Here is a 51,681-nt window from a genome sequence, read left to right as displayed (position 1 = left end):
ATTTAAGTGGGGACTCTCCCGAAAAGGCAGGAACATAGTCAAAAGACGAACTTCTCGGAAGAAGCTGAGGAAGTCTGTAGCAAACCTCAAAGCATGGTGCAAAGGGATTCTAAATGGTTAAATCGTAGGAGTCAACGGAAAAGCCTCGACTGGGAAGCGTTCAACAAGCTGTGGGAACGCTTTCGAGTGCCAAAACCACGCATTACTGAGAGTCGGCAGCTAGCGCTGAATATCTAACGCCTGAATACGGAAGCGAGTATTCCTGAGGAGCCCGGTGAGGGAAAACTTCACGCCGGGATCTGTGCAGGGGAAACAGAGTAATCTGCCACCTACTGCGACCTTGGTTAGATGATTCTTACACTGATTAAAATACTGTTTTGGGCTATGAAGGGCGATCTACGACTCCTCCTACCGTGCTTTGTAGTGTACCTTCCCATCAAAACTAAGATAGCATTTTGGTGAAAGTCGCACACCACTTTTTCATAACTATTTGTGCCGCCAGCGACAGCGGCGGAATGGAGATTAAGATGAAGAAAATTATATTATTTACAGTATTGTTTCTTTTTACATTTGGGCTTGTCTATGCTAATGATAATACTGCTAACTCTAATGAGAACAGTCAGAAAACACCACCTGTAGTTATTTACAGTGTATTTCCTGAATATCCATATGAGGCTAGGAAAAAACATCTAGAAGGAAAAGTATTGCTGAAGATGACAATATCAAATGAAGGGATAGTATCTGACGCAGAAGTTATTGAAAGTTCAGGTTATGATATTCTTGATGAAGCAGCGATAAATGGGGTAAAAGAATGGCGCTTTATTCCAGCTAAAGAAAACGGTGAGGCAATTGCCGTTAAGGTGGTTATGCCAATAACGTTTAAATTAACGCCAGCAAGCAAAAAAGATAATTAGAACTATCAAGTAGTAAATCTTTTTATGTTTTTATGTACCGGTATGATCAGTTAATCCAAAACCGGTTTTTTGGTAGAAATAGGCGCAGTATTGTTCGAACATATTCTTTTGTGAGCGGTCAAGTAAAATGTACCCAAAATGGCCACAAATTGTACCACTTCATGTAGTGCGGATACGAAGGAAAATAGCAAATTTGCCTCGACCTTGCTTACCGGTAAAAAGCCAACTTCATCAATAATGACGAGATTTGACTTGTATATGGTATTTAAACGGTTTTTCGAAGTTACTTGTCCATAAAGCCGCGGGCTTGAAAAGTGAAATAAGTGAGATTGAATAGCTCCAGTTGTTTAAAAACATGCCTTGACCAGACTTCTAGCCAAGACACGGGATCTAAATCAGCTAAAAATAAGCCCTGCTGTCCTAAATAAGCTGTTATTAAGGGCCGATTATCATAAAACCGTTGGCGATAAAAGCGTATCTGTTGATGAGACAACTCCTGACGGTGTGCACAGTTGTTAATCATTTCGGCAATCTTGTGCAGTTGCAACCGGCGGACACTAAACTGGAAAAGGGCAAAAAAAATGCAGGCAAGACTGTATTGGAAGCCTGGCGCCAGGAATGAAGGGTCTAGCCAACATTTTAGGAAAACAAAACAGTAAAGGATGGAGATAAATAATCAATAATCTAACGATGATTTATATAACCAAATTAACCGATGAAAGCAAGGGATATAAGCTTTAATTATGAAAGGATGAACAGGGCCTTAGTGGTTCTGCTCTTTTCTTACTACTTTTGGCCTCTTTTATTTAAGCAAATATAGAACAGAGTAGCGTAGCTTATATTATGTTAATAATACATTTGCTATTGAAGGGCACATCTTTCAGGGCAGTTAAAATATTGGGAAGTCCTTCATGAATAGTTTCCTTCTATTATATATGCAACATAATATAGGAAAATGTTTTTAATTTTTTTTATGAAATTTTTGCCTTGGGAAGACCCTGTAAAAACGTAGAATGCTTGCATTATATATGCTTTTTGTGTTACACTATACGCATTAGGAAGACCCTGTAAAAGTAAAAACATATATCCAAGAGAGTACTTGCTATATTTTAACTTATAATTACGGCAATGCGGGAAATAAGTAACCTTATAGGCAGCGAACCGGGGAGAGTGTAAGCCTGGTAGAAAAAGGTGAAAGGCCTTCCCAAGCCGCGGGAGGAAATCTCATAATCCGGATGAACGGTTTACGGGGAAAGTAAAACCCGCAATAGAATGTAAGGTGGGGCGTCATGCCCAATCAGGGTGGAACCGCGGGAATAACATCTCGTCCCTGTAACTTGAAGTTACGGGGACAGGATGTTTTATTTTTTGCCCAGTCAGAAAGTATAACTTTCGACTGGATAAGTGCAACCAGCGGCTAGCGCTTTCGCCAAAGGCTCGGCGTTAGCCGGGTTTTCTAATAGGAGGTAATAGTATGACATTCCAGGAGATAATCCTGACACTGCAAAATTTCTGGGCAGAACAAAACTGTATTATTCAGCAACCTTATGATGTGGAAAAAGGTGCAGGGACCATGAATCCGGCAACTTTCCTCAGGGCACTGGGGCCTGAACCATGGAATGTTGCCTATGTTGAGCCATCACGCCGTCCTGCTGACGGGCGTTATGGAGATAATCCCAATCGATTATATCAGCATCATCAATACCAAGTTATTATGAAACCGTCGCCTGCTAATATTCAAGAATTGTATTTAGCCAGTCTGGCCAAGTTGGGCATTGATCCTGCCAAACATGATATCCGTTTTGTAGAAGATAACTGGGAATCACCTACTCTTGGTGCCTGGGGACTTGGCTGGGAAGTATGGCTTGACGGTATGGAAATTACCCAATTTACCTATTTTCAGCAGGTAGGCAGTATTGACGTAAAACCGGTAGCCGTTGAAATTACCTATGGACTGGAACGGCTGGCTATGTATATTCAAGGTAAAGAAAATGTATATGATATTGAATGGGTGGCTGGCATTACATATGGTGATGTTTTCCATCGTAATGAAGTCGAGCATTCCTTTTATAACTTTGAAATTGCCGATATTGAAATGTTGTTTACGTTGTTTACTATGTATGAAAAAGAAGCAATACGGGTTATTGAACTTGGGTATGTGCTTCCCGCCTATGACTATGTCTTAAAATGTTCCCACAGCTTTAATCTTTTAGATGCACGTGGCGCGATCAGCGTTAGTGAACGTACCGCATTTATTGGCAGAGTGCGTAATTTGGCCCGATTGTGTGCACAAGGCTATTTAGAACAACGTGAAAAGCTGGGTTATCCGCTCCTAAAGGGAGGTAAATAGTTTATGACCAAAGATTTATTACTGGAAATTGGGACAGAAGAAATTCCTGCCAAATTTATGCCTGATGCATTAGCGCAGCTTGAGAGTACGACAAAAGCTAAGTTGACAGAACTCAGGATTAGCTACGGATCGGTCCGGGCTGTCGGCACTCCGCGCCGCCTAGCCGTTATTGCAAAAGAGGTAGGTATCAGTCAAGCTGATAAGCATAGTGAAAATAAGGGGCCTGCGGTGAAAATTGCTTTTGATCAACAGGGAGCTCCAACAAAAGCCGCTTTAGGTTTTGCCAGAGGACAAGGAATTGACCCTGCGGCGCTTGTTGTTAAAGATGGATATGTTTATGCCGTTGTTCAGGAAGTTGGCCGACCGGTCGCGGAACTTCTGCCGGGACTATTGCCTGATATAGTAAATAGTTTATCATTTCCTAAAAACATGCGCTGGGGCGATTTGGATATGCGTTTTGTCCGGCCAATCCGCTGGCTTGTAGCACTGTTTGGCAATGAGGTGGTTCCGTTTACACTGCCAGGGGTGACTTCCGGCAGGATTACGCGCGGCCATCGCTTTTTGGGACAGGCTGAAATAGAAGTAAATTCTGTGGAAGATTACTTTGAACGGCTTAGTGAAAATTTTGTTATGGTTGATCAGGATGTACGCCGCCGGGTCATTAAGGAACAGATAGAGAACCTTGCTGTCAGCCGGGGCGGAACGGCAACGATTGACCAAGAACTCTTGGAGGAAGTCGTCTATTTAGTGGAATATCCAACAGCTCTGTGCGGTAATTTTGAAGAGAAGTACCTTGCTTTGCCACCGGAAGCAATCATTACTCCTATGCGTGAGCACCAGCGATATTTTCCAGTTAAAAATAAAGATGGAAAATTATTGCCCATGTTTATTACTGTAAGAAATGGTGGGCCAGAATATATTGATATTGTCCGTCACGGTAATGAACGGGTTCTCAAAGCCAGATTGGCAGATGCCCGTTTCTTTTTTGAGGAAGACCGGAAGCTGCCACTAGAAAATCGGGTGGAAAAACTTAAAACAGTTATTTTCCAGGAAGGACTGGGTACAATTTATGATAAAGCGCTGCGTCTGGAACGGTTAGTTGCAGGAATCGGCCAGATGGTAGGCGCAAGTCAAAATGACCTTACTACTGCCCAGCGTGGCGCCCATTTGGCTAAGGCTGACCTGGTAACAGGAATGGTTTGCGAATTTACTGAACTGCAGGGAGTTATGGGGCGTGAGTATGCCAAGTTAAGTGGTGAACGTCCGGAGGTTGCCGAAGCAATATTTGAACATTACCTGCCGCGCTTTGCCGGTGATGGGTTACCGTATACGATGGCCGGGCGATTAATCAGTATAGCCGATAAAATGGATAATATTGTTGCCACATTTAGCCGTGGCCTTATCCCTACCGGTTCACAAGATCCCTATGCGCTAAGACGCCAGGCTCTGGGAATTGTGCATACCATGATTAATGCCCAATATCATGTTTCTTTAACTGCTATGGCCGGCCAGACTATGGATCTACTGGGAATTACGGATCAGGAATGTAGAACTAAACTGACAGGCGAACTACAGGAATTTTTCCGTTTGCGCATAAAAAATATTTTAACAGAGGAACAATTGCGCTATGATATGATTGATGCAGTACTAGCAGCCGGCAGTGATGATTTGTATGACACTTGGCTTAGGGCAAAGGCGATAGCTGTCGAGGGTGGTACAATTGCAATGCAAAAGGCTGTGCAGGCACTTGTGCGGGTAGGAAATCTGGCGAAAAACGCCGTTTCTGAAACCATAGACACCAATTTATTTACTGCTGAGGCTGAACATGATTTATATAAAGCCTATTTGGAGGCCAAGACAATCATAAGCAGCTATCAGGCGGAAAAAAACTATCAGGGCGTGTTAACTGCGGTTGCGGCTATGGCAGCGCCAATTGATGCTTTTTTCGGTGCCGTTATGGTCATGGTCGAAGAACCTGCTGTCAAAAATAACCGCTTAGCTTTGTTAAAGGCTATAGCGGGTCTAGCAGCTCAAACTGCAGATTTGACTAAAATTATGGTCATGTAAATGGCAACGCCCGGGTTAAAAAAGGGGGGGCAGTGATTGGGGTTAACGCCACGGCAAGAAAAAATTGCTGGGATGGTCAAAACCTTAGGACCAATTACAGGGGAACAGATTGCTGAACGCCTTAATGTAACCAGAGCGGCGCTCAGACCCGATCTAGCAATCCTGGTAATGTCCGGCCTGGTGGAGGCTCGTCCTAAAGTTGGTTATTACTATACGGGGAAAAATATAATTAGCATGCTTACCGAGCAAGTAAGCAGAATTAAAGTCAAGGATGTACAGTCGGTGCCTGTTGTTGTTACTGCCAGTACAAGTGCTTATGATGCTGTTGTTACCATGTTTCTGGAAGATGTGGGCACGGTTTTTATTGTTGAACCGGGTGGCATTCTTGCAGGCGTAATTTCCCGCAAAGATGTGCTGAAGGTGGCTATGGGCGGCAGTGATTTGCATAAAATGCCGGTTAAGGTCCTTATGACACCCATGCCCAAAATAGTGGTAACATCTCCTGATGAATCTGTGTTAACAGCGGCCAAAAAAATTATTGAAAACGAGGTAGATAGTTTGCCGGTTGTATCGATTGCGGATCATCAAGATACGAAAACCTATGAAGTAATCGGACGACTAACCAAAACCAATATCGCCAGATTATTTGTCGAACTTGGCGAAGGACGAGGAGGGGAGCACCATGGCTAATCTGCCGATTATTTACGCATTATCCGATTCGATTGGTGAAACAGCGGAGATGGTGGCGCGGGCCACGGCCAGCCAGTTTAACTCAGGCGGATTCGATATAATTAGGATTCCGTATATCAACTCGGTGGATCAAATAACCGAAACTGTGAAGGAAGCGGCAAAACATACTTGTGTCATTTGTCATACGTTGGTGTCGCCTGATCTGCGGGAGGCTTTGCTGGAACAAGCCCGGCAACATAGTATTCTTACTGTGGATATTATGGGGCCAATGATTGATACGGTTCAACGAATTACGGAAATGGCACCGCGGCTCAAGCCAGGACTTGTTCATAAACTTGACCAGGAATATTTTAAACGTGTGGAAGCGGTAGAGTTTGCTGTCAAATATGATGACGGCAAAAACCCGTTAGGATTATTAAAAGCTGATATTGTTATTATTGGTGTGTCGCGTACTTCTAAGACACCTCTCAGCATGTACTTAGCTCATAAAAAAGTAAAAGTGGCCAATGTGCCGCTTGTACCGGAAGCGCCCTTGCCACAAGAATTATTCCAAGTGCCTTCGCAGCGGATTGTCGGTTTAATTATTGATAAGTTTAAGCTTAATGAAATCCGCTGTGAGCGGTTAAAAACTATGGGATTGGCGCCCGATGCCAGCTATGCCAACCTTAGCCGGATAGATGAGGAACTCGATTATGCCCGGTCCATTATGCGCCGTTTGGAATGCCCGGTCATTGATGTATCAAACAAGGCTATTGAAGAAACTGCGAATCGCATATTAGAAGTAGTATCAAGAAATAAACAAGCAAACGACTAAAATAAAAGTCCCTGGCATGATATTTTGTGCCAGGGACTTTTTTAACTTATAGAAAACTATTGGAGTCAACATTATAGCTTACGGAGTCAGCCGACCAGTCGGTGGTTCCCTGAGAAACATGCACATTGCCATTAAAGACGGCAATTTTAGTGCTCCAATTAAAATCGGCATTATCGGCTTCAATTGACAGGCCATTACGGGATAGTTTTACGCCGCCGTCAATTTTGGCATGATCTTTTGTGCCATATACGTATACGCTGTCCCCGGTGAAACAGATATCATCCTGTTTCACGGTTATGCCGCCTGTGCCCCATACTTCTAATGTAGCCGGATTTACTTTGGCCTGGCCGGCTGTAATAATCCGGTTGCGGACTTCAATGTAAACATTTCCCTTTAACATATACAGGCCTGTGTTAATGTCAAAGTATGTATGATCAGCGTTTATAATTGGCTTAGCGGCTGACACCATGCCTGTTAGAAGAACAATAATTAAAAGAGTTGCAAAAAGTATCTTGGAATAATTCACGCCACTGCCTCCTTTCTCAAATTTTATTATAGCAAATAATTCATTAATTTGCTTCTAGAAAAAAGTGTAATGGCAAGAATTATGGTTGATTATAGGTAAATAATGTTATAATAGACATAGGGAGGAGGGGGTTATAGCATGAAAGTTCGTGAACGAATTGAAGAACAAGAGTTTAAAATCTTATCACCCTATGCTGCGAAAAGCCGGGATGCTGTCCGCGATAAGGAAGAAGCTTTGTGTGATTTCCGTACCTCTTTTCAACGTGATCGGGATCGTATTATTCACAGTAAATCTTTTCGGCGTCTGAAACATAAAACGCAAGTATATATTGCACCGGGCGACCATTACCGGATGCGGATGACCCATAGCCTCGAGGTAGCGCAAATATCGCGAACAATAGCCCGTGGTCTCATGCTTAATGAAGACCTGACCGAAGCAATTGCTGTAGGTCATGATGTCGGACATACCCCATTTGGTCACGCCGGGGAATATGCCTTACGTGAACTTATTGGCCATTATAATCATAATGAACAAAGCCTCAGGGTAGTGGAACATCTTGAGCGGGGAGGGCAGGGGCTTAATCTGACGGCCGAAGTCAGAGATGGAATCCTTAATCATACCGGCGATAATGTCCCGTTTACTTTGGAGGGCAAAATCGTCCGCAGGGGCGACCGGATTGCTTATTTGTGTCATGACTATGATGACGGTATTCGTGCCGGTATGATTAAACCTTCTGATCTGCCGGCCAACGTAAATAAGGTATTAGGGATAAATCCATCTAGTATGATAACCGTTATGGTATCTGATATTATTACTGAATCTGAGGGAAAAAACGAAATTATCATGTCTGACAAAGTTAAAGTGGCAATGGATGACTTTCGAGAGTTTATGTTTGAAAAAATATATCATTCGGCTGAACTTGAACCTGACAGAAAAAAATCGAAATACGTTGTTAGTAAGCTTTTTCAATATTATATGGATAACCCCGGAGACTTGCCAACAGAGTTTATAGAGCGTGAGGAAAAATGGGGTCTGCAAACGATCGTAATTGACTATATAGCGGGTTTAACTGATTTGTATGCAATAAAACAGTTTGAAAAATTATTTGTCCCGGCTACCTGGGGGGGACCAAACTAGTAAGCAGAGCGTAAACAAGGGCTCTGCTTTTGTTTTTGAACAAATATTATTTATCTTGTCAAGATGTAAAAGAGGAATTTTGTTATTTATATTGAATAATAATTACTAAATTAAAAGATGATAAAGACTGTGTACACAACTTTGCGGGGAGTTGCTCCGTGTAGGCAGGAATATTAACCTGAATGTAGAATAAAGTCAAAGCTTGGAACGATTTGCATAATCTGCAATCTAAACAAAGCAGTAATTTGTCATTGCCTGGATAAGGTGAGTTATATGAAAGATGCGGTTTTCGATGATTTTATCGATAGATTGCGGTCAGAAAGCGATATTGTCAGCATTATTTCTGATTATGTATCCTTAAAAAAGAAAGGAAAAAATTATTGGGGTTGTTGTCCATTTCACAGTGAAAAAACACCATCATTTTCAGTGACTCCGGACAAAGGTTTTTTTTATTGTTTCGGATGTCAAACCGGTGGTAATGTATTTAATTTTTTGATGAAAGTGGAAAATATTACCTTCTTTGAAGCGGCAAAACTTTTAGCTAAAAAGTTAAATGTTCCTTTGCCGGAAAAAGAAAAAACACCGCGTGAGCTAGCCAAGGAGCAGGAAATTGCTAAAATTTATCACGTAAATGAATTAGCCAGGGATTTTTTTCATGCCTGTCTGACTAAAACAAATTATGGCAAACCTGCCCGTGAGTATTTGGCTAATCGTGGCATAGCTGATGAGATCATTGATTTTTTGAAATTAGGGTTTGCGCCGCCATCGTGGGATAAACTATCGGCAACATTTATGGAACAGCGTGGTATTGCTCCGGATATATTACTCAAAGCCGGCTTAGCGGCCCCGCGTAATTCAGGGGATGGCGTTTACGATCGATTTCGTAATCGAATTATGTTTCCAATTAACGATGTGAGGGGGCGGACCATTGGCTTTGGTGGCAGGGTTTTAGACAATAGTCAGCCTAAATATCTCAATTCGCCAGAAACTGAAATTTTCAATAAACGGCACGTTTTGTACGGGTTTGATATTGCCTATCAACATATCCGGAATTTGCGCCAAGTAGTTATTGTGGAAGGGTATATGGATGCCATCACTCTCTATACTCAAGGAATTAGAAATGTAGTAGCTTCATTAGGCACGGCCTTTACGCCGGACCAGGCTCGAAACCTGATTAAACTGAATGCTGAACTACTATTCTCGTATGATAGCGATGCTGCCGGACAAAATGCTACAGTACGGGCATTAGATACTGTTCGTACATTAGGCGCTACCATAAAGGTCATAACGATTCCCGATGGCAAGGATCCGGACGAATTTGTCAGGAAACATGGCAGCCAATCCTTCCAGGGGTTGTTAGAATCGGCCAAACCGTTATTAGATTATCAGCTTGATCAGGCCTTAAAGTCAGATGATTATTCAACAGTTCAAGGTAAAATTGCTGTTGTCGGCAAACTGGCACCAATTTTAGCCGAGGCGGATAACGCGGTAGCAGTTAATGCGCATATTACTCGTTTATCCCAAGTGCTTGCTGTTGATGAAAGCGCTTTACGTACTGAGATTACAAAATATATTGTTCAAACCAAAAAGGATAAAAATGTAAAAATGGGGAAAACTATAAATATTGCACTCTTGTATAAGCAACCAGCCCCGGCGGTCATTCAGGCAGAACGTCAGCTGATTCGCTTAATGTGTGATGATTTATCACTGGTCCCCTATGTCTTAACAAACCTCTCACCACAAGAAATACAAGGAACTTTGCAGCAAGAGATAATTAATTTTATATTTAACGCGTATAATATGGAAAAAAATATATCGCAGGCTGCCTTTAACGCCGGGGTAAATAGCCTGAGTGAAAAGGCAAGCAGTGAGTTTTCGCATATTATGTTGATGGAAAACGAATTTGATGATGAGGTCAAATTGATTGATGACTGTATAAAAACAATTCGCTTGGCCCATTTAACAGCATTGTATGAACAACACCGGCTAATGGCCGATGAATTAGAACGCATGGGGGATAGTAACTTTCTGCAGGAATTGGCGGAAAGTCAACGAATTAAACATGAAATTAGCAAATTACATCATTAATGAGCAAGTATTGATAAATTTATTACCGTTAATTGCCAAAGGAAGGGGGGAAAACGATGGCCGATAAGAAAACCACACCGGGAGAACAAGTGAATGATCTTTTGCATAAAGGTAAAAAGCGCGGTGTGTTAACGTATTCTGAAATAATGGATACCATGCAAACAGAAGACATGAGTCCTGAAGAAATCGATGATATGTATGAGATTTTCAGTAATAAAGGTATTGAAATTGTAGATGAAGCTCCGGACAATGAATTGATTGAAGGCCCGGACATGTCCGAGATAGAAGCAACGGCCGAAGAAGTAGATATTGATCTCACCATTCCTGAAGGCATTAGTATTGATGATCCTGTTAGAATGTATCTTAAAGAAATAGGTCGTGTGCCTCTTTTAACTGCCGATGAGGAAATTAAATTGGCTAAACGGATGGAGCAGGGAGATGAAGAGGCTAAGCGGCGGCTGGCAGAAGCCAACCTAAGACTGGTTGTTAGTATCGCTAAACGCTATGTAGGACGCGGCATGTTATTCCTTGATCTTATTCAGGAAGGTAATCTGGGTTTAATCAAGGCTGTAGAAAAATTTGACTATAATAAAGGATATAAATTCAGTACGTATGCCACCTGGTGGATACGTCAGGCAATAACCAGAGCTATCGCCGACCAGGCGCGTACAATCCGTATTCCGGTGCATATGGTTGAGACTATTAATAAGCTTATTCGGGTATCGCGGCAGCTCCTACAGGAATTGGGGAGGGAGCCATCGCCTGAAGAAGTGGCCAAAGCCATGGAAGTAAGTGTCGAGCGGGTACGGGAGATAATGAAAATTGCCCAGGAACCGGTATCGCTGGAAACACCAATTGGCGAAGAAGAAGATTCCCATTTGGGTGATTTTATTGAAGACCAGGACGCTCCGGCTCCGGCGGAAGCAGCTTCTTTTATGTTGCTTAAGGAACAACTGGAAGAAGTACTGGAGACACTTACTCCCAGGGAAGAAAAAGTACTTCGTCTGCGTTTTGGCTTAGATGATGGGCGGGCTCGAACGCTGGAGGAAGTAGGACAATATTTCGGAGTTACCAGAGAACGTATTCGTCAAATAGAAGCGAAAGCGCTCAGGAAGCTGCGCCATCCTAGCCGCAGCAAAAAACTGAAAGATTTTCTTGAGTAAAATAGAATAATCACTTGACGTAACACGGACATTGTTTTATAATAATCATCGTTGGCGATATTCCTCGATAGCTCAGTTGGTAGAGCAATCGGCTGTTAACCGATCGGTCGTAGGTTCGAGTCCTACTCGGGGAGCCAGATTTTAGCTGATAAACAGGCTTTCTTCGGAAAACCTGTTTTAATATCTCTAGGGCCTATAGCTCAGCGGTAGAGCAGCCGGCTCATAACCGGCTGGTCCCTGGTTCGATCCCAGGTGGGCCCACCATAAGCAGTGAACCGGATTTTTAGGAGCGGAGCGACGCGGAAAGCCGTGTGAATCGCTTAGTTCCGAGTGGAACGAGGAACATCCTATTAATCCTTTTTTACGGCCCGTTGGTCAAGCGGTTAAGACACCGCCCTTTCACGGCGATAACGGGGGTTCGATTCCCCCACGGGTCACCATCTTTGAGATTCGAGGTTCGATAAGTCGTGAGTTCGAACAAACGAGTACGCGAACGAAGCGAATCTGCGAATACGGGCGATTAGCTCAGCTGGGAGAGCGCCTGCCTTACAAGCAGGATGTCGGCAGTTCGATCCTGTCATCGCCCACCATAACAAAAAACCTGCGAAATACTTTCGCAGGTTTTTTGTTATGTATAAGCTTACAGGATTATTCACCATTAAAGTCAAATACTATATTGATAATATTTATTGTCCTGCAATAAATATCCCGACAGGAGGAGTTTTCAGTGAAAATAAGTGAACGGTTAAAAGCCATTGCCGATATGGTTCCTGCCGGTGTGACGCTGGCGGATATTGGCACCGATCATGCTTATTTACCTATATATCTAACCAGACACAAAGTAATTACCTGCGCCATTGCTGGTGATATTCATCAGGGACCTTACTTATCGGCAAAAAATGCAGTGGAATCAGCAGGATTAACATCATTTATTTCCGTCCGGTTAGGCAATGGTCTGGATGTTGTTAAACCGGGTGAAGCAGAGGTTGTTGTTATTGCCGGCATGGGAGGGTCAAATATTATTGACATCCTGAGCTCACGGCCGGAAGTGACCGCTGGATTGAGACGCCTTATTTTACAACCTATGCTAGCAGCAGCGTCTGTGCGAAAGTGGCTGCATGACAACGGTTGGCGGATTGCTGCTGAACAGTTAGTTAGGGAGGATGGCAGGCTGTACCAGGTTATTGCGGCTGAACAGGGGGAAAGTGCTGCTTTTGATCCTATATTTTATGATATTGGCCCGTTGCTTTGGCAGACGAGAAATGTTTTGTTGCTGCCGCACTTAAACGAACTAATTGATCAGATACGCGGCGTTCTCGGTGCCATGAGAGAAAGTCCTGGCGCGATGCATTCCGGCAAATATCAAGAGCTAACCAATAAACTTAACAAGTTGGAGGAAAAACGAATATGCCTGTAACCTGTCGTGAAGTTATTGCTGAACTCGAGAAATTAGCCCCGGCATATTTAGCCGAAAAGTGGGATAATGTTGGGCTTTTAGTTGGTCATCCCGAGCAGACTATACAGAAAATATTTGTTACCTTAGATGTTGATCAAGAAGCTGTGGATCAGGCGGTTGCCAGCGGAGCCGATATGATGGTTGCCCATCATCCGGTAATATTTAAAGGGATCAACAGTATTCGCTCTGACTTGCCCCAAGGCAATATATTATTTGAGCTGATTCAAAATGGGGTAGCCGTGTATGCCGCTCATACTAATTTAGATATTGCTCCTGGCGGTGTAAATGACGTTCTTGCCCAAACGTTTGCGCTTAAGAATATAAGGCCGCTAACGAAGGTATACCAGGAACAGGCACATAAGCTTGTTGTATTTGTCCCCGTTTCACATGCCGACCAGGTAAGAAGGGCGATGACTGAGGCCGGTGCGGGGCATATAGGCAACTATAGTCATTGTGCATTTCAGACTCAAGGGGTGGGGACTTTTTTGCCGCTGCCTGAAACAACGCCTTATATTGGTCAACAAGGAAAATTAGAATTTGTTGATGAATGCCGAATAGAAACTATTGTGCCGGATCGCTTGCGTTCCCAAGTCATTTATGCGATGTTGGCCGCGCACCCCTATGAAGAGGTAGCCTATGATGATTATGCCTTGGACAATAAGGCAGCTAATTATGGGTTAGGGAGAATTGGCGAACTTACTGAATCCGTACTACTTGGAGAATTTATCAGCCAAGTAAAAAGTAAATTAAACATAAATTCATTAAAAGTAGCAGGCTCAAGTAAAACAAGAATAAACAAGGTAGCTGTATGCGGCGGCAGTGGGGCTGATTTGATTAAATACGCCATTGCCGCCGGTGCAGATGTTTTTTTGACGGGTGACGTAAAATACCATGAAGCCCAGCAAGCCGTAAATAAGGGTCTGGCCATTATCGATGCAGGCCATTTTGCGACCGAGCAGCCGGTAGTGGAATTTTTAGCCCACTATATTAATGAATGTGCGGGAAAAAATGCCTGGAATATAGCAGTTATGGAGAATAGTACAAGTAAAGATGTCTTTACTGTGTATTAAAGAATAAATGGGATGGGGGAGAATATATGGTTATGGTACATAGGCCGGGAATGACCAACTTTTTAACGACAGATATTTATGCTCTTACCGCTGAGGAATATTCTATGGGCAGAAGTAATGTCGAAGTCGTAAAGCTTTTGATTAAGGCCGGAATCAAGGTAATTCAATACCGGGAAAAAAATAAACAGGCGGGAGCGATGTATGAGGAATGTCTTACGATCAGGAATCTGACAAAACAGGCGAGAGTAACCTTTATTATTAATGATCATGTAGATTTGGCACTTCTAGTCGGGGCGGACGGGATACACCTTGGACAGGAGGATTTACCGCCGCTTAAAGTAAGGGAACTTATTGGCAATGAAATGATTCTGGGCTTATCCACTCATACTCCGGAACAAGCTAAAGCCGCTGCGACTTTGGGGTGTGTTGACTATATTGGTGTTGGTCCGGTATTTTCCACCAACACTAAAAAAGGTGTATGTCAAGCGGTCGGCTTTTCATATCTTGATTACATTGTGAAGAATCTGGATATTCCTTTTGTTGCTATTGGCGGAATAAAGGAACACAATATTATGGAAGTCAAACGTCATGGTGCAAATATTATGGCGTTGATTACCGAGCTTGTAGGGGCCGCTGATATTCCCGCCAAAGTCCGTGCTATTCGGCAGGCTTTAAATAAACAGTAATGGCTTATTGACTTGTTCTGTAATACATGTTAGATTTATAAGTACGAAATGTTCTGAGTACGAAAGATGATCGCAGGTGTTTGAACCATCTGAGGAAAGTCCGAGCTCCATAGGGCAGGGTGCTGGATAACGTCCAGCGAGGGCGACCTTAGGGATAGTGCCACAGAAATGTAAACCGCCTGACATTGTCGGGTAAGGATGGAACGGTGCGGTAAGAGCGCACCAGCAGTCAGGTGACTGACTGGCTAGGTAAACCCCACCTGGAGCAAGACCAAATAGGGAAGAGATGAAGCTGCCCGCTGAATCTTCCGGGTTGTGTCGCTTGAACCGGCAGGTAACTGCCGGTCTAGATAAATGATCATTACCGCTTAATGCGGAACAGAACTCGGCTTACTGACTACTCAGACGAGCAAAGCAGCAAACCCGCAGACCTTATAAAGGCTGCGGGTTTAATTATATAAGGATTCGTATCCTTTCTAGTTTATAGAAACATAGATAGCTTACTTGCTCAGAAATGTAAAGTTTTGGCTGATATTAAAAAAAATTTACTTAAAGTGTTATTATATACCTAGACAAAAGATATTTTTGTGCTATAATTAAACTATATTTATATTCTGAGTCAATGAAGACTCCTTCACATAAGAATGTTATGTGGAGGAGTCTATCTTTTTTTTTACTAATTTAATGCAAGAAGAAAAATTGAAAGGGGTTTTTTTGATGAGCAACCTAGGTCAAATTTTTGGTTCAAACGTATTCAATGATGCTGTAATGAAAGAACGTCTTCCTAAAGCCACATATAAAGCTTTAAAGAAGACAATTGAAGAGGGGCTTCCTTTAGATCCAGCGGTTGCTGATGTAGTAGCAAGTGCGATGAAAGATTGGGCGCTTGAAAAAGGTGCAACTCACTTTACTCATTGGTTCCAACCTATGACAGGGATTACTGCGGAAAAGCACGACGCATTTATTTCGCCAACGTTGGATGGCAAGGCAATTATGGAGTTTTCCGGTAAGGAATTAATTAAAGGTGAGCCAGATGCATCCTCTTTTCCATCCGGCGGCATTCGAGCTACTTTTGAAGCCAGAGGCTATACAGCCTGGGATTGCACATCACCAGCCTTTATAAAAGACGGTTCTTTATGTATACCGACTGCCTTCTGTTCCTATACAGGGGAAGCATTAGATAAGAAAACCCCGTTATTGCGCTCAATGGAAGCCTTGTCAAAACAGGCTTTGCGTGTGTTAAGAGCTCTGGGTAATACCACATCAAAGAAAGTTATTACCACTGTTGGTCCAGAACAAGAATACTTTATTGTAGATAAAAAAATGTATGATCAAAGAAAAGATTTGATATTTACCGGCAGAACCCTTTTTGGCGCTAAACCGCCTAAAGGACAAGAGCTAGAAGACCATTACTTCGGTTCGATTAAAGAAAGAATTTCTGCTTACATGAAAGAATTGGATGAAGAACTTTGGAAGCTTGGAATTTCCGCAAAGACTAAGCATAACGAAGTTGCTCCCGCGCAGCATGAATTGGCTCCAATATTTGCTACTACCAATATTGCTACAGATCACAACCAGTTAACTATGGATGCAATGAAAAAAGTTGCATTGCGGCATGACCTTGTGTGTTTACTGCATGAGAAACCCTTTGCCGGGATAAACGGTTCTGGCAAACATAACAACTGGTCAATGGCAACCGACGACGGAATGAACTTGCTGGAGCCAGGCCGTACTCCCCACGACAATGAACAGTTCCTGGTATTCTTGTGCTCGGTTATTAAAGCTGTCGATGATTATGCCGATTTAATCAGAGTGTCAGCCGCAAATCCGGGAAATGATCATCGACTTGGCGCTAACGAAGCTCCTCCGGCTATTATCTCAATATTCTTAGGTGAGCAGCTGCAAGACATCCTGGAGCAGATCGAAAAAGGTAGAGCAACCAGTTCGAAAACAGGCGGTCAGATGGAGATCGGCGTAACTACTCTGCCGGCCTTACCCAAAGATGCAACAGATAGAAATAGAACGTCACCGTTTGCCTTTACCGGTAATAAGTTTGAATTTAGAATGGTTCCTTCCTCTGCTTCCATTGCCGGACCAAACTTTTTCATTAATACTGCAGTAGCTGAAGTATTAAGTGAGGTTGCCGACCGCTTAGAAAAAGCTACCGATGTAGAAGCCGAAGTCAAATCCATTCTTACTGAATATGTAAAGAAACATAAGAAAGTTGTATTTAATGGAAACGGATACTCGGATGAATGGGTAGTTGAAGCGGAAAAAAGAGGACTGCCAAACATCAAGACTACTATAGAAGCTGCTAAAGCATTAATCTCCGCAAAGAATATAGCGATAGTGGAAAAGCATGGTGTATTAAGCAAAGTAGAAATGGAATCCCGTTACGAAATAGCTTTGGAAAATTATATCAAAACAATTAATATCGAAGCTCTTACGATGCTGGAAATGGCAAAACGGCAAATTCTTCCTGCTGTCATTAAATTCTCGACATGCCTCGCAGCCTCAATTAATACAATTAAAGCTACAGGTGTAGCCGCTGATATCACAGCTCAGACTGAATTGCTGACAGAAGTATCATCTTTAACAGCAGCGTTAAAGAAGAAAATTGCAATTCTTGAAGAAGCCGTAGACAAAGCCGCCAATGCCCATGGCGACACCTATGAACAGGCTTCATTGTTTCGGTTTGATGTTTTTGAAAAAATGGGCGCTTTAAGAGACGTTGCCGATACGCTTGAAACACTTGTAGATAAAGATGTATGGCCGATGCCGACTTATGGGGATTTGTTATTTAACATATAGTTGATTTGACGAAATCATCTACATGAATAGTAATTTCACACTACAAAAAAAGCACTGGATATCAGTGCTTTTTTTGGTCACAGAATTAGCGGCAAAACAACTGGTAGCTATTCGTCTTTTGGGTTATCCGGTCCTTGGAGTTGATACTGATAAAAGACTAAATCAAGCCATGTACCGAATTTGTAACCGGCTTTATAAATGGTACCGGACTCGCTAAACCCTAGTTTTTTATGCAGTATTTTACTGCTTTCATTACTTGCGTCTATGCCGGCCACCATTATGGCGTAGCCTTTTGCATTGGCAATTTCAATTAACGCCTTCAGCAGAGCCGTTCCGATATGCTTTCCCCGAAAATCTTTGTGGACATAAACGGAATGCTCGATCGTATATTTATATGCGGGCCATGCTCTAAAAGGCCCGTAGGTTGCGAATCCCGCCACAGCATTATCTTCCTTGTATACCAGAATCGGAAACCCTTCTGCCATTTTTTTATCATACCAGATTGTTCTGTCTTCTATAGAATGTGGTTTGTAATCATAAACTGCCGTTGTATTTAGTATGGCTTCGTTATATATTTCCAGAATAGCGGTTAAATCATGGCGTTCTGCGGAATAAATCATGGAATGTAACCTCCACAACATGTTAATTTACGGGGATATAGTGTGACTACTAGATTCGCTGTCAATATTCATGCATCCTGCCGGAGATTGATAAGAAAAATTAGAAATTATCGGGTTCGTATATGGACAATGTTTGCTAGATTCTAGACAAAATGTATTTATATGCTATAATTAAAACATAATTTTTACCTAAGTCAATGACTTCTTGCACTCTAAATAAGAGGAAGGAGTCTGTTTTTTTAACTGTATTGACCGAGGTAAAAAGTGAAATCCTATACTGAGGGATATTTCATAAATGAGGTGAAAAGATGGAAAAAGATTTAATGTATTTAATTCCTGCCGGCAAGTATGCCAAAGAAGAGCTCTTAAATTTGCTTACCAATCATTCCGAGATCAAGTTTGCTTCGCTGGTTGGTATTGACTTAGCCGGTAACGATACCGATGAAAAAATTCCGATCAAATTGTTTATTAAAGACATAGAAGATTTCTATAATGGTGGTGCGGTCCAAACAGACGGCTCATCTGTCGTTCTTACAGGCATTGCCACACTAAACAATGCCAAGGTTGATATGCTTGCAGATGCCAGTGTCAATTGGTTTGTAGACTATAATTTCGAACATATTGATGAAGAAACCGGTAAGCCTGTTGGTACACTTCGCATTCCTGCTTTCTTAGTACATAATGGCCTCAGGGTCGATTCGCGTTCTATTCTGGCGCAAAGTTTGGAACATGTTAAGACTGAGATAAAAGGTCTCTTCCAAAAAAACGCAAAAATTGCCGGACTGGAGCATATAAATGGGGCCGATGTTGAAGATATTATTTTTACCGCTGCTACGGAACTTGAGTTTTGGGTAAAAACTCCGGCTAACAAGGCAGAAGTTGAAGAGCTTTCTGCTTCACAGGTTATGCAGGAACAGTATTGGCAGCGCACCCGGGGCAATGTTCGTACAGCTATGGAACAAGCTCTACTGACGATGGCCCAATACGGCCTCGAACCTGAGATGGGGCATAAAGAGGTTGGTGGTGTTAAAGCCCAAATTGACGAAACAGGGCAATTGAGCCATGTTATGGAACAACTTGAAATTGACTGGAAATTTTCCAACGCCCTGCAGTGTGCTGATAATGAACTTCAGGCCAGGATTTTGGTGAAAGAAGCTTTCCGGGCCAATGGTCTTGAGGTTACCTTTAAAGCTAAACCGATTATCGGTGTTGCCGGTAATGGGGAGCACACCCATGTTGGAATTGCTGCCAAGCTTAAATCCGGCAAAATAGTAAACCTGTTCTCACCATCTGATATGAAGCAGTATTTCTTGAGTGCAATTGGCTATGGCGCTATTATGGGGCTGCTAAAGCATTATGAAATAATCAATCCTTTTATTTCTTCAACAAATGACTCACTCAACCGTTTAAAACCAGGCTTTGAGGCTCCGATCTGCATTGTGACATCATTAGGTCATTCACCGGCTGTGCCTTCCCGTAACAGAACAATTCTGGCCGGCCTGGTCCGTGATGTCAGCAACCCTATGGCTACCAGATTTGAAGTTCGCTCACCTAATCCTTACACGAATACTTATATTGCTTTAGCCGCTTTTTATCTGAGTATTCTTGATGGTGTTAAAGCAGCCGTCAATTCCGGCAAAACAGTAGAGGAACTGGATGCTGAACTTTCTAAGGATGCAGGCAAACAGGGTTTCTATCTTGAAACTGATAGGGCTTACCGGAGCGAGCATGACGTATTTGATGATTATTCCGAAGAAGAACGTAACCGCCTATTCTCCGAACCACCTGCAACAGTTTGGGAAAATATGCAAAGCATTAAGAAGTATCCGGAAAAGGTTAAAACACTTACTGCCGGAAATGCTTTCCGTCCGGAACTTATTGAAGGGTTTGTTGCCGGTGCGTTAGTACGCTGGAAAACCGAGTTATTAAATCGCATTATCCCAGAGAACCTCAGTATTGTTAAAGAAGCTAAACCGTTACATGATGCTGATTCAGCCAGTGATCTAGATCTAAATCATTGGGATAAAATTAATTCGCTGCGCGTATATTTAGCGAAAGATTATTTAGCCCAGCCGAGCTTATTTACCCGTATCAAAGAAGCTATCCAAAGAGATGATTTTGATACGGCGTCAGCATTGCAGGTTGAAATGTCAGATAAAATAAGCGAATTAAAAAATCTTTATCGCGAATACAAAAAGAATATGATACATATCTGCTAAAAAAAATATAAATATACTATAATTGCCAGTGGATTTCCACTGGCAATTTGCTTATTTAATAAAAAAGTTAAAAAAGTCACAAAGATAAAAGGAGTTTTTCTGAAAATATGGAATATATCAGTATATTTCGAACTTAATTAAGGGAGGGTACACATATGGGGAAAAATGCCTGCGATATGGGCAAGTTGTTCAGCGATTTGGAAGGACTGAGAATAGCCATTGACATGGAAGCCCGCGGCCGTGATTTTTACAAAAAAGCCTCTGAACAAACGGAAAATAAGGAACATAAAACGCTTTTCCTGTTACTAATGAATGAAGAAATTAAGCATCACGATCAGTTTACTAAACTTTATCATAAAACAAAAGAAAATAAGCTCTCGGATTCGAATGATTATTTATTTGACCAAGAAGCATCCAAGTATCTGACAGTTTTGGCTGAACCTTATATATTTACGGAAGCTAAAGCAGAAAAGACGTTCTCTGAACTGAAAAGCATTGCTGATATTCTAAAAGCTGCTATCCAGGACGAAAAAGATTCAATTTTATTTTATGACGCGTTAGCTAAATGTGCTAAGTTTGATGAAACAAGAAATATTTTTAATTTGTTAAAAGCCGAAGAGCAAACGCATGTAGTCAAACTTCGGCAAATGCTAGGCGAGTGGGCATAACGGTCATACACACACTGAAAATAGCGTCAGCGGCGCTATTTTTCTTTTATCTGTTTTAATAAAAATTTTCCACTTTAGCAGGAATTTAAGATTCAACATCTAATTATAATTATATTCCGATACATATGATTATCTATAGGAGGCTAAAAATGGAAACTAAAACTGATTTACTTGAGAAAGGCGCTATTGTTCAACGTGATAGAGAAACCTATGCGATTGCTCCTCATATTCCAGGCGGCGTCATTCTTGACGCTAATGTTCTGAGAAAAATTGCGGATGTTTCTGAGAAGTATGGTGCTAAAGCCCTTAAGCTTACTTCGGCGCAGCGAATTGCCATTGTTGGTATTCCTGAAGAAAAAATTGATGCTGCCTGGGAAGACCTGGGAATGGATAAAGGAGCAGCAGTTGGTCTTTGTGTCCGGAGTGTAAAGATTTGTCCGGCTACTCATTTCTGTAAACGTGCGCAGCAAGACGGTCTAACTCTGGGATTGGAAATTGATAAAGTATATCATGGTATGGAACTCCCCGGTAAACTTAAATTTGGCGTTAGCGGCTGTACTAACTCCTGTGCGGAGTGCTGGGTAAAAGATATCGGGCTTATCGGCACGGCTAAAGGGTGGAAGGTTGTAATTGGCGGTTGTGCCGGAGCCAGAGCAAGAATCGCAAATTTGTTAGTAGAGCCGGTACCCCAAGAGGAAGTATTGCCGCTTATTAATAAGATAATTGCTTATTACAAAGAAAATGCCAGAAAACATGAGCGAATTGGCATGATGATAGATCGGTTAGGTTTAGACAACGTAAAAAAAGATATTCTAGGCTAAAGAAGAGGCGCTTGGATAAAATCCGAGCGCTTTTTCTTTGATACATATGGTTTTAGCATTGTAATAGAGTTATACTGTCAGTAAGAGTTACTTTTAGGGAGGGCGGTTGTTATTCAAATGGATACTTTGTATGATAGTGCCTGGGTTCTTGAACAAATAGAACAAATTGCTCAATTTAGTCAAGATAAACCTAATATTACCCGCCTTGCATTTACTCCCGCTGATCATCAGGCACGAAACTATATGAGCAAACTTATGGAAAATTGCGGACTGAATGTTGAAATTGATGCAATCGGCAATATTATCGGCCAATTTCAACCCGCAGATGTGGAGTCTCATGTTCCAGTCGTTGCGACTGGTTCCCATCTTGATACGATGCCTTCTGGCGGTAAGTATGACGGAGTTCTTGGTGTACTCTGCGGTTTGGCTGCGGTGAGTCGTATACGGCACCGCGGTGAAGTTAAACATCCCTTGAAAGTTATTGCTTTCGCGGCGGAGGAATCCAGCCGGTTTAATTTGGCCAATATGGGAAGTAAGGCAATGGCCGGACTGGCTCATATTCCTACGTGGAAGAGGCTTAAAGATCATAATGGGGTTAGTTTGGCAGATGAGTTAGAGGCAATGGGCCTTCTTATTGAACGCCTTGCAACTGCGGCTTGTTCGCAGAACAGTATAAAAGGATTTGTGGAGCTGCATATTGAGCAAGGTCAAGTTTTAGCACAAAGGAAAATGAATATTGGTATTGTTGATACCATTTCAGCTCCGACCAGACTCAAGATCATTGTAACGGGAACCGCAGGACATTCTGGCGTTACTGACATAGCCGACCGACAGGATGCCCTTGTCAGCGCTGCTATGATTGTATTGTCAGTTAGAAATATTGCGGCCGAATATGAATATCAGGGAGCGGTAGCAACAGTAACTGCTTTACATACCTATCCGGGCACTGCTAATGTAATTGTGGACAGGGTTGAATTGTGGGTAGATATTTTTGGTACAGTGCATGAGAATATCGTAGATATATTGCAGGAAATTAAAGACGCTATCAGTTCCATAACCGAGGATTATGGTACACCGGCTGCGATTGACGTGGTGACATCGGAAAAAGCGATAAAACTTGATGCTGCCATAAATCGAATCATTGAAAAAAATTGCCGCCAATTAAATTTGAGAAGTATGCGCATTGATAGCCGTACTGCCCATTCTGCCATGAATATAGCACGGATTGCACCGTCCGCTTTGCTTATTATTCCCTGTAAAGATAGCATTAATCATAATTCCCGTGAGTACACGGCTTCTTATGATATAGCTGCCGGTCTTGATGTTTTAACAGAAACACTATATCAATTAGCCAAGTGACCTTAGTATATATGCACGGAAGCGAAATAGGTGTTAGCTTTTATTTGTAAGAAAACAGGATATTCAGTATTTTGGAATTTGGATTTTATCTTATAAACTTTTTGTTATTAAGCTCGTTTGCCTCATGCAAGCGAGCTTTTACTAATTTTACCGCTGGATATTATGTAAAGTGTATGGTAGAATGTCCTCGAATCAGGGCCATCAAATGAAAGGAGTACTAAATTGAGAAGAAAGCTAGCTGCTATTTTATTGATGGTTTTTGCAATGCCGTTATTGGGGGCGGCATTGCCACGAGCAGAAGCCGCATCTTTTGAGGGAAAACTGGCTGAAGTGACGGCTGGAAATTCAACAGCCGCCCAAATCCAAGAGCTAATAAAAATGCGGAACACGCTAAGCCAAAATGATAAGCAGGCTATATGGGGAGAACTGGCTCAAAAGACAATTGAGCAGTCGGAACGTGGCGCTATAGTTAAGAATCTTACCACACTGACACAACAATTATTGACGCAGGGCCAAGCAAGTACTAATGCAGACATTACCAAAGCAGTAGAGAGTGCTGTCCGCGGGAAGGTACAAGAAACGCTCCAGGAAGAAATTAATAGCCGTTTAGCGGAATATCAAGAGAAAGTTGCTTTGTTGTCAACGTTACTCAATAATCGTAGTTCGTTAACCCCTCAAGCTGTTGAAGATAATAACGCTCTTGCCGGTGCCCCGCAAAATTACCGTAAGATCTTGGATATGACGGCAACAGCGTACGCTCCGGGTTATCGGGATAACGGTAGCTGGAATAACCTGACTTATGTAGGTGGCAAAGTTAAAAAAGGAGTAGTAGCTGTAGACCCTGCTATTATTCCTATGGGAACCAAACTTTGGATTGAAGGTTATGGAGAGGCTCTGGCTGAAGATCAGGGTAGTGCAATTAAAGGTAATCGTATTGATTTGGCGTTTAATACCCGACAAGAAGCATTGAATTATGGCATCCAAAATATAAAGGTATATGTTCTTCCATAAAACCGGCTACGGCCGGTTTTTTTTTGCAGTATAACTTTTTCCCGGTTGGCGGATGAAAGGTTTACTTGTTTTTCTCATTCATATCTCCATTGCTAAATGAATATATTTTGAGGAGAAAAATCCGTCTTGATGGGAGGAGTAACATGAAACCCATGCAGTCATTTAAGTTCAGACGTTCGCAAATATTTTATGGGATAGCGATTTTTACTATATTAAGTATTGTTTTCAGTATTATTGGATTTGAATATATGGATGAACAAGAATTCGCAGCGCTTGATCCCAATCAACCAACGGAGGCTCCGCCAGGAAAAATTAGTGTAGTTGTGAAAATTCGGGCAAGGGTACTTGAAGTTTACAATGATGACCAGTTATATAAAAAATATCGAATCGCGGTAGGCAAAAGCGAAACACCCACGCCTATCGGCGAATGGAACATAGTGTGGAAAGATTATAATTGGGGTACTGGCTTTGGCACCAGGTGGATGGGACTGAATGTACCCTGGGGAACATACGGTATCCACGGGACAAACAAACCATGGTCGATAGGGCGTTTTGCCAGTCATGGCTGTATTAGAATGCGCAATAAGGATGTTGAAGAATTATTTGAGTGGCTTCCTATTGGCACTCCGGTTCGTATTGAGGATCGGAAAGTGAAGATAGCAAGAAATCTTAAAAATAAATCTTCGGGCGCTGACGTTGTTGCTTTACAGCTAAAGCTTAAAGAACTTGGATATTTTCAGGGGCGGGCCGACGGCTTGTTTGGCGCCATGACGGAAGAAGCTGTTAAGGCTTATCAGACAGAAAAAGGGATAACTCCTACAGGGATTGCCACAAAAGAATTTTGTGCGGCTTTGGGAATATAATAGTAACTAAATATTAATTATACCGTAATTTATCATTGATAATTAGGAATAAAGACTGGAAACCGCCAAATACTGAGATTGACGTAACGAGAAAAACAGTGTAATATAATTAAAATGCCGAATCTAGTAGGTACGGGGGAACCGACAATTTATTGGGGTGAATCCGCATAATGCGGTAGGGCGTTCTCGCGTTCTTCTCTTTTGCCCGAATCCGACAGCTAACCCCGGAGGCATACGGTAAAGAGAGGTGGTCAAGTGAGAAATACGTTTGTTAAAGTGTTTTTTGTGTTTTCTATGTTGTTCGCCGCCGCCAGTATTCCAGGGGTAGGTTTGGCTGCAGGTCCGCAGGAACAACCTACTATTACGATTGGGGCACGCGGTGACCAAGTTCGGATTGTGCAAAAATATTTGGCAGACGGCGGTTTTTATGCGGGCGAAATTGATGGTATCTTTGGTCCGGTTACAGCTAAAGCCGTTAAGGATTTTCAACGTAGTAGTTATCTTCCGGTAAATGGTATTGTCGACAAGGAAACATTTATCTATCTTGGGCGTGCGGCTGGCGAACCAAGTAGATATAGCCGATCTCTTAGTATGAGAGCCTCTGGTTATAGTGCTTATGATCCAGGAAATGGCAGTTATACGTATGGCGGCAATTTTTTACGTAAGGGATTGGTTGCGGTCGATCCGGCCGTTATTCCGTTAGGAACTCGACTCTATATTCCGGGTTATGGCTATGCAAGGGCTGACGATATTGGTGGAGCGATTAAAGGTGAACGCATTGATTTAGCTTTTGACAGTCATTATGAAGCCTTAAATTTTGGTGTACAACGGGTAACTGTATATATTCTTGATTGAGATATTGGCAGGTTTAGCCTGCCCCTTTTTATTTGCTGTCCTTTTGAATATTACAATGCTCCTGGTATTATACTACACATAGAATTTTAGTTTTTACTGGGAGCGTGTTAGTATTGAATTTTGTCTCAAGTGAAATGCTGCCATTGCTTTTAGCTTTGATTTCCGGGGTGCTAATGGCAGTGCAGGGTTCTCTTAATACTGGGTTAAGTAAGGCAATCGGCCTTTTAGAGGCTACTTTTATTGTTCATTTTACGGGAACTGTTTTGGTTATGATATTACTGTTCCTATTTTCTATGGGGAAAGGTAATTGGAATGCATGGCAGGCAGCTCCTTGGTATTCTTGGTTAGGCGGCGTTGTTGGCGTTGCCATTATCTATCTGGTAGCTGCCAGTATTCCGCAGGTTGGGGTTGCTAATGCCACTACGGCAATTATTGTAGGTCAAGTATTAACCGCTATTCTTATTGATCATTTTGGCGGATTTGGACTTGACCGTGTGGCTTGCAGTCCCCAACAAATAGGAGGTTTGATATTGCTGGCAGTCGGTGCTCGATTGTTACTAAAATAGCTTTTTTTTATTTTTCTTATATTAGGGTGTTAACAAAAAAAAAATTATGAGGTATACTTATCATTAGGATTTTTTGGTAATATGCTAACACAAGGAGGCAAAGCATGGATTTTAACTTTACTCCCGATCAGCTGGATCTGCAAAAAATGGTAAGAGATTTTGTTGCTAAAGAAATTACACCTCATGCTTTAGAAATGGATAAAGAAGGTGTGGTTCCATCTGATTTATGGAAGAAACTTGACGAAGCAGGATTGCTTAATTTAACCGTACCAGAGGAATATGATGGGCCGGGTCTTGATGCACTATCAATTGCTATTATTTACGAAGAACTGGGTAAAGGGTGTGCTGGCGTAGCTACGACAACTGCTGCGAATGCTTTAGCTTCTTATCCTGTTGTATTGTTAGGAACGGAAGAACAAAAAAGCAAAATGTTTAAAATTTTAAATGCTGGCAAGCTTGCCGCTTTTGCCTTGACTGAACCGGGAGCCGGTTCAGATGCCGGAGCCGTCGCGACCACTGCTGTTAAAGATGGTGACAGCTATATTCTTAATGGCACAAAATGTTTTATTACCAACGGCGGCATTGCTGAAATATATATTATTTTTGCAAATACGCGCAAAACTGCAGGTATCCGCGGTTTGACAGCATTTATTGTCGACCGTGGCACACCAGGCTTTTCAGTTGGTAAAAAAGAAGAAAAAATGGGAATCAGAGCATCTAATACTTGTGAATTAATTTTGGAAAATGTGCGTATTCCTGCTGCCAACAGAATTGGGCGTGAAGGCGAAGGCTTTAAAATTGCAATGAAAACACTGGATGCTGCCCGCCCGTTTGTTGGTGCCGTATCGGTAGGGCTGGCTCAGGCTGCGTTTGAATTAGCTATTAAGTATTCAAAGGAACGGGTACAATTTGATAAACCGATTGCATCATTTCAGTTGGTACAAGCAATGCTGGCTGATATGGCGATGCAGGTTGAAGCTGCCCGTTTACTGGTGTATAAAGCATGCTGGATGAAAGATCAGGGTGTTCCTTATACAAAAGATTCAGCAATTGCCAAGTGCTTTGCTGCTGATACCGCTATGAAGGTTACTACAGATGTTGTCCAGGTGTTAGGGGGATATGGATATTCCAAGGAATATCCGGCGGAAAAGTATATGCGTGATGCTAAAATTATGCAAATTTACGAAGGAACGAATCAAATTCAACGCTTGGTAATTGCGAATAATATCTTGTACTAATTATATTTTTTGACGCTTGACTTTTAAAGTTGACCGTAATATAATTACATATGTGTTAAGGGATTATAGCTCAGATGGTTAGAGTACTACGTTGACATCGTAGGGGTCACTGGTTCGAGTCCAGTTAGTCCCACCAGTAAATTCAAGGCTTCCGAGGTTTCGGGAGCCTTTTGTTATGTTAACAGTAGTGTTTATTTTTATCTGTCCATTGGGGTTATCTGCGATTGCAACAACTTTAGATGCATTTTCACCGAAAGCGGTTCTTATTCCTGATAATGTATATGGACCAATTAGCCGATTTCTGAACCGGCGACGCATAAACCAAATTCGTTATCCAGCAGGTGCTTCAGCAGACGAATTTCGCTCGGTCTTATTAAAAGCGCGTAGCGAATATCCTCAGCGCGAACAGTTGATTGTCTATATCGAGGCTCCGGCAGCGGTACTTTCGAAATCCCCGACATCGATGGTATTATTGCGATATCACAGAATGCGAAGTTACGTACTGTCATGGATAACACATGGGCAAGCCACATCCGTTTTAAACCTCTTGAACATGGTGTAGATGTTGTTGTGCAAGCAACGACGAAATACGAAGGTGGGTATGGTGATACGCCATCGGGTATTGTTATCGCCAAGCATCCAGAAGACATGCAGATCATCGCCGACGAATTGCGTGCAACCGGTAACGGTGCGGTCGCACCAACGACTTGCTCGCGACTTTATCACAGAATTGATTCAACCGAAGAACGTCTCAATCAACACGCCGACAACGCCCAACGGCTAATCGATTGGTTCTTGAAACAGCCTTTCGTCACCGACGTCCTTTCGCCGACTTTGGAAACCTCACCTTATCACGAACGTTTTGAGCGTTATTTCAAAAAAGGAAACTGTCTTTTTAGCATAGTTCTCCGTTCGGACCTTTCGGCAAAGCACGTCGAAGCTTTTGTCGATGCACTAAACCTGTTCTGGGTTGCCGAAAGCTGGGGCGGGCACTTGTCGCTTGTATTACCGGTGCATGCCAAGCGCGAAGTCGCGCCCTTGCCGGCTGGCTATGTTTTACGTTTTCACGCCGGCCTCGAAGACTACCAAGATCTTTTGCGTGATCTCAGCCAGGCAACAAGGTGCTTATGTAAATAGATATGCCGTTGGGCGGGGGTAGGCCGAACTCAACTTTTAACAGCTGCAGGTCTTCGACCGAATACAGTTGGCAATTTTTCAGGAAAACGAAGTCAGTGGCGTAATTTATCCAATGCGTTATCCCCTGCGATTTTTAATTGCGGACAAAATTTAATATTGTATATGCATAAAGGACAGGCCTTCATTGACCGGTCCTTTTTATTGTTTCATTTGGATAATATTATCTATAATAGAAGCGTTTTCGTCCTCGATCCTTGGATTGTATGTATATAAGTATCCATAGAGTAAATCTATACAAAAAATTTTTTTATGATTTTTCCCAGTCAGTTAGTGTTTTGGGCACATCTTTAATTTGATCCTTAAAATCGTCCCAATTGGGATTACAAAGGCAGAAGTTAGCTACTAAAAATGCAAGCATATTTGGATCTTTGGCAATTAATTCAAGATCATCACGAAAGAAAAGGTTATATAAACCATTGGTCTTATCTTCATTAATGACAAATCTCCCGCAGGGGCTTTGGTAGGAATAGATTACATTTTTCATAAATTCACTCCTTTCAAAGGTGTATTCGGCAAAATCTATTAATTCCCTGTCAGGAGGTGATCCAATGCAATGTACAAACTGCGAAGGAAAGTTGTCAGCAATTAACGACTGAGGATATGTAGAGCCAGACCAGATATTGTGTTACCGAAATTACGGTAACCGGAAGAGTAAGCATATGCCAAACTGCAAATAAAAACGCCGTTTGGTATGTGGACTCGGCGCTGTTAACGCAGGTAACTTATTATATAGTAGCTTATTCTCCGGCATATAATAAAACAGGAGGGATGCCGCAATGAAATATGCGTACCTGGATGGTAATCAGGTGACAGTGAATGGTGACCAAGATAGTAATGGTAATGTAAAGAAAGAAAAAATATTTTTTACCCGGGAAGACTATGAGGAATATTTAGCGAAGCAATATAATAACCAGAAAGAAAACGATAAGTAGATAATAATATTTTAGAGCCGCGGTGGCTCAATTTTTTTGGAGTGATACTATGCCAAGAGAACCTTGCCGCAGATAGCGGTATTTTTTATTTATGAGATGGGGAAGCTGAAAAAAATATTTGAGTCACTTATTCGCGAGGTATTGGTTCAGCATTTGCTTCGAGCTTTCTTTTGTTTTATTATTAATATATGAATGAGTTTATAGCCTATTTAATATTCCGTTTTAAAACATAAATGGTATGTTTTTATTGAATGTTGTCGTTTGGGTATTCCCCTACAGGGAGTTTTACATGATCTAAGTAAGTTTTTACCGGCGGAACGGCTACCTCGTATTAAAGCTTTACGTGCTAGATGTAATGCTTTTCAATATGAAGATTTATATTGTGACCTTCATGCCTTGGAATGTCAAGTAATAGAATGCTGGAATCATTATTATCATAACAATCCGCATCATTGGCAGTACTGGGTTGTGTATTTAGATAACGGAGAACAGAAAGTGCTGCCCATTCCTGAACGGTATAGGAAAGAGATGCTGGCGGACTGGTTGGCAGTTTCACGAAATCCCGAGCGAAGTGACATATATACTTGGTATTACAAATGGAAGGATAAGCTTGTCTTACACCCGGATACACGCCAATGGTTAGAGTTTGAAATTAGAAAAAGAAGATAACCCAACGGCTTCGGCTGCTGTTTAATGGAATTTATTTAAAAGTGTATTTTGTACTGATATTGTAAAGCGGTGATATAACGTATGCTTACCTTCTTGCCACTTAAACAAATTGATGCAATGGATAATTGGGAAGGTAGCCAGCTTAACGAAGCCAAGGAGATATTGGCGTATGAGCTTACTAAGTTGGTCCATGGTGAAGAAGAATCATGAAAAGTACCCAGCAACGCAACTTGCTGGGTATTTTTAACTTCAGTTAGGACCATGCCCTTATAGAGCGTAATCAAGCAACTCATTTACGGGTGGTTCTGACTTTCGATGTCAATTCATTCCTTACAGTAACAATAAAATTTTTATAGTAATATAGGCACGTTGCGTTTTGTAAATACTGCCTTTTGGAGTATTATATATATAATAAGGCTATGAGGCAGTAGATAAGATAGAATTGCAATAGGCTATAGAACACCCCAAAGCTTTGACAGCCAAAAAGATGGATAGGGGGAAGGTCATTATGGAACGAAAACTAAAAGCAGCCCTGTTGACTACCATTAACGATTATAATGCTATTACCAAACAAATTCATAATTCTCATGCAATGCCATCCCAGAGATTGCAATTAATTGCCGCCCAAGAGGCACTAGCTCGAGTTTTACGGCATTTTGCCGATGCAGAATATGTTGAGTATATTGCTGGACAGTGGCAGATTAAGGTTATTGTAGTGGAGTCTACTCTGTCCGTTCCTTGTAATCGTGTAAAAGAGGGGGATAATAAATCGGGTTCAGAGGGAATTTGATATGAATTAAACCTTTACTGGACTATATAAATTAAAGAAGGAGTGAACCGCCATATTAATCGATAAGAGCATAACTGATTTTGTAGATGATCTTGCATCAGAGTCTCCAATGCCGGGGGGCGGAGGTGTCGCTGCTTTAGCAGGGGCATTGGGGGCAGCATTAGGATTGATGGTGTGCAACTTGACTGAGGGAAAGGAGAAGTTTAAAGACGTACAAGAATCTGTTGTTAAGCTTAAACAGGAAGGTACGCGGTTAAAAGATGAACTGTTAAGCGGTATTGATGGGGATGGGCACGCATACCTAGAAATTGTTAATGCTTATAAACTTCCGAAAAGCAACGAAAATGAAATTCTAATCAGAAAACAGGCAGTGCAGGAAGCAACCAAAAAGGCCGCACGCTATTCCTTGTCTGTTGGACAAAGTTGTCTTCAAGTTATGAATTTTGCAATTAATGTTGTTCACTCCGGCAACCCGAATGCAGCCAGCGAATCTTTAGCCTGCGGTTTGCTTGCCTATGCAGGAGTATACGCAGCTTTGGTCACAGTTGAAATCAATCTTGCTTCTATATCTGATCGGATTTTTGTTCAAGAGATTCTTGCGATAAACATATCCATAAAAGAACAGGCGGAGGCATTGAAAAAGCAAATTACCCTGGATGTAGCCAAACATATTATAATCTAAAAACTATCAGCTTTGATACTTGTATGCCCGCAACCACAGTAAAACATAAATACTCTCCGGCACCTATACAGGAAGGTTTTTCGCGACGCATGAACAGAACTACCGATATATTTGAATATTAAAAACCCCGCTTGTCTCGAGAACAAGCGGGGCTTTTAGTACATAAAGCCTTTAGCAGCGAGGGGCAACCGGACTGCTTGATCGCCGAACTGCCAGGAGTGCTTGTGACACAACTTGTTCAATTTGGCGTTTATTTAATCCCAGTGGACGGACCATATCAATAATTTCACTTTTGAATTTCCGCTCATCAAAATCAATAATCAAATTATCACCACCTTATGGTTTAGCCTGTTATATTATATGGACTATGCTGTTCGGAGGTGATTAAGGTTGAAAATATAGGTTTTATATGTTTGAGAAATTAACTTTTTGGGTGTTTTATACGATATTATAAGTAAATACATCCGCACATGTGACAAAGATCATTTGGCGGTGATAGGAATACCGCCAAAAAGGAGGCGGTATGATGGCTTTTATTCGACAATGGGCATACAGACAGTTGATTAAACGCGATTTAGGAGAAGAGCCTTGGCTTCTTTACAAAGTACTTATTTTGGTGATTGTTTTACTGGGAATTGTAGTGGATTTCATCAGTTAATGCCGGAACTGGGTCTATCGAAATCTTAGAAACTGTTTTTGCTAATAGAGGGTTATGTTTTCTATTCGTTTTAGATGAATGCGCACGTAAAGACCGGAAAGGTACTGAGCTGTCTATTGGGACTGTCCTGATGGATGGCTTTTTTGTTAGTAGTATCTGCATATCAATATTTGTTTGCAATTTTAAATTGGGGTTTATTTTACGGGGGTGCTTGCATATTATTAGGAATCATATAAAATATTTTAAATATGTTTTAAAGCATAAATGGTATGTTTTTTTAGAAGCATGCAAACTGGGTATCCCTTGGCGTGGCCTTGTTCATGATATGAGCAAATTCTCATTAGCTGAATGGACATCACGTGTAGAAGGGTTTTCCAGTAACTGTTTAAAAAAATCTGACGGGACATTTGACTTAAGTAAAGCAAACGATGGATTGGTTTCAAGTTTGGTCAAGCATTATCATAATAATCCCCATCACTGGCAGTGGTGGGTTACATTTTTAGAGACAGGAAATATGATCGTATTACCAATGTCCGACAAATATAAAAGAGAAATGCTAGCTGACTGGTTGGCCGTCTCACGCATGTCTGACCGGTTAGATGTGATTCCCTGGTATCTACAAAATAAAGACAAAATTATTTTGCATCCGGAAACGCGGAAATGGATAGAAACTAAATTAGGTATTTTATAAAATAGTAGCGGAGTTTTACATGCATAGACAGAATAACAAAAAAAAGAGCCCGAAGGCTCTAGTATTTATAAACATTGATTATTCTTTTCTAAATAAGTTTCAACTGTGATTACTAGAGCTAGAAAACTAACGAGAACAAGCGCCGTTATTACTATCCCAGTAATCATCTTGAGCACCTCCTTATTAACTTATTCTGTTATCTATATTATATGGTATTTGTTATTAATTTGCAATTGGACGAAGAATCAAGAAGCTAAAATTTGGAAAACAACGGTACACTTGATTGCATTAATATTTTACACAGATGCAAATTCGATATTTGTCCTATTTAAATTATGGCTCAGATGCATAATCACAAGAATATTGGATATTATAATCCTATATCGCGGGGTGGAGCAGCGGTAGCTCGTCGGGCTCATAACCCGAAGGCCACAGGTTCAAATCCTGTCCCCGCAACCAAAGCATGCTGCATCTTTTTAAGGATGTGGCTTTTTAGTTTCCAAACCTTTCTAGAGAAATTCTAAAAATAGAAATCCCCTCAAAGATTTTTTTCTACAGGGTGTTAATACCCTCGATAAGCTGGCGTTGGATTTTTACTAGTACCCTGTCTGTCAAATGTATTCGCAGTCTATAATAAAATCCATTCCTATGGTATAATGGTATTTAAGTTAAATTAAGGAGATGGTTTATTGTGGCAAATCCTGTGATTTCAAGGGTAAAGGCCCTCCATACATACGGTAGTCAAACTGCTACATATACAGGTGTAGCAACAAAAAGCCTTGCGTTAGTAGGAATTGTTATCATTTCGGCCTTAGTCACATGGGTGATGGGGTATGGAACTCCTGTTACGGCAATGGTCACATCTATTATGGGATTTATTGCGGCTCTTGCCATAAGTTTCCGCCCAGCCTGGGCCGGCTTCTTATCGCCACTGTATGCTATTCTGGAAGGTATGTTTTTGGCCGCCATATCGGTAGTATTGGCTAAAATGTATCATGGAGTTGTCATTAATGCTGTAATGATAACATTTGGGATTGCAATTAGTTCGGCGCTTATTTATGCGAAAGGTTATGTAAAAGTTAATGAAGGTTTTATGCGGGCTGTCTTTATGGCTACGTTCGGTATTGCAATAACCTATTTCATTCAATTTGTTTTAGGCTTATTCGGCATTAATATCCCACAGATTCATCAAGGTGGAACTGTCGGTATTGTTTTTAGTTTAATCGTAATCGCTGTTGCAACATTAAATCTGTTTGTTGATTACGAGAATATCAGTCAAAGTGTGCGGCAGGGGCTTCCTGCCGAATATGAATGGTTTTGCGCGTTTGGACTGCTGGTCACGCTTATTTGGCTATATGTTGAGGTGTTAAACCTTCTTCGCAAAATGAAAGAAGAATAAGCGCAGGGACAGCAATGTGTTAGCAAGTTTACGTTACTAAAGCCAGTGAAATCTCGTAGATGTTAAAAAGTCGGTCGTGTCCTGGTAAAAAATAGATAGAATTTTTTTACAGGATAATATAAAAAAACCTTGCTCAAAGAGCAAGGTTTTTTGGTGGCGGCGCAGGGATTTGAACCCCGGACACTGCGGGTATGAACCGCATGCTCTAGCCAACTGAGCTACGCCGCCATATTATTGTGGAGCTAGTGACCGGGATTGAACCGGTGACCTTATCCTTACCAAGGATACGCTCTACCGACTGAGCTACACCAGCATTAGTTGCGAAAAAACAAGAATGGAACCTGTGATCTTCGGGTTATGAGCCAGAAGACCTGCCAACTGAATCATCCGGCACTAAGATCATATCACATCGTAGATTATATAGTACGGCAGATAATCTGTCAATCCGATTTTATATGAAATATTATGTTGATAAAGGAGTTAGCCTAACATTGACTACTGTTAATTAATGGTGTATATTAAATTATTGTATTGTTTACGTTATGATTAGTGGTTAGTCGCCAATAAATTTGTTGTAAAAGTAATCCGGATTTACCGCACAGGGCACGACTGCATGGAACCTTAACCATTCCCTGCCGGATATAGTTTTGCTCAGTAAATAGGCTTTTATAGGAAAATCGCGGTCATCCACACTAAACAGTTGGTCATTTTTTATAGCACCTTCGACATCGTCGCGTGAAAACCGATCCGTATAAAAGAATTGATCAACCGACTGCAGACTGCCTTCACTGTTGTATATCGCACCAAAAAATACAGCACCGCAATCAACAGTAAATTCGTAAGTACCGTTTTCTGTAAGTGCATGTCCATCTATACATACCTTTTTGACTGGTATTTGACTCATGTGTATACTCATAAATGCACCCCCGTAATTAGTCTCGATAAAATTATTCCCGATCAAACAACAGTTATGCTGTAAAAGTAAATAATGAATTAACTTTAGGAGGCAATAATGTCAAACCTTGCTCCCGAAATTAGTAAACGCCGTACTTTTGCTATTATTTCTCATCCGGACGCCGGTAAAACGACCTTGACAGAAAAGCTATTGTTATATGGTGGGGCTATCCGTCTGGCTGGTTCAGTTAAAGCCAGAAAGACACAAAAACACGCAGTTTCTGACTGGATGGAGATTGAGAAACAACGCGGTATTTCAGTAACTTCTAGTGTATTGCAGTTTGATTATGATGGCTATCGCGTTAATATTTTAGACACGCCCGGTCACCAAGACTTTAGTGAAGACACCTATCGTACGCTAATGGCTGCGGATAGCGCAGTTATGCTTATTGATGTGGCCAAAGGCGTGGAAGAGCAGACAAAAAAATTATTTCAAGTTTGCAAACAACGGGGAATACCTGTATTTACTTTTGTAAATAAGCTTGACCGCTACGGGCGTAATCCGTTCGACCTGATGGAAGAAATTGAACAAGTACTGGGAATCCGTGCTTATCCAATGAACTGGCCGATCGGGATTGATGGGAATTATAGCGGTATTTATATACGGAAACAAGCCAAGATAGAACTTTTTGAACGCGGTGGTGAACATGGGCAATGGGCTCTCCCATCGACACAAGGCGGGGTAGATGATCCGGAGTTTAAAAAAATTCTTGGTGAGGATATTCATAAGGCATTATGTGAGGATATTGAACTTTTAGATATGGCAGGCGAAGAGTTCGATTTTGGCAAAGTGGCTAGAGGAGAATTAACTCCTATGTTTTTTGGCAGTGCCATGACTAATTTTGGGGTTCGTCTGTTTTTGGAAGATTTTTTGAAATTGGCTCCGCAGCCGACACTCAGAATGTCTTCTGAAGGGGTAATTGCTCCCGATAACGAAAAGTTTTCAGCGTTTGTTTTTAAAATTCAAGCTAATATGAATCCTGCACACCGGGACCGTTTGGCTTTTATACGGATATGTTCCGGTAAATTTGCAAGAGGTATGACAGTATATCACGCCCAGTCGGGCAAACTTGTTAAGCTTGCTCAGCCACAGCAGTTTTTGGCGCAAGAGCGGACAATTGTTGAGGAAGCTTATCCGGGAGATATTATCGGGCTATTTGATCCGGGCATTTTCGGCATTGGGCATACTTTATGTCAGGAGGGCTCGAATTTTACGTTCCAGGATTTCCCGGTTTTTCCTCCTGAACAGTTTGCTCGTGTCCAAGCCAAGGATACTATGAAGAGAAAGCAATTTGTCAAGGGGATGACTCAACTGACGCAGGAGGGAGCCGTGCAGGTATTTCATCAGCCTGACTACCCTGTAGAATCATTCATTATCGGTGTTGTCGGCTCTTTGCAGTTTGAGGTACTTGAATATCGGTTAAAACACGAATATGGTGTTGATATTTTAATGAATAAACTGCCATACGCGGTAGCCAGGTGGCTTACCGGCGAGAATCTTGATGTAAAAGCTATAAAAAATATGGACAGCGGTCTGTTTGTGGAGGATATAAAAGACAGACCGGTTGCGCTGATCAGCAATGAATGGCAGCTTAGATGGGTTGTAGAACGAAATCCGGAGATTAAATTTTTGGTTGTTCCTGAAGACGCAAGACAGGTTTAAGGAGGCAGGGTATGTATACCTTTCCGTTAGAGCCTGATGAGCTTATTATAAAAAAATGTCTTGCCAGCTATAGTAGTAGTGGCGATAATCTAACCGGGGCGCTTTATTTGACAGACCGGCGGCTTGTATTTGTTGGCTATGTCCTTAATATCAATAATAAGTATATGGATGACGTGACGCTAAGCCATATAAAAGAAATACTGCCGGAAAAGACTTTTTTTCTAATCCCCAATGCACTTAAGGTAGTTACTATTACAGATAAAGTCATTAAGCTTGTGGTAAAAGACCGGAATGAATGGCTTTCAGCCGTTTACAGGCAAATGGAACTCGTTAACTAATTCGCCAAAATCACTTCTCTTTCCTCATTGTATGTAAATAAGCTGTGGAACATATACTATATGAGAAGGGAGTGATGGTGGTGAAATTGCTTTCCATCGGCCTGAGCGGAACGACCGGGAATATCAAAGAGATGTTGGAACACGACTGTAGGACGCTTGCCCAAGAGGGCTTTCGTGTAGTTATAGAAGAGCTTGAGCGAGGCGGTTACAAGTTTCTGGGTTTGAACATCAGTGAAGGCGAATTATCTTTTCGCAACTATGAACGGATAAAGACGGTTCTAAAAACTAGTGTATCCCAGGTACTCGCGGATTGGATTATTAATAATGAAGAACATCGCCTTATTAATAAGATTGTGGCTAATAACTATTTTTATTTCAATCAAGACGAACGGGCGGCAGTGGAATCAAATGTTGTGAGAGCACTTGCAGGCAGTTGCGACCGGTATAAACTCGTATTGACCCGCATATTGGATTATTTGGAAAACCATCATGAGTTAGTGCTGGAAGGATTTTTAAATTTCAGATTGAAGGACTACCGCAGCCAATTGTCCGAGGTTATCGATAAGGTAGTCGATGACTTTATGATGGAACTTGAATACAAAGAATTTATTCGTGTTTTACGATATTTTGTCGATGTTCAGGAACCGCGTGAGGAAGAGGCCCATGTAATTATTAAAGATCGCAATGTGTTTAAATTCTTTGACTCCCATGGCAAGGCAATAAAAAATCAATGCTTTGAAGATAGTCTGCTGCAAAACAGCAATGAAGACGGTTATGAAAACCTTAACTATGAGGATTTACTAATAAGTGCCTTAATAACTATTGCGCCGCGCAACATTATGGTGCATAGTACCAACCGGCAGCGAGATAAAGACCTTTTAGACACAATAAAAAGTGTATTTGCCGGACGGGTAATTTTATGCGAGGGCTGTGAAATGTGCTCTCAGGAGCATAATGGTAAATCAAACCATACCGAGATATAAAACTTAGCTTTGCTCTGGCTTATCAGAATTTATCACAGATGAACTTGACATTCAAATGTAATTTGTATATAATTTTTGTAATTAAATAGTATTGTGAAATAGTGATGCCAAGGACAAGATAATATCTTGAAAGGCGTATCCAGAGAAAAAATGCCAGAGGCTGTAAGCATTTTTACGCAAACCAGGTATTATTACCACCTTTAAACTGCTTTGCTGAACTAAAAGTAGGCTGAGCCGGGAATAATCTCCCGTTATCAAATCGTAAGACGGCGATAGCCAAACAGGGTGGAACCACGGGTATAAACTCTCGTCCCTATAGGGATGAGAGTTTTTTTTATTTTTGTTAAGGAGGCTGCCAACATATGGGCAAAATTAAGATGACATTAAAGGATGGTGCCGCACGCGAGGTTGAGATGGGAATAACCTTAGCTGAGGCCGCAAAGTCTATTAGCCGCAACCTGGAAAAAACAGCATTAGTTGCCAAAGTGGATGGTCAAGTGGTAGATTTGGCTACTAAACTGGAAAAAGACGCTGCTGTTGAATTTTTGACTTTTGAAGATGAAGAAGGGAAAGCGGCTTTGCGTCATACCTCTTCCCATATTTTAGCTCAAGCTGTTAAACGTTTGTATGATGATGTGAAATTGGGTATTGGCCCGTCAATTGCCAATGGCTTTTATTACGACTTTGATACGCCGCATACGTTTACACCGGAAGACTTGGGGAAAATCCAAACGGAAATGGAAAAAATCGTAAAAGAAAACCTGACGCTTGAACGAATAACTGTTAGTCGTGATGAAGCTATCAAACTTTTTAATGAACAGGGCGAAGGCTATAAACAGGAACTTATTCATGATTTGCCATTAGACGCAGAAATATCACTGTATAAACAGGGTGACTTTGTTGACTTGTGTGCCGGGCCTCATGTTCCGTCCACCGGGCGGGTTAAGGCGATTAAATTGCAAAATATTGCGGGCGCTTACTGGCGCGGGGATGAAAAACGCAAGATGCTGCAGCGTATTTATGGAACCTCTTTCGAAAAAAAAGCCGATTTGGACGCTTATATTACGATGATGGAAGAAGCGGCTAAACGGGACCACCGTAAACTAGGACGCGAGCTTGATTTGTTCAGTATTCAGGAAGAAGGACCGGGATTTCCGTTCTTCCATCCTAAAGGCATGGTTATTCGTAATGAACTTGAAAACTTTTGGCGTAAGATTCATGTAAAATATGGCTATCAGGAAATTAAAACGCCGATAATTTTGCACCAAAAATTATGGCAACAATCCGGCCACTGGGATCATTACCGGGAGAATATGTACTTTACCAAGATTGACGGAGAAGGGTACGCTGTAAAGCCCATGAATTGCCCGGGTGGTATTTTAGTATATCGCACTCAGCATCATAGCTATCGTGATCTGCCGCTTCGTACCTGTGAATTAGGTCTGGTTCACCGTCATGAAATTTCCGGTGCCTTACATGGCCTGATGCGGGTCCGCAGCTTCACTCAGGATGATGCCCACATTTTTATGCTTCCCTCTCAGATCAAAGCTGAAATTAAAAAAGTTATAGAACTGTTTAATACCGTCTATAGTGTTTTTGGCTTGTCCTATCATGCCGAATTAAGTACTAAGCCGGAAAAAGCCATGGGTTCTGATGAAGTATGGGAAACAGCTACAAATGCGCTTAAAGAAGCTTTAGAAGAGCTAAAAATGCCGTTTAAAATCAATCCGGGAGATGGCGCCTTTTACGGGCCTAAGATTGATTTCCACCTTAAGGATTCTATTGGACGTACCTGGCAGTGTGGTACTATTCAACTTGATATGCTGATGCCGGAAAAATTTGATCTGAACTATATCGGCGAAGATGGCCTGAAACATCGGCCGGTAATGATTCATAGGGTAGCTTATGGTAGCTTGGAGCGTTTTATCGGTATTTTAATTGAGCACTTTGCCGGCGCTTTTCCAATTTGGCTGGCACCCGTACAAGTCAAAATTTTACCAATAAGTGAACGCCACGCTGATTATGCCAAGGAAATTGCGCAAATAATGCGCGACAAGGATATTCGTGCCGAGGTGGATGAACGTAACGAAAAAATTGGCTATAAGATTCGGGAAGGACAATTAGAAAAGGTGCCTTATATGCTTGTAGTAGGTGATAAAGAGACAGAAACCCGCACAGTGGCTGTTCGTAAAAGAGGACAAGGCGACATTGGTGCAATGCCTATTGATCGCTTTATGACGACGGCTTTGGCAGAGATTGGTTCTAAAAATTAGAAACAGCTTGACTTCTATAAGTTAAGGTGTTATTATTATCAGGTAATTTAAATATTGAGCTAAGCAGAAGCCATCCACTTCTCACCTTACAGCGCGATTATGTTGTTAGTAAGGTTATGGTAAGCTGACTAAATTAAGTTGTGCTCATGTACGGGTGGTTTATGCCATCCGTTTTTTATTTTAATTTTGAACAAAGTATATCAGGAGGTGAGCGGCAATTAGCAAAGAAACTTTAAAAATTAATGAGGAGATTCGGGCAAAGGAAGTTCGGGTAACAAGCAGTACAAACGAACAGCTGGGTATTATGTCGCTGAGAGATGCATTGCGTTTAGCGGGGGAGCAAAATCTTGATTTAGTGGAAGTAGCACCAACCGCCAAGCCGCCGGTATGCCGGATCATGGATTTTGGTAAATTTCGGTATGAACAACAAAAACGCGACAAAGAAGTTAAGAAAAAACAAAAGGTAATTTCAATTAAAGAAGTAAAACTTCGTCCTAATATTGAGGATCATGATTTTTTTGTAAAGTTGAAAAATGCCCAACGTTTTTTGGAAGACGGTGACAAGGTCAAAGTAACCATTATGTTCAGAGGACGGGAACTTTCCCATCCTGAACTTGGTAAGCAGGTGCTGGTACGAATGGCTACTCTATTAAAAGATATGGCTAACATTGAACGTGATGCCAAACTCGAAGGTAAAAATATGATTATGATTGTAGCTCCTAAGCCCAACACTACACAATCTAGCACATAAATAGAAAGGGGATATCCTACTATGCCAAAAATTAAAACCCGCAGAAGCGCTGCTAAACGTTTCAGAGTAACCGGCAGCGGTGAATTTAAACGTGCCAAAGCTTTTAAAAGTCACATTCTTGAGAAAAAATCTCCATCCCGTAAACGTAATCTGCGTAAAGCGGCTATGGTTAGCAAATCTGACCATGAACGCGTAGTGAAAATGCTTCCTTACGCCTAAGTATAAACAATTTATAAGTACATCAGGAGGTATATGACATGCCAAGAGTTAAAAAAGGCGTTACTGCACATAGACGTCATAAAAAAATTCTTAAATTAGCTAAAGGTTATCGCGGGGCCAAGAGTAAACAATTCAAAAAAGCCAATGAAACAGTAATGAAGGCGCTGTATTATGCACGCCGCGATCGCCGTGCTAAAAAAGGCGATTTCCGTAAACTTTGGATCACCCGTATTAATGCTGCCGCCCGCATAAACGGTATTTCTTACAGCCAGCTTATCAATGGTCTCAAAAAAGCGGGTGTGGAAGTTAACCGTAAAATGCTGGCTGATCTGGCAGTTAATGATATGACTGCATTTGGCAAACTGGTAAGTGCTGCTAAGGATCAATTAAAATAAAAAAAATTCCCGATTTTTTCGGGAGTTTTTTTTATGTATAATTTTTATAAATTTTGGTATTACTAGTAATCAAATCCAAATCGTGAGCAATATAAATAATATAGAGGAACTGTAATAAACGGTTATTGGTGATTGTGTACAATGCACAAATAAAAGTTGAAAAATTTGATTTTTTTAAATTTTAGTGTAATTGGCAGGTTTTTCTCAGGCCGCGGCGAATTAAAAGTAATATCCAACTGGCAATTTAAAATTTGTTTAATAAAACAAAAAAGGAGGAGTTAAACTTGGCCCTAGTGACGATGAAAGACTTACTCAAGGATGCTAAAAAAAGAAAATATGCAGTCGGCGGTTTTAATGTATTTAACTTTGAAACGTTAGGCGCAGTTATTGAGGTGGCAGAAGAATTAAAAACTCCCCTGGTGCTTGGCATTCCCGAGCGGTTATTTAAATTTGTCGATGTTGATACCTTGAGTGCCGCAATGTGTAGGGCTGCGCAAAAAGCTTCTGTGCCTGTGGCTCTCCATCTTGACCACGGACATACTTATGAAGGGGTGATGAAAGCCATTCGCTGGGGATTTACTTCTGTTATGTTTGATGGTTCAGCCTTGCCTTTTGAGGACAACTTAAAACGAACGAAAGAAATTACTCGCATAGCCCATTCTCTCGGTGTGTCAGTCGAGGGGGAATTGGGCTATGTTGGTTGTTACGGCCATATAAAAGATATTAATGAAGAGAATTTAGTTAAACCGGAGATGGCATATAATTTTGTGGAAAATACGAAAGTAGATGCGTTAGCCGTGGCGGTAGGTACAAACCATGGGGTGTACCGGGGTTGCCCTAAGCTTAATTTTTCAAGACTCTCTGAACTTAATAATACGGTCAATGTACCTCTTGTCATGCATGGGGGCTCAAAGCTTACCAAAGAAGATTATTATAGCTCAATACAATCGGGTATAGCTAAAATCAACATTGCCACTGATATGTCCATGGTTGCGTCAGAAACAATAAAAGCTGAACTGGCTAAAAATCAGTCAACTAATTATATCAATTTAATGTCGGTAGTAAAAAAGGGTGTTAAAGATTCGGTCCGCAAATATATGTTGTCGTTTGACTGCATTTCAAAAGCGATATAGACGACAAAGTAAACATGTAAAACCCCCGGTATATATATGGCCGGGGGTTTTAACGTTCAATGGCCGTTCTTACATAAATTCTGTACCGATATACCATGATAATGATGCCGAAAGATGATAAATGAGGAACTAGATAACTTGTTTAGATTTTCTAATTTGAGTATAATTTTAAGGAATAATAGTTGAGAGGTGGAATATTTTGGATGACAAAATTACCAACCTGTTAGATGTTGAGCAATGGAAACTCACACCATACCAGGTTTTGGTACTTGGTTTTGCTAGCCTAATCGTAGGCGGGGCACTTTTGCTTATGACCCCGATGGCTTCGGCGGCAGGGCAGAGCTTGAGTTTAATTGATGCCTTATTTACCGCAACTTCGGCTGTTTGTGTGACCGGTTTGGTAGTGGTGGATACCGGTACTTATTTTTCATTATTTGGTCAGCTTGTGATTATTGGCTTAATTCAGGCTGGTGGCCTTGGTATTATGGCTATGTCGACGTTAATGGCAATTATTATTCGCAAAAAAATCAATTTCCGGCAACGGTTGATTATGCAAGAAGCTTTGAATCAAATTACGGTTTCGGGGGTTGTACGATTAACCCAATATATCATTAAAGTAACTTTATTGATTGAATTCATTGGCGGAACAATACTGGCAATCCGCTGGTATCAGGACTTTGGCGTCAAAGGTGTTTATTTTGGCTATTGGCATGCAATTTCTTCTTTTTGTAATGCCGGATTTGACCTGATGGGAAGTGTTACCGGCAAGTTTTCCAGTGCAACTGCCTATGTGGATGATATTGTGGTAAATTTGGTCATTTCACTCCTTATCATTTTAGGCGGCATCGGTTTTACAGTAATTTCGGAACTTTGGACAGTTCGGCGGTTTGACCGGCTATCACTTCATTCAAAAGTGGTTATAACAACAACTTTAGTATTAATTAGTTTCGGGGCGATTGTGATTTTTTTGCTTGAGTATAATAATCTTAATACTTTGGCCGGCCTATCCCTGCAGGGTAAACTATTAGCCAGTTATTTTCAGTCGGTTACGACTCGTACCGCTGGTTGGAATACGATTGATTTAAGTAAACTTACAGATGCCACTTTATTTTTTATGGTAATCCTTATGTTTATTGGTGCGTCGCCGACTTCCACCGGCGGAGGGATTAAGACTTCGACGGCCGGAGTATTGGCGGCAGCTATTTGGAACTTAATTAGAGGCCGGCAGGATGCTGAAATGTTCGAGCGTAGAATTTCCCAGACTATTATTTACAAAGCATTTTCTGTCATGCTAATCTCGGCCCTGTTGGTTATCTTTATAACAATGATGCTGAGTATAACAGAAAAGCAGCCTTTTATTAATCTGCTGTTTGAGGCAACATCGGCATTTGGTACAGTAGGTCTGACAACAGGGATTACATCATCTCTGACAACTTCCGGGAAGATTTGGATTATCATAACAATGTTTGCCGGCAGGGTCGGACCGGTTACCCTGGCGTTAGCTTTGGCCTTAAAGACCCGCAAAGGGAATGTACAGTATCCTGAAGGAAAACTAATTATTGGTTAGGAGAGGATCCGGATGAAAGATAAAAATAAACAATTTGCGGTAATTGGACTGGGACGCTTTGGCAGCAGTATTGCTACCACATTATATAAACTTGGTTATGAAGTATTGGCAATTGATGCAAATGAAGAGCAAGTTCAGAAATTGAGTGAAACGGTGACCCATGTGGTTCAGGCGGATACGACAGACGAGAACTCCCTAAAGGCGTTGGGAATCCGGAATTTTGATGTCGTTGTTGTTGCCATTGGCGAGGATATCCAGGCTAATGTGTTGACAACATTGATTTTAAAAGACCTTGGCGTAAAATATATCGTTGCCAAAGCCCGGAACGAACTTCATGGAAAAATGCTGGCTAAAATTGGTGCCGACCGCATTGTTTATCCTGAACGTGATATGGGGTTAAGAGTGGCACATAATTTAGTTTCGACTAACGTATTAGAGTACATCGAACTGTCCCCGGATTTGAGTATTGCTGAAATTACCGCTCCGAAAACCTTAGTAGGCCGCAGCCTGGCCGAAGCAAATTTACGGGTAAAATATGAAATTAATGTTGTCGCGATAAAAAGAGATGAAGTGTTAATTGTGCCACCGCCTTCCGATGAAAAAATCAGGACAGGGGACATACTGATTTTTGTAGGTCAAACAAGGGGGATTCAAAAGATGGAGGAATTAGAGTGACTGAATGCATATCCAGCATGACAAATAAGCTGATTAAGGAAACCACTTCGCTGAAACAGCGAAAATACCGGGAGAAGTTGGAACTGTTTCTGGCAGAGGGTGTGCGTCTGGTTGAAGAATGCGTCCACGCCGATTGGCCTGTGGCGACGTGTATTTATACAGAAGAAATTGCCGAGCGTGAACGGGCAAAGAATATCATTGACAGGTTAGCGGTTACAAACTGTCGAATGGTCAAAGTACCGGCAGAAATTTATAAAAAAATATCCGATACTGAGCAGCCGCAGGGAATCATGGCCATTTTGAAAAAACGTCAATTTTCAGTTAAGCAGATGCTGGCAGGAAAAGATAAGCTGCCGTTATTGGTTATTTTGGATGGAATTCAGGACCCGGGTAATGTTGGCACTATTATCCGTACGGCAGATGCCGCCGGCTGTAGCGGAGTTATTACGCTTAAAGGATCGGCTGATATCTATGCCGGAAAAACGGTGCGGGCGACAATGGGTTCTCTATTTCATTTGCCGGTGGCAGAAGGCATGATCTATTCTGACCTAATTACGAATCTTAAACAGGCGGGTGTATCGTTGCTGGCTACCTGTTTGCAACACTCAGCCGTTTATTACCAGGCCGACTTTAAGCGCCCGGTTGCCCTTATATTGGGCAATGAGGGTCAGGGTATCAGCCCTGAATTACTCAGTGCGGCAGATTCCCGCATTAATATTCCGTTAATTGGACATGCCGAGTCTCTGAATGTAGCTGTAGCTGCAGGAGTTGTATTATATGAGGCTATAAGGCAGCGGGCAACCTTGTAATTTCAATGCTGCTATGATATAATACGTTTAGCAATGACGGAAATTGCCATTAGGGGCAGAGAGGGTGTGGTCTTAGCCTATGTTGACCGCCGAATTCTTCTGGAGAATGTTTGAAGCTACCGGTTCCATTGCTGCGTATTTGTGGTATAAACGGTTAATGATGCAATAAGTGAATAAAGGGTTTGTTTTATGCGATGAGGAAGAGAGTATGTTAGCCATGTTTCCACAGGGAGGATGCCGCCGGAGATTGAGAGCGGCGCCGAAACAGTTAGCAGAAGTTCACTTCTGAGTACTCAGGCTGAAGAGCGTGCTTGTGTAGGTCTGGCGTTTTTTCCACGTTACAGGAAACAAGAGAGTATAATTAGGGTGGTACCGCGAAATCAAGACTTTCGCCCCTTATGGGCTGAAAGTCTTTTTAATTTTCCGGATGAGATGTCTTAAGCTTTCGTCTGGATAAAGTGAACGCCAAGGCTTTTGCCTGCGTCCTGGAGACTTGGTCCAAACCAGGTTTTACTTAATTTTTTTAGGAGGCATGTATGGAACAAGAACTCAAATCATTAAGGGACACAGCCCTTAAAGAGTTGTCAGAAATCACCAATAAAGAGGCACTCAATGATGTAAAGATTAAATACTTGGGTAAAAAGGGACTACTCACTGGTATGCTACGCGGTCTGGGAGCTTTAAGCCCTGAAGAACGTCCGCGGATAGGGCAAGTGGTTAACGAAATTAGAGGTCAGTTGGAAAAGATTATAGCTGATAAATTGGAAGCTATAAAACAGGCTGAACTTACCCGAAAACTAGCATCAGAAACCATTGATGTAACCTTGCCTGGTCGCATCGCTGACCCTGGACATCTACATCCCCTGACATTAACATTGAACCGGATTAAAGATACCTTTATGCGCATGGGGTTTGAAATTGCCGAGGGCCCTGAAGTGGAAAAGGATTACTATAACTTCGAAGCGCTGAATTTGCCGCAAGATCATCCGGCCCGTGATATGCAAGACTCTTTTTATATTACTAAGGAGTTTTTACTGAGAACACACACTTCACCTGTGCAGGTACGTACGATGCAGTCCTCAGAACCTAACCAACCAATCCGGATTATTGCTCCCGGAAAAGTATATCGCCGGGATTATGATGCTACGCATTCCCCTATGTTCCAACAAGTGGAAGGGTTAGTGGTTGATAAAAACATTAGCTTTGCTGATTTGAAAGGAACCCTTGAATTATTCTCTAAAGAAATTTTTGGCAATAGAGTTAAAGTACGGTTTCGGCCCAGCTTTTTCCCTTTTACCGAGCCAAGTGCCGAAGTGGACATTTCCTGTGTAATGTGTGAGGGCAAAGGATGCCGCGTCTGCTCCGGAACAGGTTGGCTGGAAATCTTAGGTTCCGGCATGGTTCACCCCCGCGTACTGGAAATGAGCAAGTTTGATCCGGATAAGGTCAGCGGGTTTGCTTTTGGTATGGGGGTAGAACGGATTGCGATGCTGACTTATGGTATTGATGACCTCAGACTGTTTTTTGATAATGACATACGTTTCTTACGTCAATTCTAAATGCTTGAAGGGGGAAGGTTATGAGAGCGTCAAGTAAATGGCTTACAGATTATGTTGAAATAAAAGAAACACCGGAAAAACTGGCGGATATGTTGACTATGGCCGGGATTCCGGTTGAAGCGGTGGAAGTATTAGGTCAAAACATTTCCGGGGTGGTCACAGGTAAGGTCGTAGCCATTGAACCTCATCCTGATGCCGATAAATTATCGGTTTGTAAAATAGATATTGGAACCGAGGTCTCAACAATCATAACTGGGGCAACCAATGTCCGTCAGGGACATATTGTACCGGTTGCTACGATTGGTGCTAAGTTGCCAAATGGAATGAAAATTAAGCCGACCAAGCTGCGGGGAATGCTGTCGAACGGTATGCTATGCTCTACGGAAGAATTGGCAATTGATAGCAAACTGGTCTCACCTGAGGCGAGAAATGGAATCTATATTTTGCCCGCAGATACGGATATTGGTGTTGATATTCACACAGCACTGGGGCTTGATGATGTTGTGCTTGCATTCGAACTTACCGCCAACCGGGCGGATTGTTTCAGCATGATTGGCATTGCCCGGGAGATTTCTGTACTTACAGGGGCGGCACTAAAAAAACCGATGCTTAATGTAAAGGAAACAGGCAAAGAGAAAGCGAGTTCGCTAACCAATATCCAAATTGAGGATTCTAATCTTTGTTCGAGATTTGCCGCAAGGATTCTACAGAATATCAAAGTTGGACCGTCGCCTGCCTGGATGCAGCACCGTCTGCAAGCTGCGGGAATGCGGCCGATTAATAATATTGTGGATGTTACCAATTTTGTTATGCTGGAGTTAGGTCAACCCATGCATGCCTATGATTATAACCTACTTGCCCGTCACAGCCTGGTTGTACGCAAGGCCAATCCCGGTGAGAAACTAACTACCCTTGACGGTGTTAAACGCGAACTTGGACCTGATATGCTGGTAATTGCCGACGCTGTGCAGGCGGTCGGTATTGCCGGGGTTATGGGCGGGTTAGCCACGGAAGTAACGCCGAACACACAGAACGTATTATTGGAAGCAGCCTCCTTTAATGGAGCAAGCGTCCGCCGTACGTCGCGGGCCCTCGGGCTTCGCTCAGAAGCCTCAGGACGATTTGAGCGTGGCGTGGATACGGCCAACATTATTAAAGCGCTTGACAGAGCGGCGAGCCTGCTTGAAGGCATGGGAGCATGTGATGTTTGCTCCGGTATTGTTGATGTTTATCCGGATATGCAACTGCCGAAACAAATCGTATTTACTCCCAGGCAAATCAATCACTATTTAGGGACCGATATACCGGCAGCGACTATGGTCGAAATATTAAAACGCCTGGAGTTTGAGGTTGAAGCCGGACCGGAAAAAATTACCGTTACTGTACCTACCTGGCGGGGGGACGTTGCATTACCGGCCGACATCAGTGAAGAAATAGCCAGAATTTATGGTTATGATAAGATTCCTTCCACTACACCTGGTGGCGATATGGCACAAGGCAAACAAAGTTACACGCAGGTAGTTATTGGGAAAATTAAAAATGCATTAACAAGCAATAGCTTTTCAGAAATTCTTTCGTTGAGTTTTTCGCATCCGGATACTTTTGATAAACTTAACATCCCTGCTGACAGTGGGTTGCGCCGTACAATTGAGGTTTTGAATCCTATTACCGATGATTTCCCGGTATTACGCACTACTCTGCTGGGGGGAGTTATGGATACAATTATCCGTAACCTTTCTCGCAAAAATGAGGATCTAAGAATATTTGAGGTAGGGGCAGTATATCTGCCAGCAGAATTACCACTCAGGGAGTTGCCGGAGGAACCGATTATGCTGTGTGGTGCCATGCTGGGTAAACGGCACACTCTTGCCTGGAACCAGTCAAGAGATGTAGTGGATTTTTATGACGCTAAAGGTGCTGTTGAAGCTATTTTGGGGAAACTCGGAATTTGCGGTTATGTAGTGGAAGCAGGAAAAAATCCGTCACTGCATCCCGGTAAAACAGCAGTAATCAAGAAGGACGGCGAGTTAATCGGTTATATCGGCGAATTACATCCTAAAGTACTTGATGCCTATGAAATAGCCAAAAAGGTATATGTTTTTGAATTAATGGTAAGAACGTTAGTTAAATATGCCGCCATTAAACCCGACAATCAGTCACTTCCTAAGTTTCCGGCGGTTACGCGGGACTTGGCTATTGTGTTATCCGAACATACTACCGCTGCTGCTGTAACAGAGGCTATTGCCGGCAAAGCCGGTTCCTTATTAACTCAAGTTCAGTTATTTGATGTATATACCGGTCAGCAAGTGGAGAAAGGATCACGCAGCTTGGCTTTTTCCCTTACCTTTCAAGCTAAGGACCGGACATTGACAGATGCACAAGTCGATGAACAATACAAAAAAATAGTTTCCCATTTAGAAAATACTTTTGCTGCGAAGCTGCGGGAATAGTTGCGAAAACATTATTTTAATTTCTTTAATTATAGGCGGGTTGTCCCGCTTTTTCTTTTTTTATGCAGGAATTAGTTTTTGCCTGGTAGAAGTATACTCTCATAAAATATATCTTTTTAGGTGGACTATGTCAGATAAGAAAAATAAAGTAACCGTTGAGATCTATGGTGAAAGCTATGCGCTTAAGGGGAATATTGAACCGGAGCGAATCATGCAGCTAGCCGCTATGCTGGATGAGCGTATGAAAAAGACCGCTAAAGCCAATCTCAGGTTATCGCCAACTAAAATAGCTGTATTAACAGCATTAAATATTGCGGATGAATTTTTGCGGTTAGAACAGGATTACCTGGAACTTCTTGAATTAATAAAAGAGGATAAATAGTACTTTTTGTGCATAGAACGGTATAACACTCAAATGTCATGTTAATAATACTGACAGAAAAGGAGTGGTACCGTGTTTGATAGCGGTTTATTAGTTCAAGTTTTGTTGCGCCTGTTACTATTGTGCACTGTAGCTTTACTTGTTGTTAGAATAATGGGTAATCGGACGGTCGGTCAACTATCGCCTTTTGACTTTGTTATTATGGTCGGGATTGGGGATATTATTGTTGCTGGTACTATGGATCAAAATCCTACCCTGGAGACAGGTATTGAGAGTCTAATTGTTTTGCTTGTATTGCAACAATTGATAGGTTACTTGGCCTTAAAGAATACTACACTGCGCAAATGGTTTGAAGGCACGCCTGTGACCTTAGTGCAAAAAGGCCAGCTTATTAAAGAAAACTTTGCCAAAACCCATTTCAACTATGATGACCTGCGGCAGGAACTGCATAAAAAGGGGCTTGATATGTCTGATCTTACTATGATTGAAAGTGCCCGCCTGGAAAGCTGCGGTGAGTTTA

At 41.8% G+C, this 51,681-nt stretch carries 52 protein-coding genes, 8 tRNA genes, 1 other RNA gene, 1 pseudogene, 1 riboswitch and 1 other annotated feature (1 of these 64 cut by a window edge); of the genes and pseudogenes, 54 read left to right on the top strand and 8 right to left on the bottom strand.

Features of this window, described 5'->3' with window-relative positions; genetic code table 11:
* The first annotated feature begins 527 nt into the window (after positions 1–527).
* A complete protein-coding gene (locus tag BLR65_RS13355) occupies positions 528–914 on the top strand; it encodes an energy transducer TonB (RefSeq protein ID WP_169716849.1) in 387 nt (128 codons plus the stop codon).
* 50 nt (positions 915–964) lie between these two features.
* On the opposite strand, the gene BLR65_RS31820 is transcribed toward BLR65_RS13355, so the two are convergent.
* Positions 965–1,249 (bottom strand): ATP-binding protein, encoded by a 285-nt coding sequence (locus BLR65_RS31820; protein WP_143122579.1) that lies wholly within the window; start codon positions 1,247–1,249, stop codon positions 965–967.
* A 125-nt stretch (positions 1,250–1,374) separates the two neighbouring features.
* Here BLR65_RS31820 and BLR65_RS29805 point away from each other — a divergent pair, with 125 nt between their 5' ends.
* From BLR65_RS29805 to BLR65_RS13335, 5 genes are all read left to right on the top strand, one after another.
* On the top strand, positions 1,375–1,536 hold the full coding sequence (locus BLR65_RS29805) for a hypothetical protein (RefSeq protein WP_176772742.1): 162 nt from the start codon (positions 1,375–1,377) through the stop codon (positions 1,534–1,536).
* An 852-nt stretch (positions 1,537–2,388) separates the two neighbouring features.
* Positions 2,389–3,264 (top strand): glycine--tRNA ligase subunit alpha, encoded by an 876-nt coding sequence (gene glyQ / locus BLR65_RS13350; RefSeq protein ID WP_093794669.1) that lies wholly within the window; start codon positions 2,389–2,391, stop codon positions 3,262–3,264.
* 3 nt (positions 3,265–3,267) lie between these two features.
* The gene (gene glyS / locus BLR65_RS13345) at positions 3,268–5,331 is read left to right on the top strand and encodes a glycine--tRNA ligase subunit beta (protein ID WP_093794668.1); all 2,064 of its coding nucleotides are present in this window, start codon (positions 3,268–3,270) and stop codon (positions 5,329–5,331) included.
* A gap of 36 nt (positions 5,332–5,367) precedes the next feature.
* Positions 5,368–6,021 (top strand): transcriptional regulator CcpN, encoded by a 654-nt coding sequence (gene ccpN / locus BLR65_RS13340; protein ID WP_093794667.1) that lies wholly within the window; start codon positions 5,368–5,370, stop codon positions 6,019–6,021.
* Positions 6,014–6,835 (top strand): pyruvate, water dikinase regulatory protein, encoded by an 822-nt coding sequence (locus BLR65_RS13335; RefSeq protein ID WP_093794666.1) that lies wholly within the window; start codon positions 6,014–6,016, stop codon positions 6,833–6,835. Before ccpN ends, BLR65_RS13335 begins: the two co-directional genes overlap by 8 nt.
* Before the next feature lie 46 nt (positions 6,836–6,881).
* Here BLR65_RS13335 and BLR65_RS13330 read toward each other — a convergent pair whose 3' ends face one another.
* Positions 6,882–7,361, bottom strand: coding sequence for an LptA/OstA family protein (locus BLR65_RS13330; protein WP_093794665.1), 480 nt, complete (start codon positions 7,359–7,361; stop codon positions 6,882–6,884).
* Between the two features lie 138 nt (positions 7,362–7,499).
* On the opposite strand from BLR65_RS13330, the gene BLR65_RS13325 reads away from it, so the two are divergent.
* From BLR65_RS13325 to BLR65_RS13270, 12 genes are all read left to right on the top strand, one after another.
* Positions 7,500–8,498 carry a deoxyguanosinetriphosphate triphosphohydrolase gene (locus BLR65_RS13325; RefSeq protein WP_093794664.1) on the top strand — a complete coding sequence of 333 codons (999 nt, stop codon included), beginning with the start codon at positions 7,500–7,502 and terminating at the stop codon, positions 8,496–8,498.
* Positions 8,499–8,771: 273 nt separating this feature from the next.
* Entirely contained in the window at positions 8,772–10,586 is a 1,815-nt protein-coding gene (gene dnaG / locus BLR65_RS13320; protein ID WP_093794663.1) for a DNA primase, read from the top strand.
* Positions 10,587–10,642: 56 nt separating this feature from the next.
* Positions 10,643–11,749: an RNA polymerase sigma factor RpoD gene (gene rpoD, locus BLR65_RS13315; protein ID WP_093794662.1), complete on the top strand. Its 1,107-nt coding sequence runs from the start codon at positions 10,643–10,645 to the stop codon at positions 11,747–11,749.
* A gap of 61 nt (positions 11,750–11,810) precedes the next feature.
* Positions 11,811–11,886: transfer RNA gene (locus BLR65_RS13310), tRNA-Asn, on the top strand.
* 52 nt (positions 11,887–11,938) lie between these two features.
* Positions 11,939–12,013 (top strand) — tRNA-Ile (locus BLR65_RS13305).
* 101 nt (positions 12,014–12,114) lie between these two features.
* Positions 12,115–12,189 (top strand) — tRNA-Glu (locus BLR65_RS13300).
* 74 nt (positions 12,190–12,263) lie between these two features.
* A tRNA-Val gene (locus BLR65_RS13295) sits at positions 12,264–12,339 on the top strand.
* A 137-nt stretch (positions 12,340–12,476) separates the two neighbouring features.
* Positions 12,477–13,166, top strand: coding sequence for a tRNA (adenine(22)-N(1))-methyltransferase (locus BLR65_RS13290; protein ID WP_093794661.1), 690 nt, complete (start codon positions 12,477–12,479; stop codon positions 13,164–13,166).
* On the top strand, positions 13,157–14,275 hold the full coding sequence (locus tag BLR65_RS13285; protein ID WP_093794660.1) for a Nif3-like dinuclear metal center hexameric protein: 1,119 nt from the start codon (positions 13,157–13,159) through the stop codon (positions 14,273–14,275). Before BLR65_RS13290 ends, BLR65_RS13285 begins: the two co-directional genes overlap by 10 nt.
* A 26-nt stretch (positions 14,276–14,301) precedes the next feature.
* Positions 14,302–14,961, top strand: coding sequence for a thiamine phosphate synthase (thiE, locus tag BLR65_RS13280; protein ID WP_245692765.1), 660 nt, complete (start codon positions 14,302–14,304; stop codon positions 14,959–14,961).
* 54 nt (positions 14,962–15,015) lie between these two features.
* Positions 15,016–15,369: RNase P RNA component class A (gene rnpB / locus BLR65_RS13275), an RNA gene on the top strand.
* A gap of 276 nt (positions 15,370–15,645) precedes the next feature.
* Positions 15,646–17,772 carry a glutamine synthetase III family protein gene (locus BLR65_RS13270; protein WP_245692763.1) on the top strand — a complete coding sequence of 709 codons (2,127 nt, stop codon included), beginning with the start codon at positions 15,646–15,648 and terminating at the stop codon, positions 17,770–17,772.
* Between the two features lie 107 nt (positions 17,773–17,879).
* Here the strand turns inward: BLR65_RS13270 and BLR65_RS13265 are convergent, their stop codons facing one another.
* Positions 17,880–18,392: a GNAT family N-acetyltransferase gene (locus tag BLR65_RS13265; RefSeq protein ID WP_093794659.1), complete on the bottom strand. Its 513-nt coding sequence runs from the start codon at positions 18,390–18,392 to the stop codon at positions 17,880–17,882.
* A gap of 308 nt (positions 18,393–18,700) precedes the next feature.
* Here BLR65_RS13265 and BLR65_RS13260 point away from each other — a divergent pair, with 308 nt between their 5' ends.
* The 12 genes from BLR65_RS13260 to BLR65_RS13210 all read left to right on the top strand — a co-directional run bounded on the left by BLR65_RS13260 (position 18,701) and on the right by BLR65_RS13210 (position 29,129).
* Positions 18,701–20,611, top strand: a complete 1,911-nt coding sequence (locus tag BLR65_RS13260; protein WP_093794658.1) for a glutamine synthetase — start codon at positions 18,701–18,703, stop codon at positions 20,609–20,611.
* 155 nt (positions 20,612–20,766) lie between these two features.
* Entirely contained in the window at positions 20,767–21,279 is a 513-nt protein-coding gene (locus tag BLR65_RS13255; protein WP_093794657.1) for a ferritin family protein, read from the top strand.
* Between the two features lie 149 nt (positions 21,280–21,428).
* Positions 21,429–22,100, top strand: a complete 672-nt coding sequence (locus tag BLR65_RS13250; RefSeq protein WP_093794656.1) for a nitrite/sulfite reductase domain-containing protein — start codon at positions 21,429–21,431, stop codon at positions 22,098–22,100.
* Positions 22,101–22,217: 117 nt separating this feature from the next.
* Positions 22,218–23,459 carry a Zn-dependent hydrolase gene (locus tag BLR65_RS13245; RefSeq protein ID WP_093794655.1) on the top strand — a complete coding sequence of 414 codons (1,242 nt, stop codon included), beginning with the start codon at positions 22,218–22,220 and terminating at the stop codon, positions 23,457–23,459.
* 222 nt (positions 23,460–23,681) lie between these two features.
* The gene (locus BLR65_RS13240; protein ID WP_245692761.1) at positions 23,682–24,470 is read left to right on the top strand and encodes a 3D domain-containing protein; all 789 of its coding nucleotides are present in this window, start codon (positions 23,682–23,684) and stop codon (positions 24,468–24,470) included.
* Between the two features lie 152 nt (positions 24,471–24,622).
* Positions 24,623–25,333, top strand: a complete 711-nt coding sequence (locus BLR65_RS13235; protein WP_093794681.1) for a L,D-transpeptidase family protein — start codon at positions 24,623–24,625, stop codon at positions 25,331–25,333.
* 105 nt (positions 25,334–25,438) lie between these two features.
* Positions 25,439–25,581: riboswitch (cyclic di-AMP (ydaO/yuaA leader) on the top strand.
* 7 nt (positions 25,582–25,588) lie between these two features.
* Complete coding sequence (locus tag BLR65_RS13230) at positions 25,589–26,188, top strand: peptidoglycan-binding protein (protein WP_245692760.1); 600 nt, start codon at positions 25,589–25,591, stop codon at positions 26,186–26,188.
* 134 nt (positions 26,189–26,322) lie between these two features.
* Positions 26,323–26,754 (top strand): DMT family transporter, encoded by a 432-nt coding sequence (locus tag BLR65_RS13225; protein ID WP_093794679.1) that lies wholly within the window; start codon positions 26,323–26,325, stop codon positions 26,752–26,754.
* Positions 26,755–26,858: 104 nt separating this feature from the next.
* Entirely contained in the window at positions 26,859–27,992 is a 1,134-nt protein-coding gene (locus BLR65_RS13220) for an acyl-CoA dehydrogenase family protein (protein WP_093794654.1), read from the top strand.
* Positions 27,993–28,051: 59 nt separating this feature from the next.
* Positions 28,052–28,128, top strand: a tRNA-Val gene (locus tag BLR65_RS13215).
* A 39-nt stretch (positions 28,129–28,167) separates the two neighbouring features.
* Positions 28,168–28,554 (top strand): hypothetical protein, encoded by a 387-nt coding sequence (locus BLR65_RS30925; RefSeq protein ID WP_245692756.1) that lies wholly within the window; start codon positions 28,168–28,170, stop codon positions 28,552–28,554.
* Positions 28,443–29,129 (top strand): PLP-dependent transferase, encoded by a 687-nt coding sequence (locus BLR65_RS13210; protein WP_342741389.1) that lies wholly within the window; start codon positions 28,443–28,445, stop codon positions 29,127–29,129. Before BLR65_RS30925 ends, BLR65_RS13210 begins: the two co-directional genes overlap by 112 nt.
* Positions 29,130–29,436: 307 nt before the next feature.
* Here the strand turns inward: BLR65_RS13210 and BLR65_RS13205 are convergent, their stop codons facing one another.
* Positions 29,437–29,673, bottom strand: a complete 237-nt coding sequence (locus tag BLR65_RS13205; RefSeq protein WP_093794653.1) for a hypothetical protein — start codon at positions 29,671–29,673, stop codon at positions 29,437–29,439.
* 292 nt (positions 29,674–29,965) lie between these two features.
* Here BLR65_RS13205 and BLR65_RS29800 point away from each other — a divergent pair, with 292 nt between their 5' ends.
* From BLR65_RS29800 to BLR65_RS13195, 4 genes and pseudogenes are all read left to right on the top strand, one after another.
* Entirely contained in the window at positions 29,966–30,121 is a 156-nt protein-coding gene (locus tag BLR65_RS29800) for a hypothetical protein (RefSeq protein ID WP_169716848.1), read from the top strand.
* Positions 30,122–30,349: 228 nt separating this feature from the next.
* A pseudogene (locus BLR65_RS31815) lies at positions 30,350–30,790 on the top strand (DUF5662 family protein); the annotation flags it as partial.
* 508 nt (positions 30,791–31,298) lie between these two features.
* A complete protein-coding gene (locus BLR65_RS13200) occupies positions 31,299–31,580 on the top strand; it encodes a hypothetical protein (protein WP_093794652.1) in 282 nt (93 codons plus the stop codon).
* Between the two features lie 52 nt (positions 31,581–31,632).
* Complete coding sequence (locus tag BLR65_RS13195) at positions 31,633–32,262, top strand: cyclodeaminase/cyclohydrolase family protein (protein ID WP_342741388.1); 630 nt, start codon at positions 31,633–31,635, stop codon at positions 32,260–32,262.
* Between the two features lie 171 nt (positions 32,263–32,433).
* Here BLR65_RS13195 and BLR65_RS29795 read toward each other — a convergent pair whose 3' ends face one another.
* Positions 32,434–32,586, bottom strand: coding sequence for a hypothetical protein (locus BLR65_RS29795; protein ID WP_169716847.1), 153 nt, complete (start codon positions 32,584–32,586; stop codon positions 32,434–32,436).
* A 199-nt stretch (positions 32,587–32,785) separates the two neighbouring features.
* Between BLR65_RS29795 and BLR65_RS31430 the strand changes: the two genes are divergently transcribed.
* The 4 genes from BLR65_RS31430 (at position 32,786) to BLR65_RS13180 (ending at position 35,010) form a co-directional block, all read left to right on the top strand.
* The gene (locus tag BLR65_RS31430; RefSeq protein ID WP_281241538.1) at positions 32,786–32,920 is read left to right on the top strand and encodes a hypothetical protein; all 135 of its coding nucleotides are present in this window, start codon (positions 32,786–32,788) and stop codon (positions 32,918–32,920) included.
* Between the two features lie 130 nt (positions 32,921–33,050).
* Entirely contained in the window at positions 33,051–33,611 is a 561-nt protein-coding gene (locus BLR65_RS13190; protein ID WP_093794650.1) for a DUF5662 family protein, read from the top strand.
* Positions 33,612–33,995: 384 nt separating this feature from the next.
* Positions 33,996–34,070: transfer RNA gene (locus BLR65_RS13185), tRNA-Met, on the top strand.
* Positions 34,071–34,302: 232 nt separating this feature from the next.
* Entirely contained in the window at positions 34,303–35,010 is a 708-nt protein-coding gene (locus tag BLR65_RS13180; RefSeq protein WP_093794649.1) for a Bax inhibitor-1/YccA family protein, read from the top strand.
* Between the two features lie 151 nt (positions 35,011–35,161).
* On the opposite strand, the gene BLR65_RS13175 is transcribed toward BLR65_RS13180, so the two are convergent.
* The 3 genes from BLR65_RS13175 to BLR65_RS13165 all read right to left on the bottom strand — a co-directional run bounded on the left by BLR65_RS13175 (position 35,162) and on the right by BLR65_RS13165 (position 35,926).
* A tRNA-Met gene (locus BLR65_RS13175) sits at positions 35,162–35,238 on the bottom strand.
* 9 nt (positions 35,239–35,247) lie between these two features.
* Positions 35,248–35,323: transfer RNA gene (locus BLR65_RS13170), tRNA-Thr, on the bottom strand.
* 240 nt (positions 35,324–35,563) lie between these two features.
* Complete coding sequence (locus BLR65_RS13165; RefSeq protein WP_093794648.1) at positions 35,564–35,926, bottom strand: hypothetical protein; 363 nt, start codon at positions 35,924–35,926, stop codon at positions 35,564–35,566.
* Positions 35,927–36,022: 96 nt separating this feature from the next.
* On the opposite strand from BLR65_RS13165, the gene BLR65_RS13160 reads away from it, so the two are divergent.
* The 16 genes from BLR65_RS13160 to BLR65_RS13085 form a co-directional block, all read left to right on the top strand.
* Positions 36,023–37,627: a peptide chain release factor 3 gene (locus BLR65_RS13160; RefSeq protein WP_093794647.1), complete on the top strand. Its 1,605-nt coding sequence runs from the start codon at positions 36,023–36,025 to the stop codon at positions 37,625–37,627.
* A gap of 11 nt (positions 37,628–37,638) precedes the next feature.
* Positions 37,639–37,965: a GRAM domain-containing protein gene (locus BLR65_RS13155; RefSeq protein WP_093794646.1), complete on the top strand. Its 327-nt coding sequence runs from the start codon at positions 37,639–37,641 to the stop codon at positions 37,963–37,965.
* Between the two features lie 74 nt (positions 37,966–38,039).
* Positions 38,040–38,948 carry a putative sporulation protein YtxC gene (ytxC, locus tag BLR65_RS13150; protein WP_245692754.1) on the top strand — a complete coding sequence of 303 codons (909 nt, stop codon included), beginning with the start codon at positions 38,040–38,042 and terminating at the stop codon, positions 38,946–38,948.
* A gap of 362 nt (positions 38,949–39,310) precedes the next feature.
* Positions 39,311–41,221, top strand: a complete 1,911-nt coding sequence (thrS, locus tag BLR65_RS13145; RefSeq protein ID WP_093794644.1) for a threonine--tRNA ligase — start codon at positions 39,311–39,313, stop codon at positions 41,219–41,221.
* A gap of 55 nt (positions 41,222–41,276) precedes the next feature.
* Positions 41,277–41,407: a sequence feature (ribosomal protein L20 leader region), on the top strand.
* A 31-nt stretch (positions 41,408–41,438) separates the two neighbouring features.
* The gene (gene infC / locus BLR65_RS13140; RefSeq protein ID WP_093794643.1) at positions 41,439–41,972 is read left to right on the top strand and encodes a translation initiation factor IF-3; all 534 of its coding nucleotides are present in this window, start codon (positions 41,439–41,441) and stop codon (positions 41,970–41,972) included.
* 21 nt (positions 41,973–41,993) lie between these two features.
* On the top strand, positions 41,994–42,191 hold the full coding sequence (gene rpmI, locus BLR65_RS13135) for a 50S ribosomal protein L35 (RefSeq protein WP_093794642.1): 198 nt from the start codon (positions 41,994–41,996) through the stop codon (positions 42,189–42,191).
* A 38-nt stretch (positions 42,192–42,229) separates the two neighbouring features.
* Positions 42,230–42,586: a 50S ribosomal protein L20 gene (gene rplT, locus BLR65_RS13130; RefSeq protein ID WP_093794641.1), complete on the top strand. Its 357-nt coding sequence runs from the start codon at positions 42,230–42,232 to the stop codon at positions 42,584–42,586.
* A 293-nt stretch (positions 42,587–42,879) separates the two neighbouring features.
* Positions 42,880–43,719, top strand: a complete 840-nt coding sequence (locus BLR65_RS13125) for a class II fructose-bisphosphate aldolase (protein ID WP_245692770.1) — start codon at positions 42,880–42,882, stop codon at positions 43,717–43,719.
* Positions 43,720–43,918: 199 nt separating this feature from the next.
* On the top strand, positions 43,919–45,286 hold the full coding sequence (locus BLR65_RS13120; RefSeq protein ID WP_245692752.1) for a TrkH family potassium uptake protein: 1,368 nt from the start codon (positions 43,919–43,921) through the stop codon (positions 45,284–45,286).
* 12 nt (positions 45,287–45,298) lie between these two features.
* On the top strand, positions 45,299–45,961 hold the full coding sequence (locus BLR65_RS13115) for a potassium channel family protein (RefSeq protein WP_093794638.1): 663 nt from the start codon (positions 45,299–45,301) through the stop codon (positions 45,959–45,961).
* A complete protein-coding gene (locus tag BLR65_RS13110; protein WP_093794637.1) occupies positions 45,958–46,770 on the top strand; it encodes a TrmH family RNA methyltransferase in 813 nt (270 codons plus the stop codon). The genes BLR65_RS13115 and BLR65_RS13110 overlap by 4 nt, the downstream gene beginning before the upstream one ends.
* 79 nt (positions 46,771–46,849) lie before the next feature.
* Positions 46,850–46,939, top strand: coding sequence for a YqzL family protein (locus BLR65_RS31810; RefSeq protein WP_143122576.1), 90 nt, complete (start codon positions 46,850–46,852; stop codon positions 46,937–46,939).
* Positions 46,940–47,306: 367 nt separating this feature from the next.
* Entirely contained in the window at positions 47,307–48,329 is a 1,023-nt protein-coding gene (gene pheS, locus BLR65_RS13100) for a phenylalanine--tRNA ligase subunit alpha (RefSeq protein WP_093794635.1), read from the top strand.
* A 20-nt stretch (positions 48,330–48,349) separates the two neighbouring features.
* Positions 48,350–50,779, top strand: coding sequence for a phenylalanine--tRNA ligase subunit beta (gene pheT / locus BLR65_RS13095; RefSeq protein ID WP_093794634.1), 2,430 nt, complete (start codon positions 48,350–48,352; stop codon positions 50,777–50,779).
* 127 nt (positions 50,780–50,906) lie between these two features.
* Positions 50,907–51,161: a cell division protein ZapA gene (locus tag BLR65_RS13090; RefSeq protein ID WP_093794633.1), complete on the top strand. Its 255-nt coding sequence runs from the start codon at positions 50,907–50,909 to the stop codon at positions 51,159–51,161.
* 72 nt (positions 51,162–51,233) lie between these two features.
* Positions 51,234–51,681 carry the 5' portion of a DUF421 domain-containing protein gene (locus BLR65_RS13085; protein ID WP_093794632.1) on the top strand. Its footprint extends 224 nt past the window's final position, so only the first 448 of its 672 coding nucleotides appear in the window; its start codon is at positions 51,234–51,236; the stop codon falls past the right edge of the window.

The sequence above is a fragment of the Sporomusa acidovorans genome (assembly GCF_900101845.1).
Taxonomy (GTDB): Bacteria; Bacillota; Negativicutes; order Sporomusales; family Sporomusaceae; genus Sporomusa; species Sporomusa acidovorans.
The sequence above is the reverse complement of the archived record's forward strand: the minus strand, read 5'-3'. Positions and strand labels throughout refer to the sequence as shown.

Bases quoted from the DNA above. Each gene is read 5' to 3' on its own strand.
- BLR65_RS13355 (WP_169716849.1), top strand. From the start codon at position 528: ATGAAGAAAATTATATTATTTACAGTATTGTTTCTTTTTACATTTGGG.
- glyQ (WP_093794669.1), top strand. From the start codon at position 2,389: ATGACATTCCAGGAGATAATCCTGACACTGCAAAATTTCTGGGCAGAA.
- glyS (WP_093794668.1), top strand. From the start codon at position 3,268: ATGACCAAAGATTTATTACTGGAAATTGGGACAGAAGAAATTCCTGCC.
- BLR65_RS13335 (WP_093794666.1), top strand. From the start codon at position 6,014: ATGGCTAATCTGCCGATTATTTACGCATTATCCGATTCGATTGGTGAA.
- BLR65_RS13325 (WP_093794664.1), top strand. From the start codon at position 7,500: ATGAAAGTTCGTGAACGAATTGAAGAACAAGAGTTTAAAATCTTATCA.
- dnaG (WP_093794663.1), top strand. From the start codon at position 8,772: ATGAAAGATGCGGTTTTCGATGATTTTATCGATAGATTGCGGTCAGAA.
- rpoD (WP_093794662.1), top strand. From the start codon at position 10,643: ATGGCCGATAAGAAAACCACACCGGGAGAACAAGTGAATGATCTTTTG.
- BLR65_RS13285 (WP_093794660.1), top strand. From the start codon at position 13,157: ATGCCTGTAACCTGTCGTGAAGTTATTGCTGAACTCGAGAAATTAGCC.
- thiE (WP_245692765.1), top strand. From the start codon at position 14,302: ATGGTTATGGTACATAGGCCGGGAATGACCAACTTTTTAACGACAGAT.
- BLR65_RS13270 (WP_245692763.1), top strand. From the start codon at position 15,646: ATGCAAGAAGAAAAATTGAAAGGGGTTTTTTTGATGAGCAACCTAGGT.
- BLR65_RS13265 (WP_093794659.1), bottom strand. From the start codon at position 18,392: ATGATTTATTCCGCAGAACGCCATGATTTAACCGCTATTCTGGAAATA.
- BLR65_RS13260 (WP_093794658.1), top strand. From the start codon at position 18,701: ATGGAAAAAGATTTAATGTATTTAATTCCTGCCGGCAAGTATGCCAAA.
- BLR65_RS13255 (WP_093794657.1), top strand. From the start codon at position 20,767: ATGGGGAAAAATGCCTGCGATATGGGCAAGTTGTTCAGCGATTTGGAA.
- BLR65_RS13250 (WP_093794656.1), top strand. From the start codon at position 21,429: ATGGAAACTAAAACTGATTTACTTGAGAAAGGCGCTATTGTTCAACGT.
- BLR65_RS13245 (WP_093794655.1), top strand. From the start codon at position 22,218: ATGGATACTTTGTATGATAGTGCCTGGGTTCTTGAACAAATAGAACAA.
- BLR65_RS13235 (WP_093794681.1), top strand. From the start codon at position 24,623: ATGCAGTCATTTAAGTTCAGACGTTCGCAAATATTTTATGGGATAGCG.
- BLR65_RS13225 (WP_093794679.1), top strand. From the start codon at position 26,323: ATGCTGCCATTGCTTTTAGCTTTGATTTCCGGGGTGCTAATGGCAGTG.
- BLR65_RS13220 (WP_093794654.1), top strand. From the start codon at position 26,859: ATGGATTTTAACTTTACTCCCGATCAGCTGGATCTGCAAAAAATGGTA.
- BLR65_RS30925 (WP_245692756.1), top strand. From the start codon at position 28,168: ATGTTAACAGTAGTGTTTATTTTTATCTGTCCATTGGGGTTATCTGCG.
- BLR65_RS13205 (WP_093794653.1), bottom strand. From the start codon at position 29,673: ATGAAAAATGTAATCTATTCCTACCAAAGCCCCTGCGGGAGATTTGTC.
- BLR65_RS29800 (WP_169716848.1), top strand. From the start codon at position 29,966: ATGAAATATGCGTACCTGGATGGTAATCAGGTGACAGTGAATGGTGAC.
- BLR65_RS13200 (WP_093794652.1), top strand. From the start codon at position 31,299: ATGGAACGAAAACTAAAAGCAGCCCTGTTGACTACCATTAACGATTAT.
- BLR65_RS31430 (WP_281241538.1), top strand. From the start codon at position 32,786: ATGATGGCTTTTATTCGACAATGGGCATACAGACAGTTGATTAAACGC.
- BLR65_RS13190 (WP_093794650.1), top strand. From the start codon at position 33,051: ATGGATGGCTTTTTTGTTAGTAGTATCTGCATATCAATATTTGTTTGC.
- BLR65_RS13165 (WP_093794648.1), bottom strand. From the start codon at position 35,926: ATGAGTATACACATGAGTCAAATACCAGTCAAAAAGGTATGTATAGAT.
- BLR65_RS13160 (WP_093794647.1), top strand. From the start codon at position 36,023: ATGTCAAACCTTGCTCCCGAAATTAGTAAACGCCGTACTTTTGCTATT.
- BLR65_RS13155 (WP_093794646.1), top strand. From the start codon at position 37,639: ATGTATACCTTTCCGTTAGAGCCTGATGAGCTTATTATAAAAAAATGT.
- ytxC (WP_245692754.1), top strand. From the start codon at position 38,040: ATGGTGGTGAAATTGCTTTCCATCGGCCTGAGCGGAACGACCGGGAAT.
- thrS (WP_093794644.1), top strand. From the start codon at position 39,311: ATGGGCAAAATTAAGATGACATTAAAGGATGGTGCCGCACGCGAGGTT.
- rpmI (WP_093794642.1), top strand. From the start codon at position 41,994: ATGCCAAAAATTAAAACCCGCAGAAGCGCTGCTAAACGTTTCAGAGTA.
- rplT (WP_093794641.1), top strand. From the start codon at position 42,230: ATGCCAAGAGTTAAAAAAGGCGTTACTGCACATAGACGTCATAAAAAA.
- BLR65_RS13115 (WP_093794638.1), top strand. From the start codon at position 45,299: ATGAAAGATAAAAATAAACAATTTGCGGTAATTGGACTGGGACGCTTT.
- BLR65_RS31810 (WP_143122576.1), top strand. From the start codon at position 46,850: ATGTTGACCGCCGAATTCTTCTGGAGAATGTTTGAAGCTACCGGTTCC.
- pheS (WP_093794635.1), top strand. From the start codon at position 47,307: ATGGAACAAGAACTCAAATCATTAAGGGACACAGCCCTTAAAGAGTTG.
- pheT (WP_093794634.1), top strand. From the start codon at position 48,350: ATGAGAGCGTCAAGTAAATGGCTTACAGATTATGTTGAAATAAAAGAA.
- BLR65_RS13090 (WP_093794633.1), top strand. From the start codon at position 50,907: ATGTCAGATAAGAAAAATAAAGTAACCGTTGAGATCTATGGTGAAAGC.